Annotated in this window: 47 protein-coding genes and 1 pseudogene; 28 read left to right on the top strand and 20 right to left on the bottom strand. The window is 64.4% G+C overall.

All coding sequences use genetic code 11. From position 1 onward, the window contains the following. Positions 1-208, bottom strand: a pseudogene (locus V7N12_RS00720) (OmpA family protein); the annotation flags it as partial. 54 nt (positions 209-262) lie between these two features. Beyond that, positions 263-1,252 (bottom strand): 4-hydroxybenzoate octaprenyltransferase, encoded by a 990-nt coding sequence (ubiA, locus tag V7N12_RS00715; RefSeq protein ID WP_333711958.1) that lies wholly within the window; start codon positions 1,250-1,252, stop codon positions 263-265. A gap of 12 nt (positions 1,253-1,264) precedes the next feature. On the opposite strand from ubiA, the gene V7N12_RS00710 reads away from it, so the two are divergent. From V7N12_RS00710 to V7N12_RS00695, 4 genes are read left to right on the top strand one after another with little or no spacing between them, the layout of a single operon-like run. Beyond that, positions 1,265-1,987: a 16S rRNA (uracil(1498)-N(3))-methyltransferase gene (locus V7N12_RS00710; RefSeq protein ID WP_333711957.1), complete on the top strand. Its 723-nt coding sequence runs from the start codon at positions 1,265-1,267 to the stop codon at positions 1,985-1,987. Beyond that, positions 1,984-2,826 carry a GNAT family N-acetyltransferase gene (locus tag V7N12_RS00705; protein ID WP_333711956.1) on the top strand — a complete coding sequence of 281 codons (843 nt, stop codon included), beginning with the start codon at positions 1,984-1,986 and terminating at the stop codon, positions 2,824-2,826. The genes V7N12_RS00710 and V7N12_RS00705 overlap by 4 nt, the downstream gene beginning before the upstream one ends. After that, positions 2,819-3,337, top strand: coding sequence for a hypothetical protein (locus tag V7N12_RS00700; RefSeq protein ID WP_333711955.1), 519 nt, complete (start codon positions 2,819-2,821; stop codon positions 3,335-3,337). Before V7N12_RS00705 ends, V7N12_RS00700 begins: the two co-directional genes overlap by 8 nt. Positions 3,338-3,395: 58 nt before the next feature. Beyond that, on the top strand, positions 3,396-4,766 hold the full coding sequence (locus V7N12_RS00695) for a glutamate--cysteine ligase (protein ID WP_333711954.1): 1,371 nt from the start codon (positions 3,396-3,398) through the stop codon (positions 4,764-4,766). Positions 4,767-4,836: 70 nt separating this feature from the next. Here V7N12_RS00695 and plsY read toward each other — a convergent pair whose 3' ends face one another. Genes plsY through V7N12_RS00675 form a run of 4 tightly spaced genes read right to left on the bottom strand, consistent with a single transcriptional unit; the run spans position 4,837 to position 8,252 of the window. Then, positions 4,837-5,457, bottom strand: a complete 621-nt coding sequence (plsY, locus tag V7N12_RS00690) for a glycerol-3-phosphate 1-O-acyltransferase PlsY (protein ID WP_333711953.1) — start codon at positions 5,455-5,457, stop codon at positions 4,837-4,839. Next, positions 5,457-6,740 carry a dihydroorotase gene (gene pyrC / locus V7N12_RS00685; protein WP_333711951.1) on the bottom strand — a complete coding sequence of 428 codons (1,284 nt, stop codon included), beginning with the start codon at positions 6,738-6,740 and terminating at the stop codon, positions 5,457-5,459. The genes plsY and pyrC overlap by 1 nt, the downstream gene beginning before the upstream one ends. A gap of 34 nt (positions 6,741-6,774) precedes the next feature. After that, positions 6,775-7,299 (bottom strand): hypothetical protein, encoded by a 525-nt coding sequence (locus V7N12_RS00680; protein WP_333711949.1) that lies wholly within the window; start codon positions 7,297-7,299, stop codon positions 6,775-6,777. Further along, positions 7,296-8,252: an aspartate carbamoyltransferase catalytic subunit gene (locus V7N12_RS00675; RefSeq protein WP_333711947.1), complete on the bottom strand. Its 957-nt coding sequence runs from the start codon at positions 8,250-8,252 to the stop codon at positions 7,296-7,298. The genes V7N12_RS00680 and V7N12_RS00675 overlap by 4 nt, the downstream gene beginning before the upstream one ends. Before the next feature lie 105 nt (positions 8,253-8,357). Here V7N12_RS00675 and V7N12_RS00670 point away from each other — a divergent pair, with 105 nt between their 5' ends. The 4 genes from V7N12_RS00670 to V7N12_RS00655 all read left to right on the top strand — a co-directional run bounded on the left by V7N12_RS00670 (position 8,358) and on the right by V7N12_RS00655 (position 14,715). Further along, positions 8,358-9,158 (top strand): uracil-DNA glycosylase, encoded by an 801-nt coding sequence (locus V7N12_RS00670; RefSeq protein WP_333711945.1) that lies wholly within the window; start codon positions 8,358-8,360, stop codon positions 9,156-9,158. 94 nt (positions 9,159-9,252) lie between these two features. Then, a complete protein-coding gene (gene moaB / locus V7N12_RS00665; RefSeq protein ID WP_333711944.1) occupies positions 9,253-9,795 on the top strand; it encodes a molybdenum cofactor biosynthesis protein B in 543 nt (180 codons plus the stop codon). A 73-nt stretch (positions 9,796-9,868) separates the two neighbouring features. Next, positions 9,869-11,320, top strand: a complete 1,452-nt coding sequence (locus tag V7N12_RS00660) for an efflux RND transporter periplasmic adaptor subunit (RefSeq protein ID WP_333711943.1) — start codon at positions 9,869-9,871, stop codon at positions 11,318-11,320. Further along, the gene (locus V7N12_RS00655; RefSeq protein ID WP_333711941.1) at positions 11,320-14,715 is read left to right on the top strand and encodes an efflux RND transporter permease subunit; all 3,396 of its coding nucleotides are present in this window, start codon (positions 11,320-11,322) and stop codon (positions 14,713-14,715) included. Before V7N12_RS00660 ends, V7N12_RS00655 begins: the two co-directional genes overlap by 1 nt. On the opposite strand, the gene V7N12_RS00650 is transcribed toward V7N12_RS00655, so the two are convergent. Beyond that, a complete protein-coding gene (locus tag V7N12_RS00650; protein WP_333711940.1) occupies positions 14,712-15,512 on the bottom strand; it encodes a protein-disulfide reductase DsbD domain-containing protein in 801 nt (266 codons plus the stop codon). The two genes, V7N12_RS00655 and V7N12_RS00650, sit on opposite strands and share 4 nt — an antisense overlap. Positions 15,513-15,616: 104 nt before the next feature. On the opposite strand from V7N12_RS00650, the gene V7N12_RS00645 reads away from it, so the two are divergent. Further along, complete coding sequence (locus tag V7N12_RS00645; protein WP_333711939.1) at positions 15,617-16,186, top strand: YqgE/AlgH family protein; 570 nt, start codon at positions 15,617-15,619, stop codon at positions 16,184-16,186. Between the two features lie 23 nt (positions 16,187-16,209). On the opposite strand, the gene V7N12_RS00640 is transcribed toward V7N12_RS00645, so the two are convergent. After that, positions 16,210-16,770: a TlpA disulfide reductase family protein gene (locus tag V7N12_RS00640; protein WP_333711938.1), complete on the bottom strand. Its 561-nt coding sequence runs from the start codon at positions 16,768-16,770 to the stop codon at positions 16,210-16,212. Between the two features lie 12 nt (positions 16,771-16,782). Here V7N12_RS00640 and argH point away from each other — a divergent pair, with 12 nt between their 5' ends. The 5 genes from argH (at position 16,783) to V7N12_RS00615 (ending at position 22,673) form a co-directional block, all read left to right on the top strand. Further along, on the top strand, positions 16,783-18,171 hold the full coding sequence (gene argH / locus V7N12_RS00635) for an argininosuccinate lyase (RefSeq protein WP_333711936.1): 1,389 nt from the start codon (positions 16,783-16,785) through the stop codon (positions 18,169-18,171). Next, positions 18,168-18,341: a hypothetical protein gene (locus V7N12_RS00630; RefSeq protein ID WP_333711934.1), complete on the top strand. Its 174-nt coding sequence runs from the start codon at positions 18,168-18,170 to the stop codon at positions 18,339-18,341. Before argH ends, V7N12_RS00630 begins: the two co-directional genes overlap by 4 nt. Further along, positions 18,341-18,646, top strand: a complete 306-nt coding sequence (locus V7N12_RS00625) for a DUF2834 domain-containing protein (RefSeq protein WP_333711932.1) — start codon at positions 18,341-18,343, stop codon at positions 18,644-18,646. The genes V7N12_RS00630 and V7N12_RS00625 overlap by 1 nt, the downstream gene beginning before the upstream one ends. Positions 18,647-18,717: 71 nt before the next feature. After that, positions 18,718-19,986, top strand: coding sequence for a diaminopimelate decarboxylase (lysA, locus tag V7N12_RS00620; RefSeq protein ID WP_333711931.1), 1,269 nt, complete (start codon positions 18,718-18,720; stop codon positions 19,984-19,986). An 89-nt stretch (positions 19,987-20,075) separates the two neighbouring features. Continuing rightward, on the top strand, positions 20,076-22,673 hold the full coding sequence (locus tag V7N12_RS00615) for a TIGR02302 family protein (RefSeq protein WP_333712009.1): 2,598 nt from the start codon (positions 20,076-20,078) through the stop codon (positions 22,671-22,673). A 34-nt stretch (positions 22,674-22,707) separates the two neighbouring features. Here V7N12_RS00615 and V7N12_RS00610 read toward each other — a convergent pair whose 3' ends face one another. Beyond that, positions 22,708-23,553, bottom strand: a complete 846-nt coding sequence (locus V7N12_RS00610; RefSeq protein ID WP_333711930.1) for a zinc-ribbon domain-containing protein — start codon at positions 23,551-23,553, stop codon at positions 22,708-22,710. A 163-nt stretch (positions 23,554-23,716) separates the two neighbouring features. Here V7N12_RS00610 and V7N12_RS00605 point away from each other — a divergent pair, with 163 nt between their 5' ends. Genes V7N12_RS00605 through V7N12_RS00590 form a run of 4 tightly spaced genes read left to right on the top strand, consistent with a single transcriptional unit; the run spans position 23,717 to position 26,610 of the window. After that, complete coding sequence (locus V7N12_RS00605; RefSeq protein WP_333711928.1) at positions 23,717-24,391, top strand: cell division ATP-binding protein FtsE; 675 nt, start codon at positions 23,717-23,719, stop codon at positions 24,389-24,391. After that, entirely contained in the window at positions 24,388-25,281 is an 894-nt protein-coding gene (locus V7N12_RS00600; RefSeq protein ID WP_333711926.1) for a cell division protein FtsX, read from the top strand. Before V7N12_RS00605 ends, V7N12_RS00600 begins: the two co-directional genes overlap by 4 nt. Beyond that, positions 25,278-26,006, top strand: a complete 729-nt coding sequence (locus V7N12_RS00595) for a lysophospholipid acyltransferase family protein (RefSeq protein WP_333711924.1) — start codon at positions 25,278-25,280, stop codon at positions 26,004-26,006. Before V7N12_RS00600 ends, V7N12_RS00595 begins: the two co-directional genes overlap by 4 nt. Then, a complete protein-coding gene (locus V7N12_RS00590) occupies positions 25,999-26,610 on the top strand; it encodes a pyridoxamine 5'-phosphate oxidase family protein (protein ID WP_333711922.1) in 612 nt (203 codons plus the stop codon). The genes V7N12_RS00595 and V7N12_RS00590 overlap by 8 nt, the downstream gene beginning before the upstream one ends. 7 nt (positions 26,611-26,617) lie before the next feature. On the opposite strand, the gene V7N12_RS00585 is transcribed toward V7N12_RS00590, so the two are convergent. The 5 genes from V7N12_RS00585 to smpB all read right to left on the bottom strand — a co-directional run bounded on the left by V7N12_RS00585 (position 26,618) and on the right by smpB (position 31,404). Further along, a complete protein-coding gene (locus tag V7N12_RS00585; RefSeq protein ID WP_333711921.1) occupies positions 26,618-27,580 on the bottom strand; it encodes an acetyl-CoA carboxylase carboxyltransferase subunit alpha in 963 nt (320 codons plus the stop codon). 75 nt (positions 27,581-27,655) lie between these two features. Continuing rightward, positions 27,656-28,615 (bottom strand): L-malyl-CoA/beta-methylmalyl-CoA lyase, encoded by a 960-nt coding sequence (locus tag V7N12_RS00580; RefSeq protein WP_333711920.1) that lies wholly within the window; start codon positions 28,613-28,615, stop codon positions 27,656-27,658. A 134-nt stretch (positions 28,616-28,749) separates the two neighbouring features. Next, a complete protein-coding gene (locus V7N12_RS00575) occupies positions 28,750-29,934 on the bottom strand; it encodes an amino acid aminotransferase (RefSeq protein WP_333711918.1) in 1,185 nt (394 codons plus the stop codon). Positions 29,935-29,937: 3 nt separating this feature from the next. Then, the gene (gene sseA, locus V7N12_RS00570) at positions 29,938-30,801 is read right to left on the bottom strand and encodes a 3-mercaptopyruvate sulfurtransferase (RefSeq protein ID WP_333711916.1); all 864 of its coding nucleotides are present in this window, start codon (positions 30,799-30,801) and stop codon (positions 29,938-29,940) included. A 129-nt stretch (positions 30,802-30,930) separates the two neighbouring features. Next, positions 30,931-31,404, bottom strand: coding sequence for an SsrA-binding protein SmpB (gene smpB, locus V7N12_RS00565; protein WP_333712008.1), 474 nt, complete (start codon positions 31,402-31,404; stop codon positions 30,931-30,933). Between the two features lie 81 nt (positions 31,405-31,485). On the opposite strand from smpB, the gene V7N12_RS00560 reads away from it, so the two are divergent. Then, the gene (locus V7N12_RS00560; protein ID WP_333711914.1) at positions 31,486-32,676 is read left to right on the top strand and encodes a winged helix-turn-helix domain-containing protein; all 1,191 of its coding nucleotides are present in this window, start codon (positions 31,486-31,488) and stop codon (positions 32,674-32,676) included. A gap of 64 nt (positions 32,677-32,740) precedes the next feature. Then, positions 32,741-33,949, top strand: coding sequence for a hypothetical protein (locus V7N12_RS00555; RefSeq protein WP_333711912.1), 1,209 nt, complete (start codon positions 32,741-32,743; stop codon positions 33,947-33,949). Between the two features lie 34 nt (positions 33,950-33,983). On the opposite strand, the gene dapA is transcribed toward V7N12_RS00555, so the two are convergent. Continuing rightward, positions 33,984-34,856, bottom strand: coding sequence for a 4-hydroxy-tetrahydrodipicolinate synthase (gene dapA, locus V7N12_RS00550; RefSeq protein WP_333711911.1), 873 nt, complete (start codon positions 34,854-34,856; stop codon positions 33,984-33,986). Between the two features lie 199 nt (positions 34,857-35,055). On the opposite strand from dapA, the gene V7N12_RS00545 reads away from it, so the two are divergent. Continuing rightward, complete coding sequence (locus tag V7N12_RS00545; RefSeq protein ID WP_333711910.1) at positions 35,056-37,056, top strand: lytic transglycosylase domain-containing protein; 2,001 nt, start codon at positions 35,056-35,058, stop codon at positions 37,054-37,056. On the opposite strand, the gene V7N12_RS00540 is transcribed toward V7N12_RS00545, so the two are convergent. Beyond that, positions 37,053-37,916, bottom strand: a complete 864-nt coding sequence (locus tag V7N12_RS00540) for a DMT family transporter (protein WP_333711908.1) — start codon at positions 37,914-37,916, stop codon at positions 37,053-37,055. The two genes, V7N12_RS00545 and V7N12_RS00540, sit on opposite strands and share 4 nt — an antisense overlap. Continuing rightward, positions 37,906-38,586: a tRNA (5-methylaminomethyl-2-thiouridine)(34)-methyltransferase MnmD gene (gene mnmD, locus V7N12_RS00535; RefSeq protein ID WP_333711907.1), complete on the bottom strand. Its 681-nt coding sequence runs from the start codon at positions 38,584-38,586 to the stop codon at positions 37,906-37,908. The genes V7N12_RS00540 and mnmD overlap by 11 nt, the downstream gene beginning before the upstream one ends. Positions 38,587-38,633: 47 nt before the next feature. Here mnmD and V7N12_RS00530 point away from each other — a divergent pair, with 47 nt between their 5' ends. Next, positions 38,634-39,638, top strand: a complete 1,005-nt coding sequence (locus tag V7N12_RS00530; protein WP_333711906.1) for an NAD(P)/FAD-dependent oxidoreductase — start codon at positions 38,634-38,636, stop codon at positions 39,636-39,638. 58 nt (positions 39,639-39,696) lie between these two features. On the opposite strand, the gene otnK is transcribed toward V7N12_RS00530, so the two are convergent. Continuing rightward, positions 39,697-40,920, bottom strand: coding sequence for a 3-oxo-tetronate kinase (gene otnK / locus V7N12_RS00525; RefSeq protein WP_333711905.1), 1,224 nt, complete (start codon positions 40,918-40,920; stop codon positions 39,697-39,699). Between the two features lie 309 nt (positions 40,921-41,229). Between otnK and V7N12_RS00520 the strand changes: the two genes are divergently transcribed. Together V7N12_RS00520 and V7N12_RS00515 are read left to right on the top strand one after the other, a co-directional pair. After that, on the top strand, positions 41,230-42,378 hold the full coding sequence (locus tag V7N12_RS00520) for an efflux RND transporter periplasmic adaptor subunit (protein ID WP_333711904.1): 1,149 nt from the start codon (positions 41,230-41,232) through the stop codon (positions 42,376-42,378). Continuing rightward, complete coding sequence (locus V7N12_RS00515) at positions 42,375-45,494, top strand: efflux RND transporter permease subunit (RefSeq protein WP_333711902.1); 3,120 nt, start codon at positions 42,375-42,377, stop codon at positions 45,492-45,494. The genes V7N12_RS00520 and V7N12_RS00515 overlap by 4 nt, the downstream gene beginning before the upstream one ends. Positions 45,495-45,550: 56 nt before the next feature. On the opposite strand, the gene katG is transcribed toward V7N12_RS00515, so the two are convergent. Beyond that, positions 45,551-47,764 carry a catalase/peroxidase HPI gene (gene katG / locus V7N12_RS00510; protein ID WP_333711900.1) on the bottom strand — a complete coding sequence of 738 codons (2,214 nt, stop codon included), beginning with the start codon at positions 47,762-47,764 and terminating at the stop codon, positions 45,551-45,553. A gap of 132 nt (positions 47,765-47,896) precedes the next feature. Between katG and V7N12_RS00505 the strand changes: the two genes are divergently transcribed. Then, entirely contained in the window at positions 47,897-48,802 is a 906-nt protein-coding gene (locus V7N12_RS00505) for a hydrogen peroxide-inducible genes activator (RefSeq protein WP_333711899.1), read from the top strand. On the opposite strand, the gene V7N12_RS00500 is transcribed toward V7N12_RS00505, so the two are convergent. Then, positions 48,799-49,674, bottom strand: a complete 876-nt coding sequence (locus V7N12_RS00500) for a LysR family transcriptional regulator (RefSeq protein ID WP_333711898.1) — start codon at positions 49,672-49,674, stop codon at positions 48,799-48,801. The two genes, V7N12_RS00505 and V7N12_RS00500, sit on opposite strands and share 4 nt — an antisense overlap. A gap of 101 nt (positions 49,675-49,775) precedes the next feature. Between V7N12_RS00500 and V7N12_RS00495 the strand changes: the two genes are divergently transcribed. The 3 genes from V7N12_RS00495 (at position 49,776) to V7N12_RS00485 (ending at position 54,355) form a co-directional block, all read left to right on the top strand. Beyond that, the gene (locus V7N12_RS00495; RefSeq protein ID WP_333712007.1) at positions 49,776-51,365 is read left to right on the top strand and encodes a proton-conducting transporter transmembrane domain-containing protein; all 1,590 of its coding nucleotides are present in this window, start codon (positions 49,776-49,778) and stop codon (positions 51,363-51,365) included. Continuing rightward, positions 51,362-53,776: a YbcC family protein gene (locus V7N12_RS00490; protein ID WP_333711897.1), complete on the top strand. Its 2,415-nt coding sequence runs from the start codon at positions 51,362-51,364 to the stop codon at positions 53,774-53,776. The genes V7N12_RS00495 and V7N12_RS00490 overlap by 4 nt, the downstream gene beginning before the upstream one ends. Before the next feature lie 123 nt (positions 53,777-53,899). Continuing rightward, positions 53,900-54,355 carry a GtrA family protein gene (locus V7N12_RS00485; protein WP_333711896.1) on the top strand — a complete coding sequence of 152 codons (456 nt, stop codon included), beginning with the start codon at positions 53,900-53,902 and terminating at the stop codon, positions 54,353-54,355. Positions 54,356-54,461: the final 106 nt, after the last annotated feature.

The raw sequence follows: 54,461 nt of genomic DNA, 5'->3' as shown, positions 1-54,461 counted from the left end.
CCTCGGTCGGGGCGTCGCCTTCGAGGATCACCTGCAGCCCGTCGCCCAGCACCGATGCCCAGTCATATCCCTGATCGGCAAGGTTTTCCTGCACCGCGATGACGGATCGTTCCTCGACCTCGCGCACAAGGGTCCGTGCGGCGAGATAGGCCAGGCTGCCGGCGGCGGCGAAGACGACAAGGCGCAGGAAGATGGCAGAGAGACGCATGATGCTCCGGGATTGCGGTGGTCCTTGCATAGGGCCAGACCGTAGCGGGCGCAATCACACCAAAAGGGCAACGGCGAAAAACGGCAGGGGGATCAGACCCGCGTTCCGGTTCGACCGGAAGAGCCGCAAGAGACCGGCGTTGTCGTTCGCATCGAACCGGCTGAGCTGCCATGTCAGGTGCCAGCCAAGCGCCCATGGACCGCCGATCGCGATGACCAGAGACAGGGCCGACCTGTCGTGTGCCGCAAGGACCACCGCCAGCCCGAAAAGGATGATGGTGACGGTCAGGAACAGCCGCAGCCATTTGCGCGACTGGTCACCGAACAGGCGGGCGGTGGACTTGATGCCGATCAGGGCATCATCCTCGGCGTCCTGATGGGCGTAGATGGTGTCATAGAACAGGGTCCAGGCGATCCCTGCCGCGTATAGGACCAGCGGCACCGGCCCGATGCTGTCGGTATGCGCCGCCCATGCCAGAAGGGCACCCCAGTTGAAGGCCAAGCCCAGAAAGACCTGCGGCCACCACGTGAACCGCTTGGCGAAAGGATAGACAGCGACCGGGAGCAGGGCGAGCACGCCCAGCGCGATGGCGGTCGGGGTGAAGGTGATCAGAATCACGAAGGCCAGCAGCGATTGTGCGATCATCCAGATCAACGCGCCGCGCACCGTGACCTGACCCGACGGAATGGGCCGCGACCGTGTTCGTGCCACCGCCCCGTCGAAATCGCGGTCGGTGATGTCGTTCCACGTGCAGCCCGCCCCGCGCATCAGGAACGCCCCGATCCCGCAGCCGACAATCGTCCACAGATCGCGTGTGCTGGCGCTATCGGTCGCCAGCATCGCAAGCGACAGACCCCAGAGGCACGGCAGATAGAGCAGCCACGTCCCGATCGGCCGGTCGGCGCGGCTTAGCCGCAGATATCCGCGGGTTGCCACGGGCGCGAAGCGGTCCACCCAGTTGTCGGGCGGTGCATCCGCGACGCTGCCGTTCTTGTCGGCGTTCGTATCATCGTTCTTGTCTGGCCCTTCGGCGCTCTCGGTCATATTGTCCGCCCCATGGCATCCAAGGTCCGGCTTTATGTAGAGCACCCGTTGGGGGAAGGGCAATCTGTTCCGCTGACGCGCGAACAGGCGCATTACCTATTCGGCGTGATGCGGCTGGGTGCGGGCGACGTGGTCTCATTGATCAACGGCCGCGACGGGGAATGGGACGCCAGCGTGGAACAGGCGGGCAAGAAGGGCGGCATCCTTCTTTGTCAGGTGCAGACGGCAGCTTTGCAGCCGCCGCCCGACCTGTGGTTTCTCTTCGCGCCGATCCGCAAAGAGCGCACGGCCTTCATCGTGGAAAAGGCGGTCGAGATGGGGGCCGCGCGGGTGCTGCCGGTGCAGACCGACTACACGCAGGCGGCCAACCGCGTCCGGCAGGACAAGTTGCAGGCCCATGCGGTCGAAGCGGCCGAGCAATGCGGCGGGACATTCGTGCCGCCGGTGGATGAACTGGCGAAACTTGGCGCCATTCTGAAGACCTGGCCCGCCGACCGCCAATTGATGTTCTGCGACGAGGTGTTGATCGGTGACCCTGTGGCCCTGCCGGACCTGCGCGGGCCTTGGGCGATCCTGATCGGACCCGAGGGCGGGTTCTCGCCCGCAGAGCGCGACCTCTTGCGCGGCCTGCCCTTTGCCCATCCCGTCAGTTTGGGCCCGCGCATCCTGCGGGCGGATACGGCGGCGGTCGCGGCGCTGACGGTCTGGCAACAGGCCCTGGGGGACTGGGCGTGATCCTTGCAACCAAGGCGGACCGCCCTGCGGTCGAGGTCTTCCTGCGCCAGCACATCACCACGTCGATGTTCCCGCTGTCGAACCTGCGCCGCTATGGCATGGCGGGCGGGCATGGGCGGGCGATGTCCTTCTGGCTGAACTGGCGGGACGGGCGGATCACCGATGCGCTGGGCCTCAGCGACGAGGGGTTTCTGTTTCCGCAATGCCCTACCGGACCTTGGGGTGCACTTGCAGCCGTGCTTGCAGGGCAAGCGATCAAGGGGCTTTTGGGTGCCGAAGATCAGGTCGCAGCACTCAGGCGGTGCCTTGCGCTTGATCCGGATGCCAAGGCGCTCGATACGACCGAACCGCAGTTCACCTTGCCACTGGCCGATCTGGTCATACCCGATAAGGCGGGTTTCCGGCTGGTGCCGCTGGATGCCGCGTTCCGCGATATTGCGACCCGCTGGCGCGCTGCCTACATCATGGAAGTGATGCAGGTCCCCGGCGAGGACGGGGACGCGAAGGCGGTGCAGGATGTCGACAACTACATCGCGGCGGGTAGCCACAGGGTCTTGCTACGGGACGGATCGCCCGTGGCCATGACAGGCTTCAACGCGGACCTGCCCGAGGCCGTTCAGATCGGAGGCGTCTACGTCCCGCCTGTCCTGCGCAGGCAGGGCCTTGCACGGCGGGCGGTGGCGCTGCATCTGGCCGAGGCGCGGGCCAATGGCGTCGGCACGGCGGTGCTGTTCGCGGCGTCCGACAATGCCGCGCGCGCCTATCAGGCGATCGGCTTCCGGCGGGTCGGCGCATTCTCGGTGCTGGTCTTCGGGTCCCCGCAGGTGATCCATGGCTGATTTCCTGCGCCCCGAGGCCAAGGCCCAGCTTTGGCGGTTTCGCGATGCGCTGATGGGCGGGGGCGTTGCGCTGCTGGGGCTTTATTGGGGGCTGACGCGCTTTGGCATCCTGTCGTGGATCGGATGGCTGATGCTGGCAGGTGGCGTCATCTGGACCATCGCCGGCCTGCAACGCGCACGGTTCCGGCAGGGCGAGGACGGCCCCGGCGTGGTGCAGGTGCGCGAAAGGCGGTTTGCCTATTTCGGACCGCTGGACGGCGGGGTGATGGATGTGGACGACCTGATCAGGCTTGAAATCGACCCGACCAGTTATCCCTCGCCCAGTTGGGTGCTGACCGGTCAGGGTGGTCAGCATCTGGCGATCCCTGTCAATGCCACGGGCGCCGAAGCGCTTTTCGACGTTTTCGCCGCCTTGCCCGACATCAGGACCCAATCCATGCTGGATGTGCTTTCCCGCACACCTGATGCGCGCGTGGTGATCTGGCAGCGGACACGGCCACTGTTGCATTGACCATTGACGCCGGACCCGCCACAGCTACGGTCCCAGCATTCATCGCGAGGTTCATCCCATGTCCATTCCCCAGTCCGGCGGCGCGCCCATCGAAGACTACAGCCAGCTTGCCGACCTGCTGGAAAAGGGCTGCAAGCCCAAAGAGGCATGGCGGATCGGGACCGAGCACGAGAAGTTCGGCTATTGCAAGGATACGCTGCGCCCATTGCCCTATGACGGCGACCGTTCCATCAAGGCGGTACTGCAGGGGCTGGAGACCCGCTTCGGCTGGGACCGTGTCGAGGAAGATGGCAAGATCATCGGTCTGACCAAGGACGGGGCGAACGTCAGTCTCGAACCGGGTGGGGCGCTGGAACTGTCAGGCGCGCCGCTTGAGACGATCCACCAGACCTGCGACGAGGTGAACAGCCATCTGGCCGAGGTGAAATCCGTCTCGGACGAGATCGGCGTGGGGTTCATCGGGCTGGGTGCCGCCCCCGAATGGATGCATGAGGAAATGCCGCTCATGCCCAAGGGCCGCTACAAGCTGATGAACAACTACATGGAAAAGGTCGGCACGATGGGCACGGCGATGATGCGCCGGACCTGCACCGTGCAGGTGAACCTCGATTTCGGGTCCGAGGCCGACATGGTGCAGAAGATGCGCGTGGCACTGGCCTTGCAGCCGGTGGCCATCGCGCTTTTCGCCAACTCGCCCTTCTTCGAGGGCAAGATCAACGGCCACAAGTCATGGCGCAGCCGCATATGGCGGTCGCTGGATGATGCGCGCACCGGGATGCTGCCTTTCGTCTTCGAGGAAGGATTCGGGTTCGAAGCCTGGGTGGAATGGGTGCTCGATGTGCCGATGTATTTCGTCTACCGCGACGGCAAGTATATCGACGCGCTGGGCATGTCCTTCCGCGACTTCCTGAAAGGCGAATTGCCCGCGCTGCCGGGTGAAAAGCCGCTGCTGTCCGACTGGGCGGACCATCTGACCACGGTCTTCCCCGAAGCGCGCATGAAGCAGTTCATCGAGATGCGCGGGGCCGATGGCGGCCCGTGGCGCAGGCTTTGTGCGTTGCCTGCGCTTTGGACGGGGCTGATGTATGACCAGACCGCCCTCGATGCCGCATGGGACCTTTGCAAGGGCTGGACCGCCGCGCAGCGGGACGCGCTGCGGGTGGCGGCCTCGGTCGACGGATTGCAGGCGCAGGTGGACGGGATCGACATGCATGATCTGGCGCGCGAGGTCGTGGCCATTTCCGAAGCGGGCCTCAAGGCGCGGGCGCGGCCCGGTGCGGATGGCATGGTGCCGGATGAGACACATTTCCTGAATGCGCTGAAAGACACCATCGAAACAGGCGAGACACCCGCGGACGAGCTTTTGCGGCGGTATCGCACCGACTGGAACGGTGACCTCAAGCGCATTTATGCCGATTACAGCTACTGAGCTTGCATTGGGGTGCGCTGTCGGATGCCGCGGGGATATTTATGGGCCAATAATAACGGAAAGGCGCGCGTCAGCTTTTAGCGACGGGTTTGGCGCCGATCTTGGGTTCCGTGCCCGCCCGAAGCCGCCGGACATTGCCCCAGTGGCGGACGTAAAGCAGCAGCGCCATCACGATCCCGAGAAGGAAGAGATCGCCATATCCGGTAAAGCTCATCACCACCGGCACCCATCCGGCCGCGACCAGTGCGGCAAGTGACGAATAGCGGGTCAGGATTGCGATCAAGAGCCAGATCAGGCTGGCCGCAGCCCCCATCGGCCATGCCAGCGCCCAGATGACGCCGAAATAGGTCGCGACCCCCTTGCCGCCCTTGAACCCCAGCCAGACGGGAAAGCAGTGCCCGAAAAAGGCGGCCAGCCCTGCGATCTGTGCCGCCTCTTCAGAGAAAAGAACGCGGGCCAGCAGCACGGCAATCGCCCCCTTGGCGGCATCGAAAACCAGCGTCAGTGCCGCCGCCTTCTTGTTGCCGGTGCGCAGCACATTGGTCGCCCCGATGTTCCCCGAGCCGATCTCGCGCAGGTTGCCGAGGTTCATCATGCGGGCCATGATCATCCCCCCCGAAACCGACCCCAGCAGGTAGCCGAAGACGGCGGCCAGCCCCAGTGCGACGGAGAGGTTCTCGATCATCGGCATCAGTCGTTCCCCCAGACTTGCGTTCCGTCCACCCATGTCCCCAGCACGCGCCCCTCCATCCGGGCCCCGTCGAAGGGCGTGTTCTTGGATTTCGAGTGCAGTGTCGCGCGGTCCAGCTGGAACGGGGTGTCGGGATCGAAAAGGATCAGATCGGCAGGCGCATCGGGCAGCAGTCGCCCTGCAGGCAGACCAAGGATGCGGGCAGGGTTCAGCGCCAGCGCGCGGAAGAGGCGCGGCAGGTCCACAAGCTCGGCGTGATAAAGCCGAAGCGCGGCGGGCAGCAGCGTTTCCAGCCCGACAGCGCCGCTGGCGGCTTCTTCGAAGGGCAGCCTCTTGCTTTCCTCGTCCTGCGGGGTGTGCATCGAACAGATCACGTCGATCAGCCCGTCATTGACGGCCTGCACAACGGAGAGGCGGTCATCCTCGCTGCGCAGGGGCGGCTTGAGCTTGAAGAAGGTGCGGTAGTCGGCGACGTCCAACTCGTTCAGGGTCAGGTGATGCACGCCGACGCCGGCGGTGATCCGCAGGCCGTTCCGCTTGGCGCGTTCCAGCGCGGGCAGGGCGCGGGCCGTCGTGATCTGGTCCACATGATAGCGCGCGCCGGTCATTTCCAGCAGGCTGATGTCGCGGTCGAGGCCCATGCGCTCGGCCATGGGGCTGACGGCGGGCAGCCCGCGCAGCGAGGCGAATTTCCCGGATGTGGCCACGGCACCATCGGACAGGACAGGTTCCTGCACATGCCCGATCACCAATGCGTCAAGCGAGCGCGCATAGGTCAGCGCCCGCTGAAGCGCCTTGGTGTTGGTGACCACGTTGTCGCAATCGGTGAAGGCAACGGCACCCGCATCCAGCAGAAGACCGATCTCGGTCATCTCGCGCCCTTGCCGCCCCTTGGTCAGGGCGGCCATGGGCAGCACATGCACAGGCGCGTCCGCCTGCGCGCGCCGTTCCACGAATTCCAGCGTCTCGGGCGTGTCGATGGCAGGCAAGGTGTCGGGCCGTGTGACGATGGTGGTCACGCCGCCCGCAGCCGCCGCGCGCCCCGCCGAGCGGAAGCTTTCCTTGTGCCGCTCGCCGGGTTCCGAGATCTTGACGCCGATGTCGATGATCCCCGGCGCAAGGCACATGCCGCCGCAATCGACCGTCCGATCGGCCCTGACCTTGGGATGGTCGGTCTCGAAGACCTCGGCGATCCTGCCGTCACGGACCAAAAGCGCCCCCGGCGCATCGCTCAGGGCTACGGGGTCGATCAGCCGTGCGTTGACGAAGAGGGTCGTGGTCATCCTGTCTGATCCTTGGCTTGGGACATCGTCTTCTTCATCCCCCCACCAGAACCATCAGGCCGACCAGAAGGAACATCACCAGAAGGGCGGCCATTGCGACCATGCCGCCGATCCGCGCGTTGGATTTCGCAGGCTTGGCCTGCGCTGCGGGGATCGTGCCCCGCGCGCTTTCGGACGACAGCGCCTCAGGCAGGGTGACGTCCGGTCCGGGCGCATAGGTCGTGATGTGCTTCAGGCCGAAGCCGGGTGCGAGGCGGGTTTCCGTCCCGCCCGTGGCCCGCGACAGGACCAGCACCGCATGGCCGGTGATCTGATCGACCCGCGCCGCATCGACGGGATCGGGTGCCATGTCATAGCCTTCGTGGATGTAGCGGGTCAGCGACATGCCCATCAGGTCGTCGATCCGCACGATATCGACAAAATCGGGGTTCAGCGGTGCACCAAAGAGCGCAAGCATCCCCTTTGGCGTTTTGCGCAGGACCTCCTGCGGCAATGTCATGTCGGTGGCAAAGACCCTGATCTGGCCGTGGTCGGTTTGGGGAATCCTGATTGTCGTCACACCATCACCGCCTTCGGGCCGCGCGACTTGCGCAGGTTCTGCGCCAGCAGGTCCATCGCGGCCATGCGCACGGCGACGCCCATCTCGACCTGTTCCTGAATGACGCTGCGGTTGATGTCGTCGGCGATATTGCCATCGATCTCGACCCCGCGGTTCATCGGTCCGGGGTGCATGACGATGGCATCGGGCTTGGCATGGGCCAGCTTTGCGGCATCCAGCCCGTAGCGGTGAAAGTATTCGCGCTCCGAAGGGATGAAACCGCCGTCCATGCGTTCCTTCTGAAGCCGCAGCATCATCACGACATCCACGTCGCGCAGGCCTTCTTCCATGTTCTCGAAGATCTCGACGCCGAAGTCGCCGATGCCCGTCGGCATCAGTGTCGGCGGGGCGATCAGGCGGATGCGGTTTTCCATCTTGCCCAAGAGCATGATATTCGAGCGCGCCACGCGGCTGTTGGCGATGTCACCGCAGATGGCGATGGACAGGCGGTGCAGACGCCCTTTCTCGCGCCGGATCGTCAGCGCATCGAGCAGCGCCTGCGTGGGATGCTCGTGCCTGCCGTCGCCCGCATTCAGGACGGCGCAGTCGACCTTTTGCGCAAGCAGATCGACAGCGCCCGATTGCGGATGCCGCACCACCAGCAAGTCGGGGCGCATGGCGTTCAGTGTCAGCGCCGTGTCGATCAGCGTTTCGCCCTTTTTGATGGACGAGGCCTGCATCCCCATGTTCATCACATCCGCCCCAAGCCGCATGCCAGCCAGTTCGAAACTGGCCTGTGTGCGGGTGGAATTCTCGAAAAACATGTTGATCTGGGTCAGCCCGGCCAGCACATCGCGGTGGGCGATGCCCTTGCGGTTATGCTCGGCATAGCGGTCGGCGAGGTCCAGTAGCGTCGTGATCTCGGCCGGGTGAAGGTGCTCGATCCCCAGAAGATGCTTGGCGCGAAATGTCATCAGGTGCCCTCGTTCCGACCTTACGGGCCTTATAGGCGGGGCGGATGCGCGCTTCAATGGCAGAGGGCGTGCACTTTTCCCGCAATCCGGCATAGGTTGGACGCGATGGAATCGGGCAACACATATTGGCGTGATCGCGCGCTGCTGGAATGGCAGGTCGAGCTTGGCGCGACCGAGGCCATTCTGGACGCGCCGCTAGACCGCTACGCGCTGGAGGCGGTCAGGCCAGCCGCAAAGCCCAGCGTCACGCCCCAGACACCCCAGACACCGCAGCCGCCCGAACCGCCGATGCAAGTGGCGTTGAATGCTGTCGTCATTGCAGGGCAGGCGGCGGCCATGGCGCAGGACCTGTCCGCCTTGGCGACCGCGATGGAGGCCTTTGATCATTGCGAACTCAAGCGCGGGGCGCGGTCGTTCGTGTTCTCGGACGGGAACCCCGCTGCCCGCGTGATGATCGTGGGCGAGGCACCCGGCCGCGAAGAGGACCGCGCCGGCAAGCCCTTCGTGGGCCGTGCGGGGCAGTTGCTGGACCGGATGTTCGACGCCATCGGGATGGGACGCGCGCAGGAAGATCCGGCTCTGGCGCTTTACATCACCAACGTCCTGCCATGGCGGCCGCCGTCGAACCGGACGCCGGACGCGACCGAAATCGCGATGATGCTGCCGTTTCTTGAGCGGCACATCACCTTGGCTGACCCGCAGGTGATCGTGCTGATGGGCAACACCCCCTGTCAGGCCCTGCTGGGGCGAACGGGCATCACGCGGATGCGTGGCCAGTGGACCGAGGTGCTGGGCAAGCCCTGCCTGCCGATGCTTCACCCCGCCTATCTTTTGCGCAACCCCATCGCCAAACGCGAGACCTGGGCGGACCTGTTGGACCTCAGGGCGCGATTGCTGACAACGTGATGGTGTATTTTCAACAACGAACGAGCGGCAGGGAATGTGGGGATATCGTCCACCCTCTGCCTGCCGGTCCCCAACCCAGCCAAATGAGATCGCCATGAGCCGGATCGACGAAACCAAGGATTTTCTGCCTGTGCGCATCGCCGTGCTGACGGTCAGTGACACGCGCCAGATGGCCGATGACAAATCCGGCCAGACGCTTGTCGACCGGATCGAAGGCGCGGGTCACGCATTGGTCGCCCGCAAGATCCTGCCTGACGAGAGGGCGCTGATCGCCGATCAGTTGCGCGCGTGGTGCGCGGATGACGGTGTCGATGTGATCATCTCTACCGGGGGGACCGGTCTGACGGGGCGCGATGTGACGGTCGAGGCGCATCGCGATGTCTATGAAAAGGAAATCGACGCCTTCGGCATGGTCTTCACCATCGTATCCATGCAGAAGATCGGCACCAGCGCCGTGCAAAGCCGTGCAACCGCGGGCGTGGCGCAGGGGACCTATCTTTTTGCGCTGCCCGGCTCGCCCGGGGCCTGCAAGGACGCCTGGGATGAAATTTTGGTCAGACAGCTCGATTATCGCCATCGCCCGTGCAATTTTGTGGAAATCATGCCGCGTCTGGACGAACATCTGCGCCGGAAATAGCAGGCCTGTGCGTAGAAGTGGAAACACCTCGCGTGCAGGCTAGTTTCCTGTCGAAAGCAACAAGGATCCCGATATGCGGTTTCTCCGTCGCAGCCTGACAGGCATCTTCCTGCTGGCCACGACACTTGCCCTGATTGCCTGGGCGGGTGAAATGGTGCGTGGCGCGGTTGTCGCGCGCCTGAACGAAGAACCGCGCAGCTTTCCTCAAAGCGAGCGTGTGATCGCTGTCAACGTGGTGACACTGGAACCGCAGGTGCTGACCCCTGAACTGGTCGCTTTCGGCGAGTTGCGCAGCCGCCGCACGCTGGATCTGCGCAGCGCGACCGGTGGAACGGTTCTTGAGGCAAGTGCCGATCTGGTCGAGGGCGGGGCCGTGACAGCGGGTCAGGTGCTGATGCGGATTGACCCCTCGCAAGCCGAGGCGGCACGCGACCGCGCAGTCGCCGATCTGCAGGATGCACAGGCGGAAGTGCGCGATGCGGAACGCGCGCTGACGCTGGCCGATGATGAACTGACAGCCGCCAGACAGCAGGCTGACCTGCGCGATCAGGCGCTGATCCGTGCCCGCGATCTCGAAACCCGTGGCGTCGGCACGGCTGCCGCCGTGGAAGCCGCCGAGCTTGCGCTGTCTTCCGCCGAAGCATCGGTTCTGACACGCAGGCAGGCGCTGGCGTCGGCGCAGGCGCGCATCGATCAGGCCACCACGCGGCTGGCGCGCGCCGAGATCGGCCTTGCCGAAGCGGAACGCGATCTGGCCGAGACGGTGATCACCGCCGCCTTCGACGGCACGCTGGCCGAGGTCACGATCAGCCCCGGCGGGCGCGTGACCGCGAACGAACGCTTTGCACAACTGGTCGACCCCACCGCGCTCGAGGTGGCGTTCCGGGTTTCAACCGCGCAATACGCCCGCCTGTTGCAGGACGGGGCATTGATCCGCGCACCTGTCGAGGTGGTGCTCGAGGTTTCGGGCGTCGATCTGCAGGCAACCGGCACGATCATCCGTGAAGGCGCGACCGTGGGCGCGGGCCAGACCGGACGGCTGCTCTTTGCCAGCATCGATGATGCCGCGGGGTTCCGCCCCGGCGATTTCGTGACGGTCCGTATCGCCGAACCGGCGCTGACCGGCGTGGTGCTGGTTCCGGCCGCTGCGGTCGCACCTGATGAAACGGTCCTTGTCGTGGGTGAGGACGACCGGCTGAGCGTGGCGCAGGTCCGGTTGCTGCGCCGTCAGGGTGATGACGTGATCATCGACGCGGGCGATGCGGCAGGCGCCGTCATCGTGGCCGAGCGCTCGCCGCTGTTGGGTGCGGGCATCCGCGTTCGTCCGATTCAGCCCGGCCGGGTCGAGGCGGCACCCGAGCCCGAGATGATCACCCTTGATCCGGACCGCCGCGCGCGGCTGATCGCCTTCGTCTCGGACGGTCAGATGCCGGATGACGTGAAAGCACGGATCATCAGCCAGCTCGAGGCGGACGAGGTCAGTTCCGAAACGGTCACCCGTCTGGAAAGCAGGATGGGGAGCTGATGGTCACCGGTGGCGAAAGACTGACGGCACGGGCAGGGGGTATCCTGTCCTATTTCACGCGGCACGGCACGGCGGCGAACCTGCTGTTGGTGCTGATGCTTGTGGCGGGCATCTTGGCGATCCCGAACATGCGCGCGCAGTTCTTTCCCGACGTGGTGGTCGACGATCTGACGGTCTCGGTGACATGGGCCGGGGCCGGGGCCGAGGATGTGGACGCGGCTGTGGTGCAGGTGCTTGACCCTGTGCTTCTGGCGGTCGAAGGCGTCACGGCGTCGAATGCCACCTCGCGCGAGGGGCGCGCGTCGATCCAGCTTGAATTCGCACCGGGCTATGACATCGACCGTGCCGCCGAAGACGTGCAGCTTGCCCTGGACGGCGCCGTCAATCTGCCCGCCGATGCCGAGGATCCGGTGTTGCGCCGTGGCGGCTGGTCGGACCGTGTGACCGATGTGGTGATCAGCGGTCCGGTCAGTGTGGACCAATTGGGCCGCTTTGCCGATGAACTGGCCGCGCGCCTGTTCCTTGAAGGTGTCACACAGGTCTTCGTCGAGGGCGTGGCCGCGCCATCGACGATTGTCGAGGTTCCGTCGATCTCGCTGATCCAGTATGACATCGGGCTTGCCGATATCGCCGCCCGCATCGGCGAAGAGGCGGCAGCAAATCCCGCGGGCGATGTCTCGAACGCCGCAAGGATCAGGACCGGCGTGGCCAGACGCACCGCCGAGGATATCGGGGCCATCGTGCTGCGGTCCAATCCTGACGGATCGCAACTGACGATTGCCGATGTGGCGACCATCCGGGTCGAGGGCACTGACCGCGAAAGGGCCTTCTTCGTCGGTGAAAATCCGGCGATTACCGTGCGTGTGCTGCGCTCGGCGCAGGGGGATGCCATCGGGATGCAGCAGACGGTGCAAGAGGTGGCGCGGGAACTCTCTGCCTCCATGCCGACAGGCGTGACCATCGAACTGACGAATGCACGGGCAGAACTGATCACGGGGCGCCTCGATATCCTGGTGAACAATGGTCTGACCGGTCTTTTTCTGGTCGTGACGCTGTTGTTTCTGTTCCTGAACGCGCGCACGGCCTTTTGGGTGGCCTTCGGGATTCCCGTGGCCATGCTGGCGGCAATCGCGCTGATGTATGCTGCGGGCATCACGATCAACATGATCTCGCTTTTCGCGCTGATCATCACGCTGGGGATCGTGGTGGACGATGCGATTGTGGTCGGCGAACACGCGGACTTCCGCGCGCGGCATCTGGGCGAAGACCCCACGGTTGCGGCGGAACGGGCGGCGAACCGCATGTTCAGCCCGGTCTTCTCGGCCACGATCACGACGATCATCGCCTTCTTCGGTCTGGTGGCCATCGGCGGGCGCTTCGGGGACCTGATCTCGGACATTCCTTTCACGGTGATCGTGGTGCTGATCGCGTCATTGGTCGAGTGTTTCCTGATCCTGCCGAACCACCTTGCCCATTCGATGCGCCATTCCGCGAAAGAGCATTGGTACGACCTGCCCTCGCGGACCATGAACCGTGGCCTTGACTGGTTCAAGGCGCGCCTCTTCCGCCCCTTCATGGGGCTGGTCATCAAAGCGCGCTATCCGGTGGTCGCTATGGCACTGGTCGTTCTTGCCAGCCAGATCACGCTGTTTATCAAAGGCGACGTGACCTGGCGTTTCTTCAACGCGCCCGAACAAAGCCAGGTGACGGGCAACTTCGCCATGCTGCCCGGCGCCACGCGCGAGGATTCCATCGCGATGATGCGCGAGATGCAGCGCGCGACCGAGGCGCTGGGCGCGCAATACGAGGCCGAACATGGCACCAATCCGCTGAAATTCGTGGTCGCCCAGATCGGCGGGAACTCGGGCCGGCCCATCGCGGGTTCGGACACGAAAGAGCCTGACCAGCTTGGGTCCATCACGATCGAACTGATCGATGCCGACAGCCGCCCCTACAGCAGCTTTGCCTTTGTCAGCGCCCTTCAGGACAGTATCGTCCAGCACCCGATGGCTGAAACCGTCAGCTTCCGCAGTTGGGGCTCTGGTCCCGGTGCCGACAGTCTGGCGATCCAGTTGATCGGCGGCGACAGCGAGACCCTGAAGGCAGCGGCAGAGGCGCTGAAAACCGCGCTGGCGCAATTCCCCGAAGTCTCGGGGCTTGAGGACAACCTGTCCTACGACAAGGAAGAACTGATCCTGCAACTGACCCCGCAGGGCGAGGCGCTGGGTCTGAACATCGACGGGCTGGGCCGCATCCTGCGCAACCGCCTTGGCGGGATCGAGGCGGCGAGTTTCCCTGACGGGCTGCGCTCGGCCACGGTGCGGGTGGAACTGCCATCGGACGAGCTTTCGGCGGATTTCGTGGACCGCACGCAGATCCGCACGCCGGGCGGTGAATATGTTGCGCTTGCCGATGTGGTGACGGTCGACAGTCGCACCGGCTTTTCCACCGTGCGGCGCGAGAACGGCGTGCAGCTAATCTCGGTCACGGGCGATCTGGACGATGACGACGCGGCCCGTGCCACAGAGATCCAGGCCATCATCACCGAAACCATCCTGCCGCAGATCGAAAGCGATTTCGCCATCGAGACCCAGCTTTCCGGCCAGAGCGAGCAGGAAAGGGCCTTCCTCGCCGATGCGCAGACCGGACTGATCCTGGTGCTGCTGGGGATTTACCTGACACTGGCGTGGATCTTCGGCAGTTGGACGCGGCCCGTGGTCGTCATGTCGATCATTCCATTCGCCTTGATCGGCACGATCTACGGCCATTACGTCTGGGACATCCCGATGAGCCTGTTCACCGTCGTCGGTCTGATCGGCATGGTCGGGATCATCATCAACGACAGTATCGTGCTGGTCACGACGATCGATGAATATGCTGAAGATCGCGGGCTGGTGCCTGCCATCATCGATGGCACCGTCGATCGCTTGCGCCCTGTGATGCTGACGACGCTGACAACGGTGCTGGGGCTGACGCCGCTGCTCTATGAAGGGTCGACGCAGGCAGAGTTCCTCAAGCCGACCGTGATCACGCTGGTCTTCGGGCTGGGCTTCGGGATGGTGCTGGTCTTGCTGATCGTGCCGTCGATCTTGGCGATGCAGGCCGATTTCGCGCGGCAGATCGGGTCTGCCAAGCGCGCGTTGCGCGGGCGCAGGCTGGCCATGTTCGCACCGGCGGGGATCGGGGCGCTGGGCGCTCTGGGGCTGTTCGGGGTGACTGTTGCGCCGCTGATCATCACGGGCGAACCCTTGGCACCCCTCGCATCGGTCCTGCCGATGCTGGCGGGCGGATTTGCCCCTGCCTTTGCGGTCTTCGTGACCGGTCTGATCACCCTGTTGGTGCTGATCTATGTGCTGGCCGGACTGGCGCAGGGTGCGCGCCGTCTGCGGACCTAGCCCGCGCTGCAGCCCCGGATATCGACGGCAGGGCCGCCGCCAAGGACAGTGATGCGCATCGTGCTGCGTTCCAGCGCAAAGGGCTGACCCGAGGGATGGATCATCTCGACCGTGGCCGTCAGCATATCGCCGATCCGGCTGACATCGGCCTCTGACACCCAGACACGCGGGTCCGCCGCTTCGATCACGACATGTTCGTCGGTGCTGCGCTGGTCGATGTCGATACGGGCCGTCACCTGCAAGCCATCCTCAAGCGGCGCAATCGCGCAGGTCACCGCCCCTACATCTGCGGCCGCCGCCGTGATCGGTTGCTGTGCGAGTGACGCGGCAATCGCGGCATGGGGGCTGCCTGTCTCAGGCAACAGCGCGTTGAAATCCATCGTCACGGGGATGCAGATTTCCTCGCATACCCCGATGGTGATTTCGCCCGCCACCGCGACCGCGCCTGCGTTGTCGGCCAGCGCCACCTCCAGCGGCACCGTCACGCCGTCATGATAGCCGATCGACAACATCCCGTCCTCGCCGAAGACAGCGGGCGTGGGCCAGCGCGGCGTGATCGAGGTGATCGTCGGGTCGCCACGAAAAGTGATCTGCGGCGGAATGCCCGCATCGCCCGGCGCGCGCCAATATGTCACCCAGCCCGGTTGCAGCGTGATCCGAAGCGCCGCGATGTGATCGCCCGTCTCGGTCCGCCATCCGGGCAGCAGTTCGATCTTGGCCAAATCATCATAGGACTGCGCCATCGCCGTCAGGGGCGACAGGGCCAGACAAAGAGCAAGGGGCGAGACTGCTTTCATGCGCCGTAAGTGATCCAAAGCTTACGCAATGGGAAGTCACGATTACGCCAGAGCCTGCAATCTTCCCGCTTGCCTCACGCAGAATTGCCACACATGCTGCGGTCATGACGACTTACGAACAGGACCTCACCGGAAAGCTGCTGATCGCCATGCCCGATATGGCGGACCCGCGCTTTGTGCGGTCCGTCATTCTGATGTGTTCCCATTCCGACGAGGGCGGCATGGGTCTGATCATCAACCGCCCGCAGCCCGAGTTGGGGTTCGCGGCCCTGCTGGAGCAGTTGGAGATTCCCCGCACGCGCGGTGTGCCCACACCTTCGGTGCATTATGGCGGACCGGTCGAGCAGCAACGCGGCTTTGTTCTTCATTCCGCCGACTATGCCTGCGCCGAAGGGACGTTGAACGTCACACCGCAGTTTCGCATGACGGCAACCTTGCAAGTGCTGGAAGATATCGCCCGCGGCGCAGGTCCGGCCGCGTCGTTGCTGGCGCTGGGCTATGCGGGGTGGGGGCCGGGGCAGTTGGAATACGAGATCGGACAGAATGGCTGGCTGACCTGCATGCCGACCGAAAAGCTGGTCTTTTGCACGCCGGATGACAAGAAGTGGTGCGAGGCGCTGCGCCTGATGGGGATCGATCCGCTGTTGCTGTCGGCGACGGCGGGACATGCCTAGAACCCGGCGCTTGCCGGACAAGGCTAGTCGTCCAGCGCCATGATCTCGGTCAGGATCGCCATGGCGTTATCGCTTGCCCAGTCGGCCTCGCCCTGCATCCGCGCCAGCTCGCGCCCCTCGCGGTCGAGGATGATCGTCGCGGGCAGGCCCAGCACACCCATGCTGCGGGTCAGCGCCTGCCGTTCGTCGGTGTGTAGCGGCAGGTTGTCGACGCCGATCTCCGCAAGGAAGCGTTCCATCGCGGGGCGCGGGTTGCGGCCCGTGGCAACCGTCACGACTTGCAGGTCATCACCGCCCATCCGCGCTTGCAGGGTCGACAGATAGGGCATCTCTTTGCGGCAGGGGGCACACCACGTCGCCCAGAAGTTCAGCACGACAATCTGCCCCTCGTAATCCGCAAGCGTCATCTGCCCGCCGTCCTCGGCAGTGAAGGCCGTATCCGAGCCTTCCCAGGGTGCGCTGTGGATCACCAGCTTGCGCATGTCCCCCGTCCGCATGTCGGCAATCGCCGCCATGTCCGCATGGGCAATGTTTGCAAGACCCCAGAGGGCCGTATAAAGCAGGGCGACGACAATCTTGCGCATAGGCTTTCCTTCATGACCAAATCTGCAAACACCATGTGGGGCGGGCGTTTTGCCGCCGGACCGGACGCGATCATGGAGGCGATCAATGCCTCGATCGGATATGACCGCCGTCTTGCGCCACAGGATATCGCAGGTTCGCGTGCCCATGCCGCGATGCTCGCCGCCACAGGCATCATTACCGATAAAGACGCCGAGACGATCAGGGAAGGCCTTCTCACCGTATTGTCAGAGATTGAAACGGGGGATTTTCCGTTTTCGGCGGCCCTTGAAGATATCCACATGAACGTCGAGGCGCGGCTGAAAGAGGTGATCGGCGAACCGGCGGGACGTCTGCACACGGCGCGGTCGCGCAATGATCAGGTCGCGGTCGATTTCCGCCTTTGGGTGCGCGACCAATGCGATCAGGCGGATGCGGCCTTGGCTGCGCTGCAAAAGGCGCTGCTGGGACAGGCCGAGGCGGGGGCCGATTGGGTCATGCCCGGCTTTACGCATTTGCAGACAGCACAGCCCGTGACCTGGGGCCACCATATGCTGGCCTATGTGGAAATGTTCGCGCGGGACCGGTCGCGGTTCGCCGATGCGCGGGCGCGGATGAATACCTCGCCGCTTGGGGCGGCGGCGCTTGGCGGCACCTCCTTCCCGATCGACCGCGAGATGACGGCCAAGGCGCTGGGCTTCGACCGCCCGATGGCGAACTCGCTCGATGCCGTCTCGGACCGCGATTTCGCGCTGGAGTTTCTGGCCTCTGCCAGCATCTGCGCGATGCACCTCAGCCGTCTGGCCGAAGAGCTGGTGATCTGGTCCTCGGCGCAGTTCCGGTTCGTCAAGATGTCGGACAAGTGGTCGACGGGATCGTCCATCATGCCGCAAAAGCGCAACCCCGACGCGGCCGAGCTGATCCGCGCCAAGATCGGGCGGATCTTCGGGGCGAATGTCGCGCTGATGACGGTGATGAAGGGGCTGCCGCTGACCTATTCCAAGGACATGCAGGAAGACAAGGAACAGACCTTCGATGCCGCCGACAACCTGATGCTGGCGCTGGCCGCGATGACGGGGATGGTGGCGGATATGACCGCGCAGGTGGACAACCTGAAAGCCGCCGCCTCCAGCGGATTTTCGACCGCGACCGATCTGGCCGATTGGCTGGTGCGGGAACTTGGGCTACCATTCCGCGAGGCGCATCACGTGACCGGATCGCTGGTGGCGATGGCAGAGGGCAAGGGCTGCGATCTGCCCGACCTGTCGCTGGCCGACATGCGATCGGTTCACGCGGGCATCCGCGCGGATGTCTTCGATGTGCTAGGGGTCGAGAACTCGGTCGCGTCGCGCACCAGCTTTGGCGGCACCGCGCCCGTCAACGTCCGCGCGCAGGTCGCGCATTGGAAAGAGGTGTTGGAATGAAACGGATTGTTCTGGTCATCGGATTGATGGCGCTTGCGGCCTGTGGTGCAGACGGCGCGCCGTTCACGCCGAATGCATCGTTCGGTGTCTCTGCCGGGACCGGAGGCGTCAGCACCGGCGGCAGCGTCGGCGCGTCGAACGGCACCGTGTCTGTCGGGGTCGGCTTCTGATGCGATTTGTCTGGCTGGCCTTAGCCGTCTGGGGCACGATCCATCCGATGTATTATTTCATCAGCTGGTTTCAGGAAAACGGCTGGTCGATCATGGCGATGGTGGATGCCTGGCACGTCAACGCGGCAACCAGCGGGCTGGTATGGGACCTGACCGTCGCCGCCGTCACGCTGACGATCTGGGTGATCTACGAAGCCTTTGCCAAGCGCGACTGGCTGCGCCTGCTGGCGATCCCCGCGACCTATTGCATCGGGGTCAGTTGCGGCTTGCCGCTCTATCTCTATCTGCGGGACCGCAAGGGATAGCCCGCGAAACAGGGTTGGTCTTCCTCGCCATTCTGCTATGTCCCTCTTCGGCTTTGAAAAGGACGTAAGCTGTGGATCATTTTCTCTATCGTGACGGCGCGCTCCACGCCGAGGATGTCGCCATTGCCGAGATTGCGGCGGCGGTCGGCACGCCGTTCTACGTCTATTCCACGGCCACGCTGAAACGCCATTTCACGCTCTTTGACGAGGCGCTGTCGTGGACCGACCACCTTGTCTGCTTTGCGATGAAGTCGCTGTCCAATCAGGCGATCCTCAAGACGCTGGGCGATGCGGGCGCGGGGATGGATGTGGTCTCGGGCGGGGAATACCTGCGCGCCAAGGCGGCCGGCGTGCCGGGGGAACGGATCGTCTTCTCGGGCGTCGGTAAGACGGCGGATGAAATGCGTCTGGCGCTGCAAGGCGGCATCCGCCAGTTCAACGTCGAAAGCGAGCCCGAGATGGCGGTGCTGGATCAGGTGGCCCAATCGTTGGGCGTCGTGGCCCCCATCACGGTGCGGGTGAACCCCGATGTGGACGCCAAGACCCATGCCAAGATCGCCACGGGCAAGTCGGAAAACAAGTTCGGCATCCCGATCAGCCGTGCGCGCGCGGTCTATGCGATGGCGGCCAAACTGCCGGGGCTCAAGGTCATCGGGATCGACGTGCATATCGGCTCGCAACTGACCGAGCTTGCGCCCTTCGAGGCAGCATATCGCAAAGTGGCGGAACTGACCGAGACGCTGCGCGCCGACGGGCACGAGATCACCCGTCTCGATCTGGGGGGTGGCTTGGGGATTCCCTATGCGCGGTCGAACGAGGCGCCGCCTTTGCCGTCGGACTATGGCGATCTGATCCGGCGCACCGTCGGGCATCTGGGCTGCGAGATCGAGATCGAACCGGGCCGCCTGATTTCCGGCAATGCGGGGCTGATGGTCTCCAGGGTGATTTACGTCAAGTCGGGCGAAGACCGCGATTTCCTTATACTCGACGGCGCGATGAACGACCTGATCCGTCCGGCCATGTATGACGCCCACCACGATATCGTGCCGGTGATCGAACAGGGTGCGGGGGCCGAGCCTGCCAAATACGATATCGTCGGGCCGGTCTGCGAAAGCGGCGATACCTTTGCCAAGGGCCGCGTGATGCCTGCCGTCGGGCCGGGCGATCTGGTGGCCTTCCGCTCTGCCGGGGCTTACGGCGCAGTGATGGCCTCGGAATACAATTCCCGCCCGCTGATCCCCGAGGTTCTGGTCGATGGGGATCAATTTGCAGTTATTCGCGCACGCCCTACCTATGAAGAGATGATCGCACGCGATACGCTGCCCGAGTGGTTGGTCTGACTCTCTGGGGCTGACGACGGCAGTCCGCGTTCGACGTTCAAGGAGATGGACCGCTGAGAGATCAGCAAGATACCCTGCGCCATTTGCGCCTGCCCGTGAAAGCCACCCGTCTGGGGATGGTGGCCGAGGAAGTCGTGCGCGCCTTCTGGCCGTTCTGGACTGCGGTATTCTTCATACTGGCGCCGCTGATGTTCGGCTGGCACGATATTGCCCCGCTCGAGGTCTTCTGGGGTGGCGGCGTCGTCGCTGTGATCGCGCTGCTTGCATCCCTTGTCTGGGGCATCCGCCGTTTCCGTCTGCCGTCCGAGGCCGAGGCGCTGGCCCGCGTCGATGCGACCCTGCCGGGCCGTCCGATCGCCGCGATTGCGGATAAGCAAGCCATCGGCGGGGGTGATCCGGCCTCTGAGGCGGTCTGGCGGGCCCATGTCGCACGGATGGAAGCCCGCACCAGGGATGCGCGGCTGGTCGCGCCGGACCTGCGCGTTGCGGACCGCGATCCTTATGGCCTGCGGTTCGTGGCCCTTTTGTTCTTTGTGACCGCGCTGTTCTTCGGATCGCTGTTGCGCGTCGGCTCTGTGGGCGAGATGGTCGCCACACAGGACCAGACGCTTGCAACCGGGCCTGTCTGGGAAGGCTGGGTGCAACCGCCCGCCTATACCGGGCGGCCTTCGATCTATCTTGCCGATATCCCCGCCGGTCCCTTGCGCGTGCCTGTGGGCAGTCAGGTGACCTTGCGCCTTTACGGCGAGGTCGGTGCGCTGACCGTGGCCGAAACCGTGTCGGGCCGCACCGGAGAGGTCGCGCCGGCATCAGACCCGCAGCAAGAGTTCGAGATCACGCAGTCCGGCACCCTGTCGATCCTCGGTCCCACCGAAACCGCGTGGCAGATCACCGCCATCGACGACATACCGCCGACCGTCGCACTGACCGCCCCGATCGAGGCGGACGCGATGGGCGAGATGTCGCAACCCTTCGCGGCGTCGGACGACTATGGCGTGGATTTCGGCACGGCCACGATCACGCTTGATCTGACGGCGGTGGATCGCCGCCACGGCCTGACGATTGATCCCGACCCGATGGAACCGCTGGTGCTGGATCTGCCGATGCCCTTTACCGGCAATCGCGAAGAATTCGAAGAGACGCTGATCGACGATCTGAGCCAGCACCCGCTGGCCAACCTGCCCGTGACGATGCTACTCGAAGTGACGGATGCTGCAGGGCAGGTGGGCGTTTCCGAGCCGGAAAGCCTGATCCTGCCCGGGCGGCGTTTCTTTCAGCCGCTGGCCCGCGCCGTGATCGAACAGCGCCGCGACCTGATGTGGTCCAAGGCCAACGCCCGCCGCGTGAACCAGATCCTGCGGGCGGTCTCGAACCAGCCCGAAGGCTTCTTTACCAGCGAAACCATCTATCTGCGGATGCGCACCATCATCCGGCGGCTCGACAACATGGCCGAATTCGGCATGACCGACGAAGGGCAGGCCGAAATCGTCGAGGCGATGTGGGATCTTGCGATCCAGCTTGAGGATGGCCGCCTTGCCGATGCCCGCGAACGCCTGCGCCGCGCGCAGGAACGGCTGGCCGAGGCGATGCGCAACGGTGCCTCGGACGAAGAAATCGCCGAACTGATGCAGGAACTGCGCGAGGCGACGAATGATTATCTGCGGATGCTGGCCGAACAGGCCGAGCCGGGCGATGGCACGGATATGGCCGACAACGGCCAGCAGGGCCAGACGATGGGCATGGATGAATTGCAGGCCCTGATGGACCGGATCGAAGAGCTGATGCAGGAAGGCCGGATGGCCGAAGCGCAAGAGCTGATGGACCAGCTGAACCAGTTGATGGAAAACCTGCGCGTGACCCAAGGTGAAGGCGGCGACGGCCCGCAGACCCCGGGCCAGCAGTCGATGCAGGATCTGGCCGAAACCCTGCGTGATCAGCAAGATCTGTCCGACGACGCGTTCCGTGATTTGCAGCAACAGGGCGAAGGCCAGCGTGGCGAGCGGAACCAGCCCGGCCAGCAGGGTCAACAGGGCCAGGGCCAGAGCGAGGGACAACCGCAAGGCCAGCAGGGCCAAAGCGGCGACCAGCCGGGTCAGGGTGGCCAGTCAGGTCAGGGGCAAGGCGTCGGTGACGACTCGCGCAGCGGCGAAGAGCGCGACAATGGCGCGGGCGGCGAAGGCGACGCGCGCGGACTGGCCGACCGCCAGCAGGCGCTGCGCGAGGAATTGCAGCGCCAGCGGGAAGGTCTGCCCAATCTGCCGGGCGACGCCGGCGATGCCGCCCGCCAGTCGCTCGACCGTGCCGAAGGTGCCATGGACGGGGCCGAACAGGCCCTGCGCGAGGGCGATCTGCCCGGGGCAATCGACCGTCAGGCCGAGGCGATGGATGCGCTGCGCAACGGCATGCGCGAGCTTGGGCAGGCCCTGGCCGAAAATCAGAACGCGCAACCGGGTCAGGGCGCCGAACAGGGGCAGGCGTCCAACAGTCGGGACGGCAACCAGCGCGATCCGCTGGGGCGCGAGATGGGCAATACCGGTCAGCTTGGCACCGACCAGAACCTTCTGGGCAATCTCGATATCAACCGCCGTGCAGAAGAGCTTTTGGACGAATTGCGCCGCCGTTCAGCGGAACAGGACCGCCCCGAGATCGAACGCGACTATCTGCGCCGCCTGTTGGACCAATTCTAGGTCGGTCGGTCGGTAAGTCGGTCAGTCGGTCAGCCTAGCCCTGACCGGTCAGGGCGCGCAGACTTTCGATGATGCCTGAAATCGTGGCATTCATCGTGACGCGCAACTGGTCCACAACCATGACGTAACCGGTCATCGTCTCGCGCGATTGCGGCAGGTTCGCGACGATCTCATCGGCCAGGACGTAAGGGATGATCGCCACGGCAAACAGCAACAGCACGGTGAAGAACCCGCGCCTGAAGCCACGGCGGCGGACGGCCTCGATCCGCTCGGCTTCGGTCAGTTCGGCGTTGGCGCTATGGCTCTCGCGGGCGCGCAACACGCCGTTGATCTCGGACAGGCTTGGCACCGCGCGCGGGTTGCCTGTGGTCACTGCCGCGAACGTCGGCTTTTCGCCCGTCCGCGTGCCGCCTTCGGTCTCGGTCAGGCTGGCGATGCGCTGCCGCGTTTCATCCTTGTCGACAGTCGCTGCCACAGGCTTGCTTTCCGAGGTTTTGGGCGGCGGCGGCGTCTGGGTCTTGGTCGGGGCGGGGACATCGTGCTCGCGGCCTGCCTCTTCGCGCAGGATCCTTGCGATGTTTTCATCCACCGGACGATGGCGCGGGCCATCGACCTTGCTTGGTTCCTTGTGCTTGTGCGGCACATCATAGGCCGCCACGTCGCGGGACGTGGCCATCGCGGCCTCGCGCGGTTCCGACTTTACCGCCGTCGGGATCGGGCGTGACAGGACCCGCGACACCGGCCGCGAAAGAACGCGCGACATTTCCGTCTGGAACCACGTATGCCCGCAGGTCGAGCACTGCACGTCGCGCCCCCCCTTGGGGATCGCGTCATCGGCCACGTTATATTGCGCATCGCATTTTGGACAAATGAGCCGCATGTCTTTTCCTTCTGCCCGTGACGCCCCGGAATTATTATTTGATTTTCTCCAAGTTACCAAGGCCTGCGTTAAAGGCAAAGGATTTGGAGACCCGGACGCAGTTGCGATTGAAACCTGACGCCGATTTCGGCAGAACAGAGCACAATGACAGAAGGGCAGAGCGGTGATCGAACTTCAGAAGGTCTCATACGGGTATGGCGGGGCGATGCTGTTGTCTCAGCTTTCGCTCAGCCTCGCGCCGGGGACGTTCCATTTCCTGACTGGGCCGTCCGGCGCGGGCAAAACAACGCTTTTGAAGCTTGCCTATGCCGATCTGAAGGCCAAGACCGGCCGTGTGCAGATATTCGGCAAGGATGCCGCAGGGCTTGACCGCGATCAGGTGGCGCTGGCGCGGCGGCGGATCGGCGTGGTGCATCAGGATTGCCAGTTTCTCGACCATCTGAGCATTGCCGAAAATATCGTTCTGCCGCTGACGATCTCGGGCCGCCATGCCGAAGCCGGCAAGAACCTGCCGGAACTTCTCAAGTGGGTGGGGCTCACAAAGCAGGCTGACCAACGGCCGCCGGAACTGTCGGGGGGCGAGCGGCAGCGGGCAGCCCTTGCCCGGGCGGTGATCCTGTCGCCGGATGTGATCCTGGCTGACGAACCGACGGGCAACGTCGATTGGGAGATGTCGCAGCGGCTGATGAAGCTCTTGGTCGAACTCAACAAGATGGGCAAGACGGTGCTGATTGCGACCCATGACCTTGCGATGATCCGCGCGATGAAAACCGAGGTCAGCGCCCGGGTCTCGCGTCTGAAAGACGGGCAGTTGGTGCAGGCGGGGGCGGATCTATGAAAGGCTTGCTGGAACTGGTCATGGGGGATCCACAGGCGGATCGGGCCGTTCCGCCGACCGGTCTGACCGCGCGGCTGACGGTCTTCGTCGCGGCGGCCATGGCGTTTCTGGCGATCATCGCGCTGGCGATTTCGCTGACGACGGGTCGCGTCGCCGACATCTGGGCCGAGGAACTGGCGCAATCGGCGACCCTGCGCCTGCCCGCAGATCCCGCCAACGCGGATGCGATGCTCGGGGCCGCCTTGCAGGTCCTGCAGACAACGCCGGGTGTCGAACGCGCCCGCGCGCTGACGCCCGAAGAACAACAGGCCCTGCTGGCCCCGTGGTTCGGACCCGACCTGCCGCTTGACACGCTGCCGATCCCGCAACTGGTCGAGGTGATCGCGGGTGGTGAGGGGTATGATGCCGAGGGACTTCAGGCCCGCCTCAGCGCCGAGGTCCCGGGGGCCGTGCTCGATGATCATGGCGCATGGCGCGCCCCGCTGCTTGATGCCGCATCGCGCGTGCGTCTGGTCAGCGCCTTGGTGATCGTGCTGATTGCGGCGACTGTTGCGGCGATGATCACACTGGCGGCGCAGGCCTCGCTTGCGGCCAATGTGCAGGTCATCCGCGTGTTGCGGCTGGTCGGTGCGCGGGACGTCTACATCGCGCGCGCCTTTGTGCGGCGCTACACCCTGCGTGCCTTGTTCGGGGCCGCCATCGGCGCTGTGCTGGGTGCGCTTGTGGTGATGCTCTTGCCGGAAAGCGATGCGCGCGACGGCATGTTCCTGGGCATCGGCCTTGCCGGGGCCGAGTGGGTCTGGGTCGCGGTCGTGCCTCTTTTGTCCGGTCTCGTCGCCTTCGCTGCGACGCGCGCGGCAGCGATGGGCAAGCTGAGGGAAATGACATGACAGACGCCATCCAGTGGGTCCGGTCGCTGCTGTTCAACATCTATATGTATGTGATGGTTCTGGTCTACGGGATCATTTTCCTGATCCCGGCGATCATCTCGTCCGACGGGGCCGTTGCCGCCTGTCACGCCTATTGCCGCCACATCCGCTGGGCCGCGTCATGGATGATCGGCCTGAAGGTCGAGTATCGGGGCACGCCGCCGACGATGGAATGTATGGTCGCGCCCAAGCACCAGTGCTTTCTGGACGTGCTGATGATCTATTCCGCGGTCCCGCGCGGCAAGTTCATCATGAAGTCGATCCTGAAATATGCGCCGGTCGTGGGGCAATTCGGGTTGCGCATCGGCTGTATTCCGGTCGACCGCGGCAAGCGCGGGCAGGCGATCCGCAAGATGGTCGCGGATGTGAAGGCCGGACATGCCAAGCCCGGACAGTTGATCATCTACCCGCAAGGCACCCGCATCGCTCCGGGCGTCAAGGCCCCCTACAAGGTCGGAACCGGTGCGCTTTACAAAGAGCTGAACCAACCATGCGTGCCGGTCGCGACCAATGTCGGTGTCTTCTGGCCCAAGCGCGGCGTGATGCGCAGGCCCGGCACGGCCGTGTTCGAGTTCCTGCCCCCCATCGCCCCCGGCCTCGACGTGCCCGAGTTCATGGCAAGGCTCGAAGCGGACGTCGAAGGCACAACGGCACGGCTGAACAAGGAAGCGGGATTTCATGGCTGATGATCACATCGTGCGGGATGTTGCGGACCTCGAGGCGATCTATGGCGCGCCAAGCGAGGCCTCGCTGGTCAAGGTCGCCCCGCGGCTGACCCCGCTTTACGCCAAGTGGATCATGGCGTCGCGGCTCTGCGTGATTTCGACCGTTGGCGTAGAGGGCACGGATGGCAGCCCGCGTGGGGATGACGGGCCGGTGGCGCAGATGCCGGACGACAAGACGCTCTTGATCCCCGACTGGCGCGGCAACAACCGCATGGATACGCTGCGCAATATCGTCGAGGACGGGCGGATCAGTCTGATGTTCTTTGTCGCAGGTTCGCACAACGTGATCCGGGTGAACGGAACGGCGGTTGTTTCGCTCGACCCCGCGCTGACCCGTCGCTTCAAGGACAAGGGCCAGCTACCCCGCAGCGTGATCGTGGTGACCGTGGCCGAGGTCTATAGCCAATGCGCCCGTGCGCTGATGCGGGCCGGTATCTGGTCGGGGGACAAGGCGCCGGGCGATCTGCCGACGATCGGCGCGCTTCTGGCCGAACAGAAGGACGGTTTCGACGGTGCCGCCTACGACGCCGCTTGGGCGGACCGCGCCAAGGAAACCATGTGGTAAGGGTGCCCTAGGCAGCCAGCCCTTTGGACCCGAGCCCGAGATATTTCTTCCGGCGGTCCGCGCGCAGCTTGTCCGGCGAAAGGTCCTGCAACTCGGTCAGCATTGTTTTCAACGCCTCGCCCACCGACTTGATCGCCTCGGCGCGGTGACGATGCGCGCCGCCTGACGGTTCGGGGATGATCTGGTCGCAGACGCCCAGTTCATGCAGGTCTTTCGACGTCAGCCGCAGCGCCTCGGCCGCCTCGCGCATCTTTTCGGCGTCCTTCCACAGGATCGAGGCGCAGCCCTCGGGGCTGATCACCGAATAGATCGAGTGTTCCAGCATCGCGACACGATTCGCGGTGGCAAAGGCGACAGCCCCGCCGGACCCGCCTTCGCCGATGACGACGCTGATCAGCGGCACACCGAGGGCGAGGCATTTTTCGGTGGAACGGGCAATCGCCTCGGACTGGCCGCGTTCCTCGGCCCCTTTGCCGGGATAGGCACCGGGGGTGTCGACAAGGGTGATCACGGGGATGCCAAAGCGGTTGGCCAGTTCCATCAGGCGAATGGCCTTGCGGTAGCCCTCGGGGCGCGCCATGCCGAAATTCCGTTCGATGCGGGATTTGGTGTCGTCGCCTTTTTCGTGGCCGATCACCATCACCGGATGGCCGTCAAGCCGCGCCAGACCGCCCATCACCGCATGGTCATCGGCAAAGTTCCGGTCACCGGCAAGGGGGGTGTATTCGGTGAACAGCGCCTCGATATAATCTTTGCAATGGGGCCGCTGCGGATGCCGCGCCACCTGACATTTCCGCCAAGGCGTCAGGTCGGCATAAAGCGACTTCAGCAGGTCGCCGGCCTTCTTGTCCAGCGCCGCCGCTTCTTTCTCGACATCCATCTCGGGGTTGTCGCGCGCCATGGCGCGCAGTTCCTCGGCCTTGCCTTCGATCTCGGCAAGCGGTTTTTCGAAGTCGAGATATTGCGTCATGCGCGCGTGGCCCTTCATCCGTTACGTCTTGGATATATGGCCCATGGCCTGCCCGAGTGCAACGGCGGGAAGGGGTCAGTTGCCGGCGATCATCTCGGATTGCTTGACGATCACCTCGGCCTGCTTGATCGAGGCGATATCGACCAGACGGCCCTTGTAGACCGTTGCCCCCTCGCCACGGGCCTTGGCGTCTTCCATCGCGGCCAGGATCTCACGCGCTTCGGCCACAGCTTCGTCCGATGGGGTGAAGACCTCGTTGGCCAGTGCGATCTGCTTGGGGTGGATGGCCCATTTGCCGACCATGCCAAGGGTCGCCGACCGCCGCGCCTGCGCACGATAGCCTTCGTCATCGCTGAAATCACCGAAAGGTCCATCCACGGGCAGCACGCCATGGGTCCGGCAGGCCGCCACGATCGCTGCCTGCGCCCAATGCCACGGATCGGAATAATGCCGCGTCCCGCCCTGCAGCATGTAATAGTTGTCCTGCGTCCCGCCGATGCCGGTCGTCTGCATCCCCATCGAGGCGGCGAAATCGGCGGCTCCAAGGCTCATCGCGGCCAGACGCGGGCTGCTGGCGGCGATGTCCTCGACATGGGCGATGCCGGCGGCGCTCTCGATGATGACCTCGAAAGTGATCGGCTTGCTGCGCCCCTTGGCGCGTTCGATGGCGGTGACCAGCGCATCCACGGCGTAGACATCCGCCGCACAGCCCACCTTGGGGATCATGATCTGGTCAAGCCGGTCGCCCGCCTGTTCCAGCACGTCCACCACATCGCGATACCAGTAAGGCGTATCGAGGCCATTGATGCGGACCGAAAGGTATTTGGTGTTCCAGTCCACCTCGTTGATCGCGGCGATGACATTGGCGCGGGCCGCATCCTTGTCCGAGGGCGAGACGCTGTCTTCCAGATCGAGATTGATCACATCCGCCGCAGAGGCCGCCATTTTCGCAAACAGTCTGGTGTTCGATCCGGGGCCGAAAAGCTGGCAGCGGTTCGGACGGGCAGGCGGCGCGGGTTGCAGGCGGAAGGACATCGGCAGTTCCTTTGGGTATCTTTATTTCGTAAAGCGTTTCTCTTTGGGTAGATTATTGCGCATCCACCCGCAAGCATGTTTTCGCAGCCGCAGCATCGCGGGACGCTGCGTTGCAACAAGACCCAAGCGGAAACCTAGATACCCGCGTCCACGATCGCCTTGGCCAGAACCGGCACGGTCCCCGCATTCAGCCCCGCGATATTCATCCGGCTGTCGCCCACCATGTAAATCCCGTGATCGGCCCGCAGTTTCTCGACCATCTCGGGGGTGGTGCCTAGACGGCTGAACATGCCGCGGTGATGGGCGAGGAAATCGAAACGGTCGCTGTTCGTCAGACGCCGCAATTCATCGGCAAGCTGCTTGCGCAGGGCCAGCATGCCGTTGCGGGTCTCTTCCAGTTCCGCCTCCCAATCGGCGCGCAGGGCGGGGTCCTTCAGGATCGTCGTCACGATGCGCGCCCCATGATCGGGCGGGAAGGAATAGTTCTGGCGGTTCAGAAAGGCGAGGTTCTGTTGCGCCAGCGCCTTCTGGTCGGCGTCTTTCGCCACAGCCATCAGGATGCCCGTGCGCTCGCGGTAGATGCCGAAGTTCTTGGAACAACTCGCCGCAATCAGGCAATTGTCAAAGCTGCTGGCGATCTGGCGGGTGATCCTGGCGTCCTCGGCAAGCCCGTCGCCAAAGCCCTGATAGGCGATGTCCACCATCGGCACGGCGCGCTTCGTCTGCATCAGCGAGATGATCTGCGCCATCTGTTCATAGGTCATGTTGGCACCGGTGGGGTTGTGGCAGCAGCCGTGCAGCAGGATCACGTCGCCTTCGGCAACCTTGTCCAGATCGGCCATCAGCCCCTTGAAATCCACGCCGCGCGTCGTGTTGTCGAAATAACGGTACTCGGCCATTTTCATGCCGAGGTATTTGATGATCGACGGGTGGTTCGGCCAGGTGGGGTTCGACAGCCAGACCGTCGCACGGGGGGCGGCCAGCTTGATCAGTTCCAGCGCCTGCCGGATGGCACCGGTGCCACCGGGGGTCGCGACAGCGGCGACCCGCTCGGCAGGGACACTGTCACCCAGGACAAGGTCCTTCATCACCGCGCTGAATTCGGGATCGCCCGCCAGACCGGTATAGGCCTTGGTGGTCTGGTCGTTCAAAATCCGGCGTTCGGCCTCTTTCACGGCGCGCATCACGGGCGTGTTGCCGGTTGCATCCTTGTAGACGCCGACCCCGAGGTCGACCTTGTCGGCGCGGGGATCGGCCTTGTAGGTCGCCATCAGTGCGAGGATCTTGTCGGCAGGTTGGGCGGAAAGGTTTTCCAGCATCTCTCAGGCTCCGGTTGCGATGGGAAGGTCGGCGTACATGCCCCATTCGGACCATGAGCCATCATACAGCGAATGATCGGTCTTGCCGATCCGTTCAAGGGCGAGCGACAGGATCGCGGCGGTCACCCCGGACCCGCAGGTCGTGATGGCGGGTTTGTCCAGATCGACGCCCGCGCCCGTGAAGACAGCACGCAGGGCGTCAGGCGCTTTCATGGTGCCGTCCGCGTTCAGCAGGTCCTTGTAAAAGACGTTGCGGGAACCGGGGATATGACCGGCGCGCAGACCCTCGCGCGGTTCGGGCGCCTCGCCACGGAAACGGGCGGGAGCGCGGGCATCGATGATCTCATGATCGCCCAGCTTCGCCGCGCGGGCGACCTCGGTCACATCGCGGCTGCGGTGGCTTTCGACCTTCACCGTCATGTGGCGGTCGCGGATCACCGGCGGTTCGGTGGTCAGGGGCAACCCTTCCGCCGTCCACTTGGGCAGGCCGCCGTCCAGCACCGCGATGTTCTTCTGGCCCATCAGCCGGAACAGCCACCAGACACGCGCGGCCGAAAACAGACCGCTGCCATCGTAGACCACCACCTGATGCCCGTCGCCGACACCCATCGCGCGCATCCGGCTCATGAACTTTTCGACCGGTGGCGCCATATGCGGCAGCTCGGACCGGTGGTCGCTGATCGCGTCGATATCGAAGAACCGCGCGCCCGGGATATGTCCGGCGGCATAGTCCGCCTGCGCGTCACGGCCCATGTCGGGCAGATACCACGAGGCATCGAAAATCCGCAGATCGGGATTCTTGAGGTGTGCCTTCAGCCAGGTCGTGCTGACCAGCGTCTTGGGATCATCTTGCGTGGCAGGGGTCACGGGTGCACCTCGTTTCACATCTGCACTGCCCTACCGCGCAACCCGGTGCAAAACAAGCCTCGCCGGGCGCAAACACCTGTCATTATTGGCCCACAAATATCCTCGCCGAAGGCACCCGACGCAACCACACTAGCCGCGCTCGCGCAAGAGCCGCTGCTTCTGCCGGCCCCAGTCGCGCTTTGCCTCGGTTTCGCGCTTGTCGTGGGTCTTCTTGCCCTTGGCCACCGCGATCTTGAGTTTCACCAGGCCGCGGTCGTTGAAATACATCACCAGCGGCACCAGCGTCATGCCCTCGCGCTTGGTCGCGTTCCAGAGCCGCGCCACCTCGCGCCTGCTGGCCAGCAGCTTGCGCTTGCGGCGTTCCTCATGGCTGAACATGGCGCGGTCATAGGGGGCGATATAGGCGTTGGTCAGCCAAAGCTCGCCGTCATCGACCGATGCATAGCTGTCGGCGATATTCGACTTGCCTTCGCGCAGGGATTTCACCTCGGATCCGTGCAGGATGATGCCGACCTCGAGGTCTTCTTCAATCGCGAAATCATACCGCGCGCGCCGGTTCTCGGCGACGACTTTGTAGTTTTTGTTTTCCGGTTTCTTGGCCATAGTCGCGCTGAGATAGGCCAAGGCTGGCTCTGGCACAAGGGCCGTGGCGGCCATGCGCAGGTAAGAGAGGCCCAGCAGAGGATGACAATTCCGGTCATTTCCAACTTGGATGCGCGGCGCATCTTCCTGGACAGGCACGGGCTGATCGACCGCCCGTCCGGGGCAGGAAAGGGCGATGACCTGAACGGCGTCATTCAGGGTCTGGGCTTTGTCCAGCTTGACAGTGTCAACACCTTCGCCCGCGCCCACGACCTGATCCTGTGGTCGCGCCGCCAGCAATACCGGCCACAGGCGTTGCATCATCTGCTGCACCGCGACCGGCGGGTGTTCGAGCATTGGACACATGATGCCGCGACGATCCCGATCGACAGCTTCGCCCATTGGCGCCTGCGGTTTACCCGCGACGCCGCACGGCTGGCCAGCCGATGGGAAAGCTGGCGCGGGAAAGAGTTCCACGCCAAGATCGATCAGGTGTTGCGGCATATCTCGGACAACGGCTGCTGCACCTCGGGCGAGGTCGGAACGGACGAAAGCCGGGGCAAGGGCGGCTGGTGGGACTGGCATCCGTCGAAGACGGCGCTGGAATACCTCTGGCGGTCGGGTCAGGTTTCGGTCCTGCGGCGGGACGGCTTCACCAAGGTCTATGACCTGACCGAACGGGTCATCCCGGCGGAACACCTGAACCGCCGTCACCACGTCGCCGAGACAATAGAATGGTGCTGCGCCGGTGCGCTCGACCGGCTGGGGTTTGCGACAAGCGGCGAGCTTGCGGCCTTCTGGGACCACATCACCCCTGCCGAGGCCAAGGACTGGTGCAGGGTCGCGCTTGCCGAAGGGCGGATCATCGAGATAGACATCACCTGCGTCGATGGCAAACTGCGGCGGTCGTATGCCTGGCCCGACCTGCCGGATCGGCCCGTTCCCGAACCGCTGCCGCGCGTGCGCATCCTGTCGCCCTTCGATCCGGCCTTGCGCGACCGCAAGCGGGCAGAACGTCTCTTCGGCTTTCACTACCGGATCGAGATTTTCGTCCCCGAGCCGAAACGGACCTACGGTTATTACGTCTTTCCCGTGATGGAGGCCGACCGCCTGATCGGCAGGATCGACATGAAGCGCGAGGGCGCGGTGCTGGCCGTGCGGGCCTTCTGGCCCGAAGCGGGCGTCAGGATGGGTCAGGGCCGGATCGCGGCCCTGCAGGCCGAACTGGCGCGCGCCGCAAGTTTCGGCGGATGTGCGGAGCTGGCCTATGGGCCGGACTGGATCGTGGCGTGAACTTTGTTCTTGAACGATGTTCATTTATCGTGTAGCCTGAGGGAAGGAATGACAGGAGTCCTCGATGTACTATGTAGCTGACACCGGAAAACTGGTCGCCGATGGCGTCATCGATGACCATCAGGCACATGAGATCCAATCCCGCGCACGCGCCGCCATGGTTGCGCTTAGCGTCAACACGCTGCTGATCGGCGGGATCGTTGCGGCGACCCTGGGTCTGGTCTTCTATCTGGGCACACCGCTTAGTGTCGCGATCTGTGGCGGGCTGTTTCTTGGCGGTGGCCTTGCGATCTTGCGTTATGCCGACGCGCTTTACCGGATGTTCGGTAATGCCAGCGCGGTGATCGGGGCCGGCATGTTGATCGCCGGCGGCGGGATCGAGATCGCGGACAGACTGCGCGATATCGCGGGGCCATGGCTGCTGCTGTTGGGTCTGGGAATATCGGCCCTGTTCATCTGGCGGTTTCTGAGCGGGTTGACGCAACTGCGCTTCGCCTATGGTGCGGCGCTGACGATGGGCATCGCGATGCACATGGTCGGTGTCTACACGACGGCGCAACTCTTCGACCTGTCCGGTTGGCCGATGCCGTTCATCAACCTTTACGCGGCGGCTGTCCTTGTCGGCCTGGGTGCCTTGCTGGATATCCGTTTCATCACGGCGCTGGCCATTGTCCCCTTTGCACAGATACTCGACACCGGCACCTTCTATTTCCACGCGGCCTATGTGTTCTATTCGCCGGAATCGACACTCAGCATTTTGCTGATGGCCCTGCTGATGCTGGCCTGTTTCTGGGCGATCCGGCGCGGAGGCGACGTCCTGCGCAAACAGGCGGGGATCCTTCTGATCATGGCATTCATCGTGGCCAACCTCTGCGCGCTTGTCGGCAGTCTCTGGGGCGACGTGGTCGGCAGCCATATCTGGGGACCACAGGCGAGCCGCACTGCCTTCGATGGCGACTGGGATGCCTATTGGGATGCCATCGACGCCTTTGAAGCCTCGGCCATCACGATCAGTGACAACCTCTATGCGATCCTTTGGGCGATTGTCCTTGCGGGCCTGATCATCTTTGCGGCCCTCCGCAATCAGCGCGGCCTGTTCAATGCCGGAATGACCTTTGCGGGCATCCACGCCTATACGCAGATGTTCGAGTCCTTCCATGACCAGCCGCTGGCCTATGTGGTCGGTGGTCTGGCCGCGATCCCGCTGGCCTTCGGTCTGTGGCGATTGAACAATACGTGGTTCAAGCCCGTGCAGGTCGGGACGGGCACATAGCGAAAAGGCGGGCCTTGCGCCCGCCTTTTGTCGGTCAGTTCAACAGGCCCGCATGGACCATCGCCGATCTGACCTTTTCCTTGGTGGCGTCGGTCAGGTCGGTCAGGGGCGAGCGGACCTCGGCGCTGCACATCCCCAAAAGCGACAGCCCGTATTTCGCACCCGCCACGCCCGGCTCGGTAAAGATCGCCTCGTGCAGGGGCATCAACCGGTCGAGCAGTGTGACCGCCGTGGCATAATCGCCCGCCAGAGTGGTTGCCTGAAACTCGGACAGCAGTCTGGGCGCGACATTCGCCGTGACCGAGATGCAGCCCATCCCGCCATGGGCGTTGAACCCCAGCGCCGTGGCATCCTCGCCCGATAGCTGGATGAAATCCGGCCCGCAGCGCAGCCGCGTGGCAGGCACGCGCGACAGATCGGCGGTGGCATCCTTCACGCCGACGATCATCTCGTGCTTGGCAAGTTTGGCCATCGTGTCCGGCGTCATGTCGATGACCGAGCGGGGCGGGATATTGTAGATGATGATCGGCAGGCCACAGTCGGCGGCAGCGGTGAAATGGGCGATCAGCCCGGCTTGTGTGGGCTTGTTGTAATAGGGTGTCACGACAAGCGCCGCATCGGCCCCTGCGGCCTTGGCGGCATTGACCAGACGCACGGTCTCGGCGGTGTTGTTCGATCCGGCACCGGCGATGACGGGGATGCGGCCCGCAGCCTCGTTGATGACGGTCTCGACCACCAGATCATGCTCGTTATGGGTCAGCGTCGGGCTTTCGCCTGTCGTGCCCACGGGGACCAGACCATGGCTGCCTTCCGCGATATGCCAGTTCACAAGTTTCTTCAGCGCGGCAATATCGACTTTGCCGTCCGCAAACGGCGTGACGAGAGCGGGGAGTGATCCCTTGAACATGGCACGCTTCCTTCTTGTTGTCGGCCCTGAGCGGCCCCTGACAAATCGCGCGGAACCTAGTGCGCAAAGCCCGCCCTCACAAGCCCTTGATGCCGACAATCTGTGCCCGCAACCTTGCCGATTGCCGCGAATGTGAGTTGCGCGGTCGCAGGTCTTGGCTAGTTTGTGTGGAAACGAGAGCAAGAGCAGCAAAATGCGGATGATCCCGTCAATCGCCCTGATCCTGGGGCTGGCAAGTGCTGGCACGGCGCAAGAGGTGCCCGCGCCAAGTGCGGCCGCTGTCGCCATGGGCAGCGAAAGCTGGGACACCGCCCGCGCGCTGGCCGCCGCTGTCGATCCGCTGACGGCGGATGTGGTCGAATGGCTGCGCTTGCGGGATGGCGAAGGCACCTTTGCAGACCATCAGCGGTTTTCGGCCAGGCATCCCGATTGGCCCGGCATGGCGCAAGTCCGCGCGGCCGGTGAATTGACCATCCAGACAGGCCATGACCCTGCCGAGGTGATCGCATGGTTCGGCGACAACGCCCCGCAGACCGGTGAAGGGGCTGTGCGGCTGGCCGAGGCGCTGATGGCGTCGGGCCAGATCGACCGTGCCAACGCGGTGTTGCGCGAGGCATGGATCAACCTGCGCCTGACCGAAGAGGGTCACAGCGCCATGGTCGCGGCCTTCGGCGATATCCTTGCCCCGCATCATGTCGCCCGCGTGCAGGAATTGCTCTGGCGGTCCCGCCGTGCCGAGGCAGAACGGATGCTGCCCTTGCTGCCCGACGATCAGCGCGCCTTGGCCGCGGCCCGCATCGGCTATCTGACCCGCGCATCGGACCTTGCCGCCCTTGTTTCCGCCGTTCCACAGGCGCTGCGGTCCGACGCGGGGCTGGCCTACGACCGGTTCAACTGGCTGGCCAGCCGTGGCGAATTGACCGAGGCGGTCGCGATGCTGCGCGAGCGCTCCACCAGCGCCGAGGCCATGGGCGAGCCCTTCCGCTGGTCGGGCTACCGCCGCATCCTTGCCCGCTGGGAAATGCGCGAGGGGCGGGCCGATGCGGCCTATGCCCTCGCCACGGGCCACTTCCTGACAGAGGGCGAATCCTACGTCGATCTGGAATGGCTCGCAGGCTATGTCGCGCTGACCTATCTGGGCGATCCGGTCACCGCGCGGGCGCATTTCGAGAACGGCTTGCGCGCTTCCAGCGGTCCGATCTCGCTGGGGCGGATGCACTACTGGATCGGGCGCACCTACGAGGTGAAGGGCGAGATCGACGCCGCCGCCCGCGCCTATGGTGCGGGGGCGGAACACCAGACCAGCTTTTACGGGCTGCTGGCCTCCGAGAAAATCGGCCGACCCTTGCAGCCTGCTTTGGCAGGGGCAGAGATCGCATGGGCGGGCCATCCGGTCTTTGACGATCCGGTGGTGCGCGCGGCGCTGATCCTGCTGGCGGGCGGGGAACGCGGTGCGGCCGTGACCTTCATCGCCGCACTCGGGCAAGAGATGGATGCAGGCGGGATCGCGGCACTCGGGGCCTATCTGTCGTCGATCGACGAAGACTACTACGCGCTGCTGCTTGGCAAGACGGCCGTGACGCGCGATATCCTGATCCCCGAGATCTACTATCCGCTGCATGATCTGGCCGAGATGGACCTGCCCGTCGATCCGGCGCTCGCCCTGTCCATCGCGCGGCGCGAAAGCGAGTTCAACGTCACCATCGGCAGCCCCGTCGGGGCGCTGGGCCTGATGCAGGTCATGCCCGCAACCGCCGAGGAAGTGGCGGGCTGGCTGAACCTGCCCTATTCCCGCGCCCGGCTGACGGCGGACTGGGAATACAACGCGATGCTGGGTGCGGCGTATCTGGCCTACCTGACGGACGAATTCGGCCCGACGCCGGTGATGATCGCGGCGGGTTATAACGCGGGTCCAAGCCGCCCGAAGGCATGGATCGAGGAACGCGGCGACCCGCGCCTGCGCGAGATGGATGTGATCGACTGGATCGAGCATATCCCCTTCCGCGAGACGCGAAACTACGTCCAGCGTGTCACCGAAAGCCTGCCGATCTATCAGGCGCGGCTGACAGGACAGACCGGACCGGTCGCGTTCACGCGCTTTCTTTTGGGTGAAAAGCCGGTGTTCCGCCCCGTCGCCCGCCCCGCGGCGCCGGGCGCAAGCGCGCCCGACCTTCGCCCCATCGCGCGCCCGTCCCGCTAGGCCACCTTGCGGGCCCGCCAGAGCGTGAACAGCCCTGCGCCGACGACAATCGCCGCGCCCAATGCCACATTGGGCCGCAGCGTCTCGCCCATCAGGGTGATCCCGATGATCGAGGCAAAGACCAGTTGCAGATAGGCGAAGGGCTGCACGGCGCTGGCCTCGGCCACTTCGTAGGTCTTGATCAAAAGCCAGTGGCCCGACGCGCCGGTGATGCAAAGCGCGCCCATCCAGACCCAGTTTCCGGCACTCATCGGTTCCCAGAACCAGACACCGATGACCGTCATGACCACGGCCCCTGATACCCCGGTCCAGAAGAAAGACGTGGCGGTCGTGTCCTGCCGCGCGGCATAGCGCGTCAGCAGACCGTAAAGCGCGAACATCAGCGCCGAGACAAGCGGCACGATCGCAGCGGGCGAAAACACCGCAAAGCCCGGTTGCAGGATCACCAGCACCCCGACAAAGCCGATCCCGATGGCGACCCAGCGCCGCCAGCCGACCTGCTCGCCCAGGACCGGCCCGGACAGGGCGGCGATCAGCAGCGGATAACAGGCGAAAATCGCGTGGCTTTCCACAAGGCCCAGCAGCACGAAGGCGCTGACCATCACGCAGATTTCCAGCGCCAGCAGCGTGCCGCGCGTGATTTGCAGGATCGGCTGGCTGGTCGCGGCGGCGGCACGGATCGACCCCGCCTGCCGCTTGGCGATGCTGATCACGAAGGCCGCGAAGAACCAGTAGCGGATCATCACGATCATGATGACGTTGTAATTCTCGGCCAGATGCCGCGAGATGCCGTCCTGCACCGCAAAGACGAAGGTCGTCGCCGTCATCAAGAGAATGCCGAGGCGGGTGTCAGTCTGCATGGGTCATCCTTGCTGTCGTCATATGGCGCTTGCGGCCAAAGCCCGGGGCGCGGGTGACGGTGAAACCCGCATCCTCCAACGCGCGGCGCACATGGCCTGCAGCGCTATAGGTCGCGGCGGTGCCCTGCGGTTTCGTGCGGTGGCCTACCGCGCGGATCAGCGATGGCTCCCATAACTGGGGGTTCTTGGCGGGCGAGAAACCGTCGAGATACCATGCATCCGCGCGGCCCTGCCACTCCGGCACCGTCACGCGGGCATCGCCGAGGATAACGTCGAGTGTCAGGCCCTCGCCCAGCGCGGTCGGCCCGTCGCCTGCCTGCCAGTTCGCCAGCATGATCTTTGCAAAGGGGGCGATCTGCGGGAAATGCGCGACAGCTTCGGCCATCGCGTCATGCGGCATCGGAAAGGCCTCGAACGAGGTGAAGGTCAGCGCGCCGGGCTTGCCCGCCGTCTCCCATGCGGCCCAGGTGACAAGGAAATTCAACCCCGTCCCGAATCCCAGTTCCGCGATCCGGAAATCGCCGCCAAATCGCGCCGGCAGATCGTTGCCGGCCAGAAACACATGCCGCGTCTCGTCCAGACCGTTGTCGAGCGAGTAATAGGGGTCGTCGAAAAGGCGGGCGATGGGCACGCCGCCTTTCCAGTCGATCTCTGCGCTCTGGCCTGTCATGCGTCCCTGCCTTAAACCGAGGCCATCTTTGGGGGGAACCGCACGGAATGACAACGGTCGATGTAACGGTCATGGGGGCAGGGGTCTTTGGTCTTTCGGTGGCCTATGCCTGCGCGTCGCGTGGCGCGCGGGTGCGGGTGATCGACCCCTACGGCGTCGGTGCCGGGTCGAGCGGCGGCATCGTCGGCGCGCTTGCCCCGCATGTGCCCGAGAACTGGAACGACAAGAAGGCGTTCCAATTCGAAAGCCTGATCATGGCTGAAGGTTTCTGGGCGGATGTCTGCCGGAGCGCAGGGATGGATGCGGGCTATCTGCGGTCGGGGCGGTTGCAGCCCTTGGCCGATGAGCGCGCCGTTGATCTGGCGCGCGCGCGGGCGGAAACGGCCAAAGACTTGTGGCAAGGCAAGGCCGTCTGGCAGGTGGTGCCGATGGGTGAAAGCCGCTGGATGCCACCATCGCCGACCGGCCTTGTGGTGCATGATACGCTCTCGGCCCTGATCCAGCCGCGCAAGGCCACGCAGGCGCTGGCACGCGCGGTCGTCGGCTTGGGCGGAGAGATCGTCAAGTGCGGCCCGACCGAAGGCAAGACCCTCTGGGCGACAGGCTGGGTGGGGATGAAAGAGGTCGGCGGCAACGGCGTCAAGGGTCAGGCGGCGCTCTTGCGGTTTGACGCAGCCGGCAGCCCGCAGCTTTTCGCCGATGCGCTGCATATCATTCCGCATCGGGATGGGACCGTGGCCATCGGCTCGACCTCCGAGCGGGAGTTTGACGCGCCCGACACGACCGATGCACAGCTTGACGCGGTGCTTGCCCGCGCCCTTGCTGCCTTTCCTGTCCTTGCAGGCGCGCCGGTCATCGCGCGCTGGGCCGGTGTCCGCCCCCGCAGCCAGAGCCGGTCGCCGGTCCTTGGGACCCATCCCGCAAGAACCGGCGACTACATCGCCAACGGTGGTTTCAAGATCGGTTTCGGCATGGCCCCCAAGGTGGGCGAGGTCATGGCCGATCTGCTGTTGGATGGTGTGGACCGGATACCCCAGGGGTTCCGCGCCTGAGGCGGCAGGTGCCCCGTCGTGATCCAGAGCGGGCCCTGTGGATTGGCGGTCGCTTCGCTTAGGGGTCGCGTCCCAGATCGTGCAGGGCTTTGGCAAAGAGATCCTCGGCACCGCAGTTGTCGAATGTCAGGGCCAGGGCGATATCGCCCGAACGGACCGCCGGACACCCTGCGGCCACCCTTGGCCCGATATGCAGCACATCCGCCTTCAGCCCCTTGACGACCGCAGCTGACGTCGCTTCGCCCGCGACGACGATCCGCCTGACGCCGCGCGCAATCAGGATCGCGGCAAGTTCTGCAAAAAGGGCTTGGGTTCTCGGGGCGAGGGCGTCGCGGCCGTAAATCTCATCTGCCTTTGCGACAACCAAAGGATCAACAGAGGAAAAGACCAGCGGCGCGCTGTCCTGTGCCAGCACCCAATCGGCAAGGCCGGCGGCAGAGACCCCGCCTTGCATGACAGCCTCGGCGCTGATGTCGTGCGAGGGTGCCTGCTTGCAAAACCGCGCCACCTGTTCACGCGTCGCGCGGCTGGACGATCCCGACAACACCACCCCGCGCCCGATCACGGGGTCCCATGCGGGTTGGGTCGGGGTCTTGCCGAAGTTGGCGGGAAGCCCAAGCGCGATGGCGGACCCGCCGACGATCAATTTGCGCCCCGCTGCGGCCTTCCCGATGACATGCATCTCGGCATCGGTGATCGCATCGACGATGTGCATCGTCGGTTGCGCGGCAAATGCCGCGACGATGGCCTGCGCCCCGTTTGCGACCACGGTGAAAGGAATGTGGCCAACCGGCCAGCCTGTCTGCTGCGCCAAAAGACGGCGCAGGTCGGGACCGGTCCTTGGGGTCGGCGGATGATCCTGCGTCCCGCCTTGGTTCAGCTGCACATCGCCGAGGACGAGATGCCCCCTGTGGACGCCGTGCCCGTTGACCGGAGAGGCCGGGCAGACCATGACCTGATTGGCATCCAGCCGTTCGGCCAGCGCCTCGGCCACCTGTCCGATGTTGCCTGCATCGCCGATGTCGCATGGCGTCGGGATATTGAAGACGATCTGTTCCGCCCCCTGTCCGATCAGCCAGTCACAGGCGGCAAGGCTTTGCTGCACCGCATCGGCGACAGGGATCGTCCGGGATGCAAGCGCCACAACGCCCGCCTCGACGTCGATGTCGATACGGCCATCGGGGATGCCCACGAATTGCGCGGTGCGCATGCCTCCTTCGGCGAGGGTCAGGGCAATATCCGACGCCCCCGTGAAATCATCCGCAATCACACCGATTTTCATCTGCGGCACCCCCTGTCGCGCAGAACGCAACCATCTATGGCCTGCGCTTTCAGACGCAGGTTGGCTTATCAGCATTCCCTGCGCAATTTCAACGACTGCCGCGCGCCGCATACAGTCGGACGGGCTGATCCCCGATGTGCGTGACGTGATGTCATCGCGGTGATATGTCTGGCGTCAGGTTGCCTTGACGGATGCCGCGACTATCTGCCGGGTACATGTCGGCTGAGCTAGCAAATGCTGCCCAAAAGGCTTAGTTAGCGCTCAACATTCGGCGACGTGCCGAAAAGATGATTTTCGAGGAACTTTCAGATGTCCGGTGAAACACCGCCTGATTTGACAGGCAAGCTCAGTTTTGATGGCGACAAGGGGGCGGGGCGGTCAAAGTGGGTCGCCATGCTGCTGGTCGTCTTGCTGGTCGGCTGGATGGGTAGCGGTTACGTCAACCCGGCTTCGGGAACGGGCGTCGAAGATACCGTTGCGGCGCCCCAAGAACAGGCGATCAGTGTTGCGGTTCGGCCATCCGTCGCGCAGGACGTGCAGCTTGTCCTTAGCGCCGAAGGCCAGTCCGAGCCTGACCGGATCTCGCGGATCCCGACCGAGGCTGCAGGCAGGGTCGTTTCGGTCAGCGCCCGGCGCGGTGCCTACGTCGAGGCGGGGCAAGAGCTTGGCCGTCTGGATGCGACGACAATGCAGGCGCAGCTGACGCAGGCCCGCACCCAGCTTGATCAGGCTACCCGTGATCTGAACAACGCGCTGGAATTGCAGGGGCGCGGTGTCGCGACCGAAGACCGCGTCACACAGGCGCGTGCCGCCAAGGCCGCCGCCGAGGCCGCTTTGACCGCCGCCGAGGAAATGCTGGGCAACACCGTCATTCGGGCACCTTTCGCCGGACGCCTGAACGACTTTACGCTTGATGTCGGCGAATTCGTCGACAGCGGCGTCATCGTGGCCGAGGTTCTGGACAACGACCCTTTGTCGGTGGTGGTGCAGGTGCCGCAACAGGCGCTGTCGCGGATCGAGGTCGGGCAGGATGCGCAGGTGATCTTCATCACCGGCGAAGAGCGTCTGGGCAAGGTCAGCTTCATCGGCGGCAATGCCGACCAGCAGACCCGCACCTTCCGCGTCGAGGTCACCATCGACAATCCGCAAAGTGTGATGCCCGCGGGCCTGAGCGCCCGGGTGATCCTGCCGACAGGCACGGCGCGCGGCCATTTCATCTCGCCTGCGATTCTGTCGCTGGGGTCGTCGGGTGAACTGGGGATCAAGACGGTGGACGCGGACAACCGCGTCGCTTTCTCGCTGGTCTCGATCGTGCGGGCACAGACGGATGGCATCTGGGTGACCGGATTGCCCGACAATGCCGATATCATCACGGTCGGACAGGGATTTGTGCAGGCGGGCGACCTTGTTTCCCCGCAAATAGAGGGGGCCGCATTGCAGGCGGGACTTGACGGATGAAAACGCTGATCGACGCCGCATTCAACCGCAGCAAGGTGGCCTTGCTGCTGTTTGCGTTCCTGCTTGCCGTGGGATCGCTTGCCTACATCGCGATCCCGAAGGAAAGTAACCCCGAAATCCCGATCCCGGTTGTCTATGTGTCGGCCTCGGTCGACGGCATCTCGCCACAAGACGCCGAGGCTGTGCTGGCCCGCCCGATGGAGGCGGAATTCGCCTCGCTCGACGGGTTGCGGGAAATGACCTCGACCGCCAGCGAAGGCCGCGCCAGCGTGCAGCTTGAGTTCGAGCCGGGGTTCGACGCGAAAGTCGCCCTTGCCGACGTGCGCGAGGCCGCCGACAAGGTCGAGGATGATCTGCCCTCTGACGCCACCGTCGTCGTTACCGAGATCAACACCGCGCTGTTCCCGATCCTGACCGCGATCCTGTCCGGTCCCGTGCCCGAGCGCACTCTGAACGCGCTGGCCGAAGACCTGCAAGACCGGATCGAGGCGCTGGGTGGCGTGCTTGAGGTCGATGTGGGCGGCAAACGGACCGAATTGCTGGAGGTGCTGATCGACCCCACGGTCTTCGAGACCTACAACATCACCTTCGACGAATTGATCAATTCGATCTCGTCGAACAACCAGTTGATCGCCGCAGGCGCCATTGAAAACGAAGCGGGGCGACTGGTGCTGAAGGTGCCGGGTCTGATCGAAAACAACGAAGACGTGATGGATTTGCCGATCCTTGTCCGCGGGCAGACGGTCGTGACTTTCGCCGATGTCGCCACGATCCGCCGCACCTTCGTGGACCCCACCGGCTTTGCCCGCATCGACGGCCAGCCCGCGCTGGCGCTTGAGGTCAAAAAGCGCGTCGGCGCCAACATCATCGAAACCGTCGAAGAGGTCCGCGCGGTCATCGCCCGCGCTCAGGCCGATTGGCCCGAAAACGTCGAAATCCGCTTTACGCTGGATGAAAGCGAGACGGTCAAGTCGATGCTTTCCGATCTGGAGGCAAATGTCATCGCCGCGATCATCCTTGTGATGATCGTGGTCGTCTATGCGCTGGGCCTGCGGTCCTCGCTGCTGGTCGGCATGGCGATCCCAGGGGCCTTCCTGACCGGCGTGGCGATGCTCTATTTCCTTGGCTACACGATGAACATCATCGTGCTTTTCTCGCTGATCCTTGTGGTGGGAATGCTGGTGGACGGGGCGATCGTCACCGTGGAACTGGCCGACCGCTACCTGCACGAGGGGCAATCCCCGAAAGAGGCCTACGCGGCGGCCGCCAAGCGGATGGCATGGCCGGTCATCGCCTCGACCGCGACGACGCTTTGCGTGTTCTTTCCGCTGCTCTTCTGGTCGGGGGTCGTGGGCGAGTTCATGAAATTCCTGCCGATCACCGTGATCTTCACGCTGGCCGCGTCGCTGTTCATGGCGCTGGTGTTCATCCCCGTCACCGGCGGCCTGATCGGCAAGCGCCAGCCGCAGACCGCCAAGGCAAAGGCGCAGCTTTACGCCGCCGAGACCGGCGATCCGCGCACGATGACAGGTTTCATGGGCGGCTATATCCGCGTGCTGGAATGGTCGATCCTGCGGCCATGGACAACGGTGACATTCGCTATCGTCGCGTTGATCGGGTCTTTCATCGCCTACGGAATTCTCGGGAACGGTCTGACCTTCTTCCCCGAGGTCGAACCCGACTACGCGCAGGTCGAGGTGCGGGCCAAGGACAACTTTTCGGTCTTCGAACAGGACGCGCTGGTCCGGCAGGTCGAGGACCGGCTGACTGGATACAGCGAGATCGCCAGCATCTATGCCCGCTCGGGGTCATCCAGCGAAAGCGGCGATGTGATCGGGACGCTGCAGCTGGAACTGACCGAATGGGATACCCGCCGTCCCGTGGTCCAGATCGCCGAAGACATCCGCGCCGATATGGCCTTGATCCCCGGCATCGACGTGCAGGTGCAGACCTCGCAGGCCGGACCGGGCGGTGGCAAGCCGATCAACCTCGAGGTGCTCGGCAATGATCCTGCCGAACAGGAGGTCGCCGTTGTGGCGATACTGGCCGAGATGGACCGGATCGGCGGCTTCATCGATATCGTCGATTCGCGCCCCAACCCCGGGGTGGAATGGCAGATTAGCGTCGACCGCTCCGAAGCCGCGCGCAGCGGTGCCAATGTCGCGCTTCTCGGGCAAGCGGTGCAGCTTTTGACGAACGGGATCACGGTGGCGAATTATCGGCCCAACGATACAGATGGCGAGGTCGATATCGTCGTGCGCTTTCCTGCCGGAGACCGGACGCTGGCCGAGCTTGAAAACCTGCGCGTGCCGACCAGTGCGGGGCTGGTGCCGATCGCGAACTTCGTGTCCTTCAATCCCGCACCGCGCAGCGGCGTGATCACCCGCATCGACCAGCAGCGCGCCATCACGATCTCGGCGGATGTCGCGCAGGGCGTTCTGGCCAACGACCAGACGATCGCCCTGCAGGCGGCCATCGACACGCTGGACCTGCCGCCTTCGATCGAGGTCGCCTTCGGCGGCGAGGCCGAGGATCAGGCGGACGCGATGATCTTCCTTGTCGGTGCCTTCTTCTCGGCCATCGGGCTGATGTTCCTGATCCTGTTGACGCAGTTCAACAGCTTCTGGCAGTCGGCCATCGTGATGTCGGCGATCATCTTTTCGATCGCAGGGGTGCTGCTGGGCCTGATGATCACCGGGCGGCCCTTCGGTGTCGTCATGGGCGGGATCGCGGTGATCGCGCTGGCAGGGATCGTGGTGAACAACAACATCATCCTGATCGACACCTTCAACGAGTTCAAAGCAAAGGGTGTCTCGTCGCTCGAGGCGGTGCTGCGCACGGGGGCCTTGCGTTTCCGTCCCGTCGTGCTGACATCCGTGACGACCGCGCTGGGTCTGATGCCGATGGTGATCGGTCTGAACATCAACTTCTTCGAACGCACCATCGTTTATGGCGCACCTTCGACACAGTGGTGGACGGAATTGTCCAGCGCGATTGCCGGCGGGCTGATCTTTGCGACCATGCTGACCTTGCTGGTCACACCCGCGATGCTGATGTTGGGCGAGCGGCGGGCGAAGCGGTTTCAGACGTCGCCGGACCTTGTTCCCGCCGAATAAAAAACGCGCACCCCTTTATCCAAGGGGTGCGCGCGATGTCTTGCCGGTGACCGGCCTTACTTCAGATCGAAGCGGTCCAGTTCCATCACCTTGACCCAAGCCGAGACGAAGTCGCAGACGAATTTGCCCAAGGCATCGTCCTGCGCATAGACCTCGGACAGGGCGCGCAGCTGGCTGTTCGACCCGAAGACCAGATCGACGCGCGTGCCGGTCCAGCGGACCGCGCCCGTCTTGCGGTCATGTGCCTCGAAGAGGTTTGCATCATCGGTCGCCTTCCACTCGACGCCCATGTCCACCACACCGGTGAAGAAGGCGTTGTCCAGCGTGTCGGCCTTGGTGCCGAAGACACCGTGCTTGCTGCCGCCCGTGTTGGCACCCAAGGCCCGCAGGCCACCAACCAGCACCGTCATTTCCGGCGCCGAGAGGGTCAGCAGTTGCGCGCGGTCGACCAGCATCGCCTCGGCAGGGACCGAATATTCCGCCTTCATGTAGTTGCGGAAACCATCCGCCTCTGGTTCCAGCGGTTCAAAGCTTTCGGCGTCGGTCTGTTCTGCGGTGGCATCCATGCGGCCCGGCGTGAAGGGCACGTCCATCTCGAAGCCCGCGTTCCGGGCGGCCTGTTCGACAGCAGCCGACCCGCCCAGCACGATCAGGTCAGCCAGCGAGACCTTCTTGCCGCCCGATTGGGCCGCGTTGAAGGCGCTTTGGATGCCTTCCAGCGTGGTCAGCACCTTGGACAGCTTTTCAGGCTCGTTGACCGGCCAGTCCTTCTGCGGGGCAAGGCGGATGCGGGCACCATTGGCCCCGCCGCGCTTGTCCGACCCGCGGAAGGTCGAGGCCGACGCCCAAGCGACCGACACCAGGTCCGAAATCGACAGGCCCGCGCCGAGGATCTTTGCCTTGAGGTCCGCGATATCGGCATCGTCGATCAGGTCGTGATCGACGGCGGGGATCGGGTCCTGCCAGATCAGGTCCTCTGCCGGCACTTCGTCCCCGAGATACAGCACCTTCGGCCCCATGTCGCGGTGGGTCAGCTTGAACCACGCGCGGGCGTAGGCATCGGCGAATTCCTCGGGGTTTTCGTGGAAGTGGCGCGAGATCTTTTCATACGCAGGGTCCATCTTCATCGCCATATCGGCAGTCGACATGATGATCGGCACCTTCTTGGACGGGTCCTCGGGATCGGGGGCCATGTCCTCTTCCTGAAGGTCGATGGGCGTCCACTGGTTGGCGCCAGCGGGGCTCTTGACCAGTTTCCAGTCGTATTTGAACAGAACGTCGAAATAGCCCATGTCCCATTTGGTCGGGTTCGCCGTCCATGCGCCTTCGAGCCCCGAGGTGATGGCATCGCGGCCTTTGCCGGACTTGTAAGTCGATATCCAGCCGAAGCCCATGTTTTCAATCGGCGCGCCTTCGGGTTCGGGGCCGACGTGGTCTGCCGGACCGGCACCATGGGTCTTGCCGAAGGTATGACCACCAGCGGTCAGGGCGACGGTTTCGTAGTCGTTCATCGCCATGCGCGCGAATGTCTCGCGGATGTCGCGGGCCGAGGCCAGCGGATCGGGGTTCCCGTCAGGGCCTTCGGGGTTCACGTAGATCAGACCCATCTGCACGGCGGCCAGCGGGTTTTCCAGCGTGCGTTCGCCCGAATAGCGCGACTCCGCATGGTCGGATCCTGCCAGCCACTGGTCCTCACGGCCCCAGTAGACGTCTTCCTCGGGTTCCCAGGTATCAGCACGACCGCCTGCGAAGCCGAACATCTTCAGCCCCATCGATTCCATCGCGACGTTGCCGCAAAGGACAAAGAGGTCCGCCCAGGAAATCTGGTTGCCGTATTTCTGCTTGATCGGCCACAACAGGCGACGCGCCTTGTCGAGGTTGCCGTTGTCGGGCCAGCTGTTGAGCGGCGCAAAGCGCTGCTGCCCGCCACCCGCGCCGCCGCGACCGTCCGCGGTGCGGTAGGTGCCGGCCGCGTGCCATGCCAGACGGATGAACAGACCGCCGTAGTGGCCATAATCCGCAGGCCACCAGTCCTGGCTGTCGGTCATCAGGCCGCGCAGGTCTTCTTTCAGCGCCTTGAGGTCGAGCTTCTTGAATTCCTCGGCATAGTTGAAATCAGGCCCCAAGGGATTGGAGGCGGGGCCGTGCTGATGCAGGATTTTCAGGTTCAGCTGGTTCGGCCACCAGTCCTTGTTCCCGCGCAGCTTCATCGTGCCATTCACGGCTGCCCCGTGCATGACGGGGCATTTTCCGGCGTCAGATCCGTCCATGTCTCTCTCCCAGTTTGGTTGCTGTGACTCTACACTTTCAAAATGGCGCAAATCGCCACTTTGGAAAGGTTCTAACATTCGTTTGCGATTGGATTAAGTTGCATTTATTCATCACCGCGATAACTTTGGATTATGACAAATCTGACCCTCAGACAATTGCGCTATTTCGAGGCGCTAAGCCGGTTCGGCCATTTCGGCCATGCCGCCGATGCCTGCGCGATCTCGCAGCCGGCCCTGTCCGTGCAGATCAAGGAGCTGGAACAATCGCTGGGCCTGCCGCTGTTCGAGCGGGGACCAAGATCGGTGCGCCTGACGGCCTTTGGCGAGACATGGCTGGAACGGGTGCGCGACATCCTGCGGGCGGTGGACGAATTGGGCGAGATGGCCCGTGCAGCACAGGACACGCTGTCGGGCAGCCTGCGTCTGGGGGTCATCCCGACGATTGCGCCCTATCTTCTGCCCTCGCTGATCGGGGCCTTGCGCGCCTCGCACCCGAGCCTGCACCTCGAGGTGCGCGAGACGATGACCGAAAGGTTGATCGAAGAGCTTGGCGAAGGGCGCATCGATACGGCCATCGTCGCCCTGCCGGTGGACGAACCCAGCATGGCGGAATTGCCGCTGTTTACCGAAGGGTTGATGCTGGTGCGGCCCTTTGCCGATGCGGGGCGGCCAGTGCCTTCGCCGGATGCCTTGGGCGAGATGCGGCTTTTGATGCTGGAGCAGGGGCATTGTTTCCGCGATCAGGCACTGGCCTTCTGCAATCTGCAAGGTGCCGCGCGGCGTGACGGGCTGGATGGCAGTTCCCTGTCCACCTTGGTGCAGATGGTCGGGGCGGGGATCGGGGTGACGCTGATCCCGGAAATGGCGGTCCGCGTCGAAACCCGGTCAGCCCCTGTCGCGGTCGACCGTTTCCCCGCCCCCCAGCCTGCGCGGACGGTCGGGCTGATCTGGCGCAAGACCAATCCGCTGGCGGACCAGTTCAGGGACCTCGGCGCGCAGATCCGCGAGGTGGCGGCAGAGCTTCCGCGCCCCGACTAGAGATGATGATCGAGCAGCGGCGCCAACAGCGGGTTGGGAAACTTGCGCGCGATGGTGACCGCGTGAAAGCCTTCGCGCAGGCCCATGTCATGCTGCGCCTCGACCAAAACGCCGCTTTGCAACTCGTCCCTGACCGCAATCGGCGGCAGCACGGCCAGACCCACCCCCTCGCGGGCCAGAAGGCGCATCATGGCGATGTCATCGACCTCGGCGGCGAGGGTCGGGATGATGTCGTGCCGGCTGCACAGCCGGTCGAAACCGATGCGGATCGGGCTGTCCTCGGTCGGGACGACGAAGGCTGACTGTGCCAAAAGGTCCGTGAGCGAGCCATCAGGTGCCACCAGAGACGGCAGCCCGATCAGGCTGACCGGCTGGTCCGAGATCGCCTGCGTGGTGAAGGTAGAAAGCGCATCATGCGACGGGACGACATTGGTCAGCACGACGTCCAGCCCCAATGTCTCGAGCCCCTGCAAGAGTTCCGGGAGCGTGCCGGAGCGCAGGACGATCTCGATATCGGTATTGCCCAGAACGGGCCGCAGGAATTCAAGCTGGAAGTTGCGCGAGAGCGTCGCCAGCGCCCCCACCCGCAGCACCTGCCGCACCCGCCCCTGCTGGCGCAGGGTGCCAAGCAGGTCCTTGCCCGCCTCGAAGATGGTGTCGGCATAGTCAAGCGTGATCCGGCCCGCCTCGGTCAGCACCAACTGCCGCCCGCGCCGTTCGAAAAGGGCGTGGCCCAGCCGTTCCTCCAGCTTCCTGATCTGCACAGAAAGGGCCGACTGCGACAGGTTCATCCGCTGTGCTGTGCGCGTCAGGTTCCCGTCATGGGCGACCGCCCAGAAATAGCGCAGGTGGTTGTAGTTCATTTCTGGCATAACGTTCGATATAATCGAATGATCTGTAGCAAACAATGAATTTTTATTCTCGATAGCGCCGCTCTATTCGTCCCGAAAGCCAATCCGCGCAGGAGACGATGATGCTACTGAACGCCCTTCCCCTTCTGGCCCCTCTGGTGCTGCTCGCGGCGGCCTTTGCGCCGCGCCATGTCGCGGGAATGGATGCGCGCAAGGGTGCGCGTCTGGCTGAAGTCGCCGCGCTGGGGGCTGTGGCCATCGCGATCCTATCGGCGGTTGTCCTGGCTGCAAACGGCAGTGGCGACAGCTTTCTGATCGGCGCTTTCGGGATCGGCCTGTCGGTGCGGCTGGATGTCGTCAGCGTGGTGATGCTGCTTCTGGTGTCCTTCATCGGCTGGGTCGTGGTGCGCTATGCGCGGACCTATCTGGATGGAGAAGAACGGCATCCCGCCTTCACATTCTGGCTGCTGGTGACGCTCGCCACCGTTCTTGCGCTGGTGCAGTCCGGCAATCTGGTGCAATTCGTCGCCGCATGGGTGGCGACCAGCATGTTCCTGCACAGGCTGCTGATCTTCTATCCTGAACGGATGGCCGCACGGCGCGCCGCGCGGAAGAAATACGTGATGGCGCGGATCGGGGATATGGCGCTGATCGCCGCTGCCACGCTGCTGACGATCACCTACGGCACGACGCAGATTTCCGGCATCCTTGCGCAGGCATCCCAAGGGATCGGCGGTGGAATGGCGGTGGGTGCGGCGGGTCTGATCGCGCTGGCGGCGGTCCTCAAGTCCGCGCAATTCCCGACCCACGGCTGGCTGACCGAGGTGATGGAGGCCCCGACCCCCGTCTCGGCCCTGCTGCATGCCGGCGTGGTGAACGCGGGCGGCTTCGCGCTGATCCGGCTTGCGGACGTGATGCTGCTGTCACCGTTGACGATGGCGGCACTGGTGATGATCGGCGGGTTTACCGCGCTTTTCGGCGGGCTGGTCATGCTGACGCAACCGACGGTCAAGGCCTCGCTTGCTTGGTCGACCATCGCGCAGATGGGGTTCATGATCCTGCAATGCGGTCTCGCGCTCTTCCCGCTGGCGCTGCTGCATATCGTGGCGCACTCGCTTTACAAGGCGCATGCTTTCCTCTCGGCAGGCGGAGCGGTCGAGAGGATCGTGGCGATCCGCAAGCCGGGGCCGGTGGCGGTGCCGGACCTTGGGGCGGTCGCCCGCGCCTTTGTGGTCGCGCTGGTGATCTACGGGATCGTCTATGCGGTCCTTGGTGTGGGTTTTGATTTCGGCGGCAAGTCGCCGCAAGCCGTGGCGCTGGGTGCGATCCTGATTTTCGGGGTGGCCTATCTGCTGGCACAGGGTTTCGCGGATGCGGCACCGCGCGCGCTGACCCGACGCACCGCCACCTACGCGGCGGCCGTCACGCTGAGCTACCTTCTGCTTCAGCGCGCGTCCGAGTGGCTGACGGCAGGCACCTTGCCCGCGACACCTGTGGCAGGCCCGCTGGAATGGTCGCTGATCATCCTTGCCCTTATCAGTTTCGGCTTCGTGGCTGTGGCGCAGGCGACGCTGCCGCTTTGGGCCTATCATCCGGCCGCGCAAGGGCTACGCGTGCATCTGTCGAACGGGCTTTACATCAACGCCATTTCCGACCGCATCCTTGGCGGCTGGACACATGACACCACATCTGAAAACGGAGCGGCAAAATGATCGCGGATACTTTCTCGGGCTATTCCGGCGCGCAGCTTGAACTGATCGCCAAGGCGGAAACCGCTGGCCGCGCCATTCCGCCGCTCTGGCCGCTGTCGTCTTCGGTCGCGGTGAACCCCTTTCTCGGCCAGACCGACAGGGGCCTGACGGATGTCGCGGCCCTGCTGGCGCGGGTCGGCGGGCTGGAGGTGACGATGCCGCGCGGCTGGTATGCGGGCAAGATCGCGGACGGCACGATCACGGAGGCCGATCTGACGGCGGCTCTGCGGATTTATCCGGACGCCGCGCCCGATATCGCCGGTCTGAAAGAGGCGGCGACGCAGGACACCCCAAGCGGCGCGGCGCTGCGAAGCGTCGCGGACCTTGCCGCCGAAGTCTCGGGCATCGACTGGCAGGGGATCATCACCGAGCGGTTCGGCGCGTGGGCCGCAGGCTATTTCGATGCGGGGCAGGCGCTGTGGCAGAACGCGCCCGGGCGCGGTGCCTTTGAAGCCTGGCGGGATTTCGCGATGCGGGATCTGTCGCCCGAGATCGCGGGGCTGACCGGTTTCGGTGCGCTGGTCGCAAAGTCGCCATTGCAGGCACGGCTTGCGCTGGTGACGGCCTTCGAACAGCTTGGCGTGACGAACGCGGCAGCGGGGACCTATTGTCACCAGCTTTTGTTGGAACTGGGCGGCTGGTCGCAGGTGGGCCGGTATCGCCTCTGGCAGGCGGAACTTGCAGGGTCCACGGATGCCACCACGATGGACCTGCTGACCATCCGGTTGATCTGGGAGCAGGCGCTTTATCTGCAATATGCCGAAGAGATCGCCGACAAATGGGCCGACGTGCTTGCCGCGCATCAGGCGCCTGTGACGCCCGATCAGGCGCAGATCATCAGTGTCGCCTTGCAGACCGCCGCCGAATTCGCAGGCCAGCGCGCGCTGGCCGAGACGCTGGCAGCCGATGCCACGGTCGCACCCGAAGGCCGTCCGGCCCTGCAAGCGGCCTTCTGCATCGACGTGCGGTCCGAAGTCTTCCGCCGCGCGCTGGAATCGGTCGATCCCGGCATCCAGACGCTTGGCTTTGCGGGCTTCTTCGGGCTGACCACGGCGCACAGGGGCTTTGCCTCGGATGTTACGGAAAAGCGCCTGCCGGTGCTTTTGAACCATGGTGTCACAAGCAGTGCCACATCGGACAGCGATGCGCAGGCCGACCAGCGCGCGCGGTTCACCGCTAGGGCGGGCCGCGCATGGGGCCGGTTCAAGCTGGCCGCTGTCTCGTCCTTCGCCTTCGTCGAGGCGACGGGACCGGTCTACCTTGGCAAGCTGTTGAAGGACGCGCTGGGCAAGGATCACGCGAAAGGTCCCGAAAGCCGCAAGCCCTTGCTTGATCCGGCCTTCGGTCTGGAGGCGCGGATCGGCGCGGCGACGACGATCCTACGGGCGATGTCGCTGACCAAGGATTTCGCGCCACTGGTGCTGCTTTTTGGTCACGGCGCGAATGTGGTCAACAACCCTCATGCCAGCGCGCTGCATTGCGGGGCCTGCGGCGGCTATGCGGGTGACGTGAACGCGCGGCTTTTGGCGGATATCCTGAACGACGCGCGGGTGCGTGAAGGGGTTGCCGCGAATGGGATCACCATACCCGAGGATACTTTGTTCGTCGGGGGGCTGCACGATACGACCACCGATGCGGTGACGATCTTCGCGGACGACTTTGCAGGCCACAAGCACGGCGCATATCTCAAGACTGCGCGCGACTGGATGTCATCGGCTGGCAAGCTGGCGCGGACCGAACGGGCGCTGCGCCTGCCTCGCGCCGTCAATGGCGAGGCGATCAAGGCCCGAAGCACCGACTGGGCGGAAACGCGGCCCGAATGGGCGCTGGCGGGCTGTCAGGCCTTCATCGCGGCCCCGCGGTCACGGACCAGGGGAAAGGGCCTTGCCGGTCGCGCCTTCCTGCATGACTACGACTGGCAGGCGGACGAAGGCTTCGGCGTTCTGGAACTGATCCTGACCGCGCCCGTGGTCGTCGCAAGCTGGATCAGCCTGCAATACTATGGCTCGGTCGTGGCCCCGGTGGCCTTCGGCGGCGGCAACAAGCTGTTGCACAACGTCACCGGCGGGATCGGCGTGGTCGAGGGCAACGGTGGCGTGCTGCGCGGCGGTTTGCCGTGGCAGTCGGTGCACGACGGCCAAAGCTATAGCCACGACCCGCTGCGCCTGTCTGTCTGTGTCGAGGCGCCTGCCGAGGCGATCACCGATATCCTGCGCAAACATGACAGCGTGTGCGAACTTTTCGACAATCGCTGGCTGCATCTGTTCAGGCTGGATGCGGCGGGACAGATCGACAAGCGCTACGCCGGCAGGCTGACATGGGTGGACTTTGATCAGCCCCCCGTGGCCGACCCAAAGGTCGCCGCCGCCTGAAGCCCTGCCAATGACGCGCGCCGTTCCTTCGTGATGCGACGGGTTGCTGACCGATCCGCTCTGCGCGATAGTCGCCGCGCAAATCGGGGTGCGGCCCCACCAAGTCGGCGGGGTCTGCAACGCGTGGCGATCAGAAGCAAAGTCTCGGCGTCCGGCTTTTGGCGCTTCGCGATCCTTGCGGGGTGCGCGTGGATCATCGATGTCGGTCTGACCGTTCTGCTGGTCAGGCTGGGTGTCGCGGTTTTCGTCGCAAGCTGGGTCGGTGCCGGGACGGCCGTTCTGTTTGTCTACTTCACGTCGCGGGCATTTGTCTTTGGCGTCACCAAATTCGGCACGGTGAAGCAGCTTGTGATCTACGCTGTCTGGCAGCTTTTTGCGATCACGATGGCCTCGGTGCTGGTGACCCTGATCGCCGGGGCAACGAAGGGCCTATTTGCCGAATGGTTCGATTTGCGGTTCCTGGCGCCCAATGAAATCGCCGCAGCCATCGGCAAGGTCGTGGTCCCCCCGTTGGTCGTGGTCGCCAATTTCCTGTTCATCCGCTGGCTGGTCAGCTGGGGCCGCACTGGCCCGACATGATCGCCATGCCCACAACCGGCGGGCTTTCCAGAGTGATAGCCATCAAAGGAAATTTGGTGGAGCCTAGGGGAGTCGAACCCCTGACCTCTTGCATGCCATGCAAGCG

It is taken from the genome of Yoonia sp. (assembly GCF_036770585.1).
Taxonomy (GTDB): Bacteria; Pseudomonadota; Alphaproteobacteria; order Rhodobacterales; family Rhodobacteraceae; genus Yoonia.
Note: the sequence above shows the minus strand (reverse complement) of the source record. Positions and strands in the feature narration are given on the sequence as shown.

Coding starts and splice junctions, on each gene's coding strand:
- ubiA (WP_333711958.1), bottom strand. CDS start 1,252: ATGACCGAGAGCGCCGAAGGGCCAGACAAGAACGATGATACGAACGCC.
- V7N12_RS00710 (WP_333711957.1), top strand. CDS start 1,265: ATGGCATCCAAGGTCCGGCTTTATGTAGAGCACCCGTTGGGGGAAGGG.
- V7N12_RS00700 (WP_333711955.1), top strand. CDS start 2,819: ATGGCTGATTTCCTGCGCCCCGAGGCCAAGGCCCAGCTTTGGCGGTTT.
- V7N12_RS00695 (WP_333711954.1), top strand. CDS start 3,396: ATGTCCATTCCCCAGTCCGGCGGCGCGCCCATCGAAGACTACAGCCAG.
- plsY (WP_333711953.1), bottom strand. CDS start 5,457: ATGCCGATGATCGAGAACCTCTCCGTCGCACTGGGGCTGGCCGCCGTC.
- pyrC (WP_333711951.1), bottom strand. CDS start 6,740: ATGACCACGACCCTCTTCGTCAACGCACGGCTGATCGACCCCGTAGCC.
- V7N12_RS00675 (WP_333711947.1), bottom strand. CDS start 8,252: ATGACATTTCGCGCCAAGCATCTTCTGGGGATCGAGCACCTTCACCCG.
- V7N12_RS00670 (WP_333711945.1), top strand. CDS start 8,358: ATGGAATCGGGCAACACATATTGGCGTGATCGCGCGCTGCTGGAATGG.
- moaB (WP_333711944.1), top strand. CDS start 9,253: ATGAGCCGGATCGACGAAACCAAGGATTTTCTGCCTGTGCGCATCGCC.
- V7N12_RS00660 (WP_333711943.1), top strand. CDS start 9,869: ATGCGGTTTCTCCGTCGCAGCCTGACAGGCATCTTCCTGCTGGCCACG.
- V7N12_RS00655 (WP_333711941.1), top strand. CDS start 11,320: ATGGTCACCGGTGGCGAAAGACTGACGGCACGGGCAGGGGGTATCCTG.
- V7N12_RS00650 (WP_333711940.1), bottom strand. CDS start 15,512: ATGAAAGCAGTCTCGCCCCTTGCTCTTTGTCTGGCCCTGTCGCCCCTG.
- V7N12_RS00645 (WP_333711939.1), top strand. CDS start 15,617: ATGACGACTTACGAACAGGACCTCACCGGAAAGCTGCTGATCGCCATG.
- V7N12_RS00640 (WP_333711938.1), bottom strand. CDS start 16,770: ATGCGCAAGATTGTCGTCGCCCTGCTTTATACGGCCCTCTGGGGTCTT.
- argH (WP_333711936.1), top strand. CDS start 16,783: ATGACCAAATCTGCAAACACCATGTGGGGCGGGCGTTTTGCCGCCGGA.
- V7N12_RS00630 (WP_333711934.1), top strand. CDS start 18,168: ATGAAACGGATTGTTCTGGTCATCGGATTGATGGCGCTTGCGGCCTGT.
- V7N12_RS00625 (WP_333711932.1), top strand. CDS start 18,341: ATGCGATTTGTCTGGCTGGCCTTAGCCGTCTGGGGCACGATCCATCCG.
- V7N12_RS00610 (WP_333711930.1), bottom strand. CDS start 23,553: ATGCGGCTCATTTGTCCAAAATGCGATGCGCAATATAACGTGGCCGAT.
- V7N12_RS00600 (WP_333711926.1), top strand. CDS start 24,388: ATGAAAGGCTTGCTGGAACTGGTCATGGGGGATCCACAGGCGGATCGG.
- V7N12_RS00595 (WP_333711924.1), top strand. CDS start 25,278: ATGACAGACGCCATCCAGTGGGTCCGGTCGCTGCTGTTCAACATCTAT.
- V7N12_RS00590 (WP_333711922.1), top strand. CDS start 25,999: ATGGCTGATGATCACATCGTGCGGGATGTTGCGGACCTCGAGGCGATC.
- V7N12_RS00585 (WP_333711921.1), bottom strand. CDS start 27,580: ATGACGCAATATCTCGACTTCGAAAAACCGCTTGCCGAGATCGAAGGC.
- V7N12_RS00580 (WP_333711920.1), bottom strand. CDS start 28,615: ATGTCCTTCCGCCTGCAACCCGCGCCGCCTGCCCGTCCGAACCGCTGC.
- V7N12_RS00575 (WP_333711918.1), bottom strand. CDS start 29,934: ATGCTGGAAAACCTTTCCGCCCAACCTGCCGACAAGATCCTCGCACTG.
- smpB (WP_333712008.1), bottom strand. CDS start 31,404: ATGGCCAAGAAACCGGAAAACAAAAACTACAAAGTCGTCGCCGAGAAC.
- V7N12_RS00560 (WP_333711914.1), top strand. CDS start 31,486: ATGACAATTCCGGTCATTTCCAACTTGGATGCGCGGCGCATCTTCCTG.
- V7N12_RS00555 (WP_333711912.1), top strand. CDS start 32,741: ATGTACTATGTAGCTGACACCGGAAAACTGGTCGCCGATGGCGTCATC.
- dapA (WP_333711911.1), bottom strand. CDS start 34,856: ATGTTCAAGGGATCACTCCCCGCTCTCGTCACGCCGTTTGCGGACGGC.
- V7N12_RS00545 (WP_333711910.1), top strand. CDS start 35,056: ATGATCCCGTCAATCGCCCTGATCCTGGGGCTGGCAAGTGCTGGCACG.
- V7N12_RS00540 (WP_333711908.1), bottom strand. CDS start 37,916: ATGCAGACTGACACCCGCCTCGGCATTCTCTTGATGACGGCGACGACC.
- mnmD (WP_333711907.1), bottom strand. CDS start 38,586: ATGACAGGCCAGAGCGCAGAGATCGACTGGAAAGGCGGCGTGCCCATC.
- V7N12_RS00530 (WP_333711906.1), top strand. CDS start 38,634: ATGACAACGGTCGATGTAACGGTCATGGGGGCAGGGGTCTTTGGTCTT.
- otnK (WP_333711905.1), bottom strand. CDS start 40,920: ATGAAAATCGGTGTGATTGCGGATGATTTCACGGGGGCGTCGGATATT.
- V7N12_RS00520 (WP_333711904.1), top strand. CDS start 41,230: ATGTCCGGTGAAACACCGCCTGATTTGACAGGCAAGCTCAGTTTTGAT.
- V7N12_RS00515 (WP_333711902.1), top strand. CDS start 42,375: ATGAAAACGCTGATCGACGCCGCATTCAACCGCAGCAAGGTGGCCTTG.
- katG (WP_333711900.1), bottom strand. CDS start 47,764: ATGGACGGATCTGACGCCGGAAAATGCCCCGTCATGCACGGGGCAGCC.
- V7N12_RS00505 (WP_333711899.1), top strand. CDS start 47,897: ATGACAAATCTGACCCTCAGACAATTGCGCTATTTCGAGGCGCTAAGC.
- V7N12_RS00500 (WP_333711898.1), bottom strand. CDS start 49,674: ATGCCAGAAATGAACTACAACCACCTGCGCTATTTCTGGGCGGTCGCC.
- V7N12_RS00495 (WP_333712007.1), top strand. CDS start 49,776: ATGCTACTGAACGCCCTTCCCCTTCTGGCCCCTCTGGTGCTGCTCGCG.
- V7N12_RS00490 (WP_333711897.1), top strand. CDS start 51,362: ATGATCGCGGATACTTTCTCGGGCTATTCCGGCGCGCAGCTTGAACTG.